The sequence below is a fragment of the Pantoea sp. JK genome, from assembly GCF_026130245.1.
Classification (GTDB): Bacteria; Pseudomonadota; Gammaproteobacteria; order Enterobacterales; family Enterobacteriaceae; genus Pantoea; species Pantoea trifolii.
In genome coordinates this window covers 113,547-170,019 of sequence record NZ_JAINFN010000002.1, presented here as the reverse complement: position 1 = coordinate 170,019, position 56,473 = coordinate 113,547, and the positions used below count along the sequence as shown (strand labels likewise).

56 protein-coding genes, 1 tRNA gene and 2 pseudogenes (2 of these 59 only partly in view) are annotated in these 56,473 nt (G+C 55.2%); 26 read left to right on the top strand and 33 right to left on the bottom strand.

Annotation, left to right across the window (positions count from 1 at the left end; all coding sequences use genetic code 11):
- The 3 genes from ntrB to PanJK_RS05270 form a co-directional block, all read right to left on the bottom strand.
- On the bottom strand, positions 1-589 hold the 5' portion of the coding sequence (ntrB, locus tag PanJK_RS05280) for a nitrate ABC transporter permease (RefSeq protein WP_265297772.1). Its footprint begins 284 nt before the window's first position; 589 of the gene's 873 nt are visible here — the first part of the coding sequence; its start codon is at positions 587-589; its stop codon lies beyond the left edge, outside the window.
- Positions 590-600: 11 nt separating this feature from the next.
- Entirely contained in the window at positions 601-1,857 is a 1,257-nt protein-coding gene (locus PanJK_RS05275; RefSeq protein WP_414858926.1) for a CmpA/NrtA family ABC transporter substrate-binding protein, read from the bottom strand.
- A 263-nt stretch (positions 1,858-2,120) separates the two neighbouring features.
- Positions 2,121-3,341 (bottom strand): nitrate regulatory protein, encoded by a 1,221-nt coding sequence (locus PanJK_RS05270; RefSeq protein ID WP_256696649.1) that lies wholly within the window; start codon positions 3,339-3,341, stop codon positions 2,121-2,123.
- A gap of 484 nt (positions 3,342-3,825) precedes the next feature.
- Between PanJK_RS05270 and PanJK_RS05265 the strand changes: the two genes are divergently transcribed.
- The 8 genes from PanJK_RS05265 (at position 3,826) to PanJK_RS05230 (ending at position 12,810) form a co-directional block, all read left to right on the top strand.
- Entirely contained in the window at positions 3,826-4,320 is a 495-nt protein-coding gene (locus PanJK_RS05265) for an SH3 domain-containing protein (protein WP_154156458.1), read from the top strand.
- 84 nt (positions 4,321-4,404) lie between these two features.
- Complete coding sequence (gene icmH / locus PanJK_RS05260) at positions 4,405-5,619, top strand: type IVB secretion system protein IcmH/DotU (RefSeq protein ID WP_256696650.1); 1,215 nt, start codon at positions 4,405-4,407, stop codon at positions 5,617-5,619.
- Entirely contained in the window at positions 5,619-7,733 is a 2,115-nt protein-coding gene (gene tssM / locus PanJK_RS05255; RefSeq protein WP_265298549.1) for a type VI secretion system membrane subunit TssM, read from the top strand. The genes icmH and tssM overlap by 1 nt, the downstream gene beginning before the upstream one ends.
- Positions 7,734-7,746: 13 nt before the next feature.
- On the top strand, positions 7,747-8,445 hold the full coding sequence (gene tagF, locus PanJK_RS05250; RefSeq protein WP_008107694.1) for a type VI secretion system-associated protein TagF: 699 nt from the start codon (positions 7,747-7,749) through the stop codon (positions 8,443-8,445).
- 33 nt (positions 8,446-8,478) lie between these two features.
- Entirely contained in the window at positions 8,479-9,591 is a 1,113-nt protein-coding gene (tagH, locus tag PanJK_RS05245; protein WP_176971711.1) for a type VI secretion system-associated FHA domain protein TagH, read from the top strand.
- Positions 9,588-10,364 carry a PP2C family protein-serine/threonine phosphatase gene (locus tag PanJK_RS05240; protein WP_265297765.1) on the top strand — a complete coding sequence of 259 codons (777 nt, stop codon included), beginning with the start codon at positions 9,588-9,590 and terminating at the stop codon, positions 10,362-10,364. Before tagH ends, PanJK_RS05240 begins: the two co-directional genes overlap by 4 nt.
- A 13-nt stretch (positions 10,365-10,377) precedes the next feature.
- On the top strand, positions 10,378-11,328 hold the full coding sequence (locus PanJK_RS05235) for a hypothetical protein (protein WP_265297763.1): 951 nt from the start codon (positions 10,378-10,380) through the stop codon (positions 11,326-11,328).
- Between the two features lie 66 nt (positions 11,329-11,394).
- Positions 11,395-12,810 (top strand): serine/threonine protein kinase, encoded by a 1,416-nt coding sequence (locus PanJK_RS05230; RefSeq protein WP_265297761.1) that lies wholly within the window; start codon positions 11,395-11,397, stop codon positions 12,808-12,810.
- Positions 12,811-12,816: 6 nt separating this feature from the next.
- Here the strand turns inward: PanJK_RS05230 and PanJK_RS05225 are convergent, their stop codons facing one another.
- Positions 12,817-13,488: a gamma-glutamylcyclotransferase gene (locus PanJK_RS05225; RefSeq protein ID WP_008107689.1), complete on the bottom strand. Its 672-nt coding sequence runs from the start codon at positions 13,486-13,488 to the stop codon at positions 12,817-12,819.
- A 543-nt stretch (positions 13,489-14,031) separates the two neighbouring features.
- On the opposite strand from PanJK_RS05225, the gene chaA reads away from it, so the two are divergent.
- Positions 14,032-15,117 carry a sodium-potassium/proton antiporter ChaA gene (chaA, locus tag PanJK_RS05220; RefSeq protein ID WP_256696655.1) on the top strand — a complete coding sequence of 362 codons (1,086 nt, stop codon included), beginning with the start codon at positions 14,032-14,034 and terminating at the stop codon, positions 15,115-15,117.
- Between the two features lie 84 nt (positions 15,118-15,201).
- On the opposite strand, the gene kdsA is transcribed toward chaA, so the two are convergent.
- Genes kdsA through hemA form a run of 6 tightly spaced genes read right to left on the bottom strand, consistent with a single transcriptional unit; the run spans position 15,202 to position 20,513 of the window.
- Positions 15,202-16,056, bottom strand: a complete 855-nt coding sequence (gene kdsA, locus PanJK_RS05215) for a 3-deoxy-8-phosphooctulonate synthase (RefSeq protein ID WP_256696656.1) — start codon at positions 16,054-16,056, stop codon at positions 15,202-15,204.
- Positions 16,057-16,086: 30 nt separating this feature from the next.
- The gene (gene sirB1, locus PanJK_RS05210; RefSeq protein ID WP_265297754.1) at positions 16,087-16,896 is read right to left on the bottom strand and encodes an invasion regulator SirB1; all 810 of its coding nucleotides are present in this window, start codon (positions 16,894-16,896) and stop codon (positions 16,087-16,089) included.
- On the bottom strand, positions 16,893-17,291 hold the full coding sequence (locus PanJK_RS05205) for a SirB2 family protein (protein ID WP_265297752.1): 399 nt from the start codon (positions 17,289-17,291) through the stop codon (positions 16,893-16,895). The genes sirB1 and PanJK_RS05205 overlap by 4 nt, the downstream gene beginning before the upstream one ends.
- A 2-nt stretch (positions 17,292-17,293) precedes the next feature.
- On the bottom strand, positions 17,294-18,133 hold the full coding sequence (prmC, locus tag PanJK_RS05200; protein ID WP_265297750.1) for a peptide chain release factor N(5)-glutamine methyltransferase: 840 nt from the start codon (positions 18,131-18,133) through the stop codon (positions 17,294-17,296).
- Positions 18,133-19,215 (bottom strand): peptide chain release factor 1, encoded by a 1,083-nt coding sequence (gene prfA / locus PanJK_RS05195; protein ID WP_265297748.1) that lies wholly within the window; start codon positions 19,213-19,215, stop codon positions 18,133-18,135. Before prfA ends, prmC begins: the two co-directional genes overlap by 1 nt.
- A 41-nt stretch (positions 19,216-19,256) precedes the next feature.
- Positions 19,257-20,513: a glutamyl-tRNA reductase gene (gene hemA / locus PanJK_RS05190; RefSeq protein WP_061718543.1), complete on the bottom strand. Its 1,257-nt coding sequence runs from the start codon at positions 20,511-20,513 to the stop codon at positions 19,257-19,259.
- Between the two features lie 216 nt (positions 20,514-20,729).
- Here hemA and lolB point away from each other — a divergent pair, with 216 nt between their 5' ends.
- From lolB to PanJK_RS05170, 4 genes are all read left to right on the top strand, one after another.
- The gene (gene lolB / locus PanJK_RS05185) at positions 20,730-21,353 is read left to right on the top strand and encodes a lipoprotein insertase outer membrane protein LolB (protein ID WP_265298546.1); all 624 of its coding nucleotides are present in this window, start codon (positions 20,730-20,732) and stop codon (positions 21,351-21,353) included.
- Positions 21,350-22,219 (top strand): 4-(cytidine 5'-diphospho)-2-C-methyl-D-erythritol kinase, encoded by an 870-nt coding sequence (gene ispE, locus PanJK_RS05180; RefSeq protein WP_265297743.1) that lies wholly within the window; start codon positions 21,350-21,352, stop codon positions 22,217-22,219. The genes lolB and ispE overlap by 4 nt, the downstream gene beginning before the upstream one ends.
- Positions 22,220-22,343: 124 nt before the next feature.
- Positions 22,344-23,291: a ribose-phosphate diphosphokinase gene (gene prs / locus PanJK_RS05175; RefSeq protein WP_006118899.1), complete on the top strand. Its 948-nt coding sequence runs from the start codon at positions 22,344-22,346 to the stop codon at positions 23,289-23,291.
- A gap of 228 nt (positions 23,292-23,519) precedes the next feature.
- On the top strand, positions 23,520-24,695 hold the full coding sequence (locus PanJK_RS05170; protein ID WP_265297740.1) for a GGDEF domain-containing protein: 1,176 nt from the start codon (positions 23,520-23,522) through the stop codon (positions 24,693-24,695).
- On the opposite strand, the gene ychH is transcribed toward PanJK_RS05170, so the two are convergent.
- A complete protein-coding gene (ychH, locus tag PanJK_RS05165; protein WP_061723496.1) occupies positions 24,692-24,967 on the bottom strand; it encodes a stress-induced protein YchH in 276 nt (91 codons plus the stop codon). The two genes, PanJK_RS05170 and ychH, sit on opposite strands and share 4 nt — an antisense overlap.
- A gap of 257 nt (positions 24,968-25,224) precedes the next feature.
- Between ychH and pth the strand changes: the two genes are divergently transcribed.
- Together pth and ychF are read left to right on the top strand one after the other, a co-directional pair.
- Positions 25,225-25,812 carry an aminoacyl-tRNA hydrolase gene (pth, locus tag PanJK_RS05160; protein ID WP_008107639.1) on the top strand — a complete coding sequence of 196 codons (588 nt, stop codon included), beginning with the start codon at positions 25,225-25,227 and terminating at the stop codon, positions 25,810-25,812.
- Between the two features lie 111 nt (positions 25,813-25,923).
- Complete coding sequence (gene ychF, locus PanJK_RS05155) at positions 25,924-27,015, top strand: redox-regulated ATPase YchF (RefSeq protein ID WP_008107633.1); 1,092 nt, start codon at positions 25,924-25,926, stop codon at positions 27,013-27,015.
- A 69-nt stretch (positions 27,016-27,084) separates the two neighbouring features.
- Here the strand turns inward: ychF and PanJK_RS05150 are convergent, their stop codons facing one another.
- Both PanJK_RS05150 and PanJK_RS05145 read right to left on the bottom strand, forming a co-directional pair.
- The gene (locus PanJK_RS05150) at positions 27,085-28,320 is read right to left on the bottom strand and encodes an MFS transporter (RefSeq protein ID WP_265297733.1); all 1,236 of its coding nucleotides are present in this window, start codon (positions 28,318-28,320) and stop codon (positions 27,085-27,087) included.
- Positions 28,321-28,383: 63 nt separating this feature from the next.
- Positions 28,384-29,337 (bottom strand): sugar phosphate isomerase/epimerase family protein, encoded by a 954-nt coding sequence (locus PanJK_RS05145; RefSeq protein ID WP_265297730.1) that lies wholly within the window; start codon positions 29,335-29,337, stop codon positions 28,384-28,386.
- A 321-nt stretch (positions 29,338-29,658) separates the two neighbouring features.
- Between PanJK_RS05145 and PanJK_RS05140 the strand changes: the two genes are divergently transcribed.
- The gene (locus PanJK_RS05140) at positions 29,659-30,540 is read left to right on the top strand and encodes an SIS domain-containing protein (RefSeq protein WP_154193782.1); all 882 of its coding nucleotides are present in this window, start codon (positions 29,659-29,661) and stop codon (positions 30,538-30,540) included.
- Between the two features lie 11 nt (positions 30,541-30,551).
- Positions 30,552-31,484: a ribokinase gene (locus tag PanJK_RS05135; RefSeq protein WP_256698420.1), complete on the top strand. Its 933-nt coding sequence runs from the start codon at positions 30,552-30,554 to the stop codon at positions 31,482-31,484.
- Positions 31,485-31,559: 75 nt separating this feature from the next.
- Here the strand turns inward: PanJK_RS05135 and PanJK_RS05130 are convergent, their stop codons facing one another.
- Genes PanJK_RS05130 through PanJK_RS05120 form a run of 3 tightly spaced genes read right to left on the bottom strand, consistent with a single transcriptional unit; the run spans position 31,560 to position 34,925 of the window.
- Positions 31,560-32,540 (bottom strand): LacI family DNA-binding transcriptional regulator, encoded by a 981-nt coding sequence (locus tag PanJK_RS05130; RefSeq protein WP_265297728.1) that lies wholly within the window; start codon positions 32,538-32,540, stop codon positions 31,560-31,562.
- A gap of 56 nt (positions 32,541-32,596) precedes the next feature.
- Positions 32,597-33,670: a sugar phosphate isomerase/epimerase family protein gene (locus PanJK_RS05125; protein WP_265297726.1), complete on the bottom strand. Its 1,074-nt coding sequence runs from the start codon at positions 33,668-33,670 to the stop codon at positions 32,597-32,599.
- Between the two features lie 16 nt (positions 33,671-33,686).
- Positions 33,687-34,925: an MFS transporter gene (locus tag PanJK_RS05120; protein ID WP_265297724.1), complete on the bottom strand. Its 1,239-nt coding sequence runs from the start codon at positions 34,923-34,925 to the stop codon at positions 33,687-33,689.
- A 215-nt stretch (positions 34,926-35,140) separates the two neighbouring features.
- Here PanJK_RS05120 and PanJK_RS05115 point away from each other — a divergent pair, with 215 nt between their 5' ends.
- Positions 35,141-35,530, top strand: coding sequence for a cupin domain-containing protein (locus PanJK_RS05115; protein WP_256698421.1), 390 nt, complete (start codon positions 35,141-35,143; stop codon positions 35,528-35,530).
- Here PanJK_RS05115 and PanJK_RS05110 read toward each other — a convergent pair.
- Positions 35,527-36,201: a GntR family transcriptional regulator gene (locus PanJK_RS05110; protein ID WP_008107597.1), complete on the bottom strand. Its 675-nt coding sequence runs from the start codon at positions 36,199-36,201 to the stop codon at positions 35,527-35,529. The two genes, PanJK_RS05115 and PanJK_RS05110, sit on opposite strands and share 4 nt — an antisense overlap.
- A gap of 115 nt (positions 36,202-36,316) precedes the next feature.
- Here PanJK_RS05110 and PanJK_RS05105 point away from each other — a divergent pair, with 115 nt between their 5' ends.
- Genes PanJK_RS05105 through PanJK_RS05090 form a run of 4 tightly spaced genes read left to right on the top strand, consistent with a single transcriptional unit; the run spans position 36,317 to position 40,293 of the window.
- Complete coding sequence (locus PanJK_RS05105) at positions 36,317-36,997, top strand: DUF2848 domain-containing protein (protein ID WP_265297720.1); 681 nt, start codon at positions 36,317-36,319, stop codon at positions 36,995-36,997.
- An 8-nt stretch (positions 36,998-37,005) separates the two neighbouring features.
- Positions 37,006-38,349 carry an amidase gene (locus PanJK_RS05100; protein ID WP_265297717.1) on the top strand — a complete coding sequence of 448 codons (1,344 nt, stop codon included), beginning with the start codon at positions 37,006-37,008 and terminating at the stop codon, positions 38,347-38,349.
- A gap of 2 nt (positions 38,350-38,351) precedes the next feature.
- Entirely contained in the window at positions 38,352-38,987 is a 636-nt protein-coding gene (locus PanJK_RS05095) for a DUF4286 family protein (RefSeq protein WP_265297715.1), read from the top strand.
- Positions 38,980-40,293, top strand: coding sequence for an MFS transporter (locus PanJK_RS05090; protein WP_265297712.1), 1,314 nt, complete (start codon positions 38,980-38,982; stop codon positions 40,291-40,293). The genes PanJK_RS05095 and PanJK_RS05090 overlap by 8 nt, the downstream gene beginning before the upstream one ends.
- Before the next feature lie 77 nt (positions 40,294-40,370).
- Here PanJK_RS05090 and PanJK_RS05085 read toward each other — a convergent pair whose 3' ends face one another.
- A complete protein-coding gene (locus tag PanJK_RS05085; protein WP_101764092.1) occupies positions 40,371-40,574 on the bottom strand; it encodes a hypothetical protein in 204 nt (67 codons plus the stop codon).
- Between the two features lie 61 nt (positions 40,575-40,635).
- Complete coding sequence (locus PanJK_RS05080; RefSeq protein ID WP_414858937.1) at positions 40,636-41,253, bottom strand: TetR/AcrR family transcriptional regulator; 618 nt, start codon at positions 41,251-41,253, stop codon at positions 40,636-40,638.
- 297 nt (positions 41,254-41,550) lie between these two features.
- Here PanJK_RS05080 and PanJK_RS05075 point away from each other — a divergent pair, with 297 nt between their 5' ends.
- The gene (locus PanJK_RS05075; RefSeq protein WP_008107582.1) at positions 41,551-41,760 is read left to right on the top strand and encodes a CsbD family protein; all 210 of its coding nucleotides are present in this window, start codon (positions 41,551-41,553) and stop codon (positions 41,758-41,760) included.
- 43 nt (positions 41,761-41,803) lie between these two features.
- On the opposite strand, the gene PanJK_RS05070 is transcribed toward PanJK_RS05075, so the two are convergent.
- From PanJK_RS05070 to PanJK_RS05050, 5 genes and pseudogenes are all read right to left on the bottom strand, one after another.
- Complete coding sequence (locus tag PanJK_RS05070) at positions 41,804-42,082, bottom strand: hypothetical protein (RefSeq protein ID WP_265297703.1); 279 nt, start codon at positions 42,080-42,082, stop codon at positions 41,804-41,806.
- A 194-nt stretch (positions 42,083-42,276) separates the two neighbouring features.
- Positions 42,277-42,720: pseudogene (locus PanJK_RS05065) on the bottom strand (aldo/keto reductase); the annotation flags it as partial.
- 118 nt (positions 42,721-42,838) lie between these two features.
- Positions 42,839-43,882: an alpha/beta hydrolase gene (locus PanJK_RS05060; protein WP_265298544.1), complete on the bottom strand. Its 1,044-nt coding sequence runs from the start codon at positions 43,880-43,882 to the stop codon at positions 42,839-42,841.
- Between the two features lie 47 nt (positions 43,883-43,929).
- Positions 43,930-44,574, bottom strand: a pseudogene (locus PanJK_RS05055) (carboxymuconolactone decarboxylase family protein); the annotation flags it as partial.
- 18 nt (positions 44,575-44,592) lie between these two features.
- Positions 44,593-45,804 carry a multidrug effflux MFS transporter gene (locus PanJK_RS05050; protein ID WP_265297698.1) on the bottom strand — a complete coding sequence of 404 codons (1,212 nt, stop codon included), beginning with the start codon at positions 45,802-45,804 and terminating at the stop codon, positions 44,593-44,595.
- 195 nt (positions 45,805-45,999) lie between these two features.
- Here PanJK_RS05050 and PanJK_RS05045 point away from each other — a divergent pair, with 195 nt between their 5' ends.
- Positions 46,000-46,980 (top strand): GlxA family transcriptional regulator, encoded by a 981-nt coding sequence (locus PanJK_RS05045; protein ID WP_265297695.1) that lies wholly within the window; start codon positions 46,000-46,002, stop codon positions 46,978-46,980.
- A 77-nt stretch (positions 46,981-47,057) separates the two neighbouring features.
- Positions 47,058-48,068, top strand: coding sequence for a type I glyceraldehyde-3-phosphate dehydrogenase (gene gap, locus PanJK_RS05040; RefSeq protein WP_265297692.1), 1,011 nt, complete (start codon positions 47,058-47,060; stop codon positions 48,066-48,068).
- 43 nt (positions 48,069-48,111) lie between these two features.
- On the opposite strand, the gene phoA is transcribed toward gap, so the two are convergent.
- Positions 48,112-49,518: an alkaline phosphatase gene (phoA, locus tag PanJK_RS05035; RefSeq protein WP_265297690.1), complete on the bottom strand. Its 1,407-nt coding sequence runs from the start codon at positions 49,516-49,518 to the stop codon at positions 48,112-48,114.
- Positions 49,519-49,762: 244 nt separating this feature from the next.
- Here phoA and PanJK_RS05030 point away from each other — a divergent pair.
- Positions 49,763-49,850, top strand: a tRNA-Ser gene (locus tag PanJK_RS05030).
- A 78-nt stretch (positions 49,851-49,928) separates the two neighbouring features.
- Here PanJK_RS05030 and PanJK_RS05025 read toward each other — a convergent pair.
- The 8 genes in view from PanJK_RS05025 to tssA are tightly spaced (at most 41 nt apart) and all read right to left on the bottom strand, a layout consistent with a single transcriptional unit that may run on beyond the window.
- Positions 49,929-51,272, bottom strand: coding sequence for a VasL domain-containing protein (locus PanJK_RS05025; RefSeq protein ID WP_265297688.1), 1,344 nt, complete (start codon positions 51,270-51,272; stop codon positions 49,929-49,931).
- A gap of 36 nt (positions 51,273-51,308) precedes the next feature.
- On the bottom strand, positions 51,309-51,749 hold the full coding sequence (gene tssE, locus PanJK_RS05020; RefSeq protein ID WP_061718496.1) for a type VI secretion system baseplate subunit TssE: 441 nt from the start codon (positions 51,747-51,749) through the stop codon (positions 51,309-51,311).
- Between the two features lie 2 nt (positions 51,750-51,751).
- On the bottom strand, positions 51,752-52,285 hold the full coding sequence (gene tssJ, locus PanJK_RS05015; RefSeq protein ID WP_265297685.1) for a type VI secretion system lipoprotein TssJ: 534 nt from the start codon (positions 52,283-52,285) through the stop codon (positions 51,752-51,754).
- Positions 52,260-53,357, bottom strand: coding sequence for a type VI secretion system baseplate subunit TssG (gene tssG, locus PanJK_RS05010; RefSeq protein WP_265297683.1), 1,098 nt, complete (start codon positions 53,355-53,357; stop codon positions 52,260-52,262). The genes tssJ and tssG overlap by 26 nt, the downstream gene beginning before the upstream one ends.
- Positions 53,312-55,075: a type VI secretion system baseplate subunit TssF gene (tssF, locus tag PanJK_RS05005; RefSeq protein WP_265297681.1), complete on the bottom strand. Its 1,764-nt coding sequence runs from the start codon at positions 55,073-55,075 to the stop codon at positions 53,312-53,314. The genes tssG and tssF overlap by 46 nt, the downstream gene beginning before the upstream one ends.
- A 29-nt stretch (positions 55,076-55,104) precedes the next feature.
- Entirely contained in the window at positions 55,105-55,602 is a 498-nt protein-coding gene (locus PanJK_RS05000; protein ID WP_265297678.1) for a DUF805 domain-containing protein, read from the bottom strand.
- Positions 55,603-55,643: 41 nt separating this feature from the next.
- On the bottom strand, positions 55,644-56,354 hold the full coding sequence (locus PanJK_RS04995) for a hypothetical protein (RefSeq protein WP_265297676.1): 711 nt from the start codon (positions 56,352-56,354) through the stop codon (positions 55,644-55,646).
- Positions 56,355-56,371: 17 nt separating this feature from the next.
- Positions 56,372-56,473, bottom strand: partial view of a type VI secretion system protein TssA gene (tssA, locus tag PanJK_RS04990; protein WP_265298541.1) — the end only. It continues 1,482 nt past the right edge of the window; the window shows 102 of its 1,584 coding nt (coding positions 1,483-1,584); its start codon lies off the right edge, out of view — the gene reads right to left on this strand; its stop codon occupies positions 56,372-56,374.

Here is a 56,473-nt window from a genome sequence, read left to right as displayed (position 1 = left end):
CGCGCGCCACATTGAGATAATCCTGCGGAATTCGCTGTACGCCTTCGGCGGTGTTGATCACCATCGGCCAGATGGAGCAGATGAAAATGGTCCAGCTTGAGGCCGGTTCAGCGCGCTGGAACAGCAGCAGGCCAATCGGTAACCAGGCAAGCGGACTGACCGGACGCAGCAACGCGATGATCGGGTTGAGCATGTGCGCGATAAAGGTAAAACGGCCAATCAGGAATCCGGCGGGAACGCCCACCAGTGCCGCCAGACTAAAGCCGATTGCCACCCGCTGCAGCGAAGCGACCACGTTCCAGCCGATGCCCTGATCGTTAGGCCCGTTGTTGTAAAACGGATCGGCAAACAGCGTGACGGCGGCTTGCCAGGTGGCGTACGGCGTGGGGAAGCCTTTGCTCGACATTGAGGCCAGTTGCCAGATAAACAGCAGCAAAATCAGGCCACAACTGGCGGGGATTAGCCGCTGCAGCAGAGGACGGAGCCAGCGTTGACTTCGACGCGGTGCGGGCGTCACCTTGAGCGCAATCACCTGCGCGGGTTGCGCGGCGATCGGCGCGGCATCTAGCGTGCGTGCTTCAGATTTCATCATGACCTCACTTAACTGCGTTTAAGGGCAAAACTGTCGGCATAAGCGGCGGGATTGCTGCCGTCCCACACCTTGCCGTCGAACAGCGTGCTGCTGCGCATCTCGCCGGCTGGGACGCTGATGCCGCCCACCGCGCTGGCGGCCTGTTTGTAGATATCAATTCGGTTGATCTGACGTGCCACTGCTGCGTAATCAGGCGCGGTTTGCACCATGCCCCAGCGCTTCATCTGCGTCAGGAACCACATGCCGTCAGAAATCCACGGGAAGCTCACTTCACCGTCGCGGAAAAAGCGCATAGCGTGCGCGTCCTGCCAGCGCTGACCGAGCCCGTTTTCGTACTGACCGAGCATGCGCCCTTCCAGCGTTTCCACTTTGGTGTTGATCCACGCGCGCCCGGCCAGCACCTGCGCGGTCTCTTTGCGGTTAGCGTCGGAGGCATCGATCCAGCGCGCGGCGTCCAGCACGGCGGCGGTCAGCGCGCGGGCGGTATTCGGGTTCTCTTGTACCCAGGCGGCGCGCGTGGCGAGAATTTTTTCCGGATGATCCGGCCAGATTTGCTGCGTGGTCGCGGCGGTAAAACCGATGTTGTCGCTGATGGCGCGCTGATTCCACGGCTCGCCAACGCAGAAGCCACTCATGTTGCCCATCTTCATGTTCATCACCATTTGCGGTGGCGGGACCACCACGGTGCGCACATCCTCAAACGGGTCGATTCCAGCGTTGGCCAGCCAGTAATAGAGCCACATGGCGTGCGTACTGGTTGGGAAGGTATGCGCGAAGGTCAAGCTGCCTTTCGCTTGACTGGCGATTAACTTTTGCAGGCCGGCCGCATCGGTGACTTTCTGATCTTTAAGCTGATTCGCCAGTGTGATGGCCTGCCCGTTGTTGTTGAGCGTCATCAGGTTAGCCATCTCATGCTGAGGCCCGGCAATGCCCAAATGCAGACCATAAATCATGCCGTACAACGCGTGCGCGGCGTCCAACTCACCAGCGGTGAGTTTGTCGCGCACTGCCGCCCAGCTGGCTTCTTTACTCGGTTGCAGCGTCAGGCCATATTTTTTATCGAAGCCTTTTACTGAGGCCATCACCACAGGCGCGCAGTCGGTGAGCGGAATAAAGCCGACGCGAATGTTGCTCTTTTCGGGCGCATCGGAACCGGCAGCCCACACCGCATTGCGTAATCCCGGCAGTAAATAGCTGCCACCGACCACCGCGCTGCCCAGGAGAAATTGACGTCGTGACACCGTGAACCGCGTTTTGCTCATCATGCGCATCCCTAAAAAAAAAGAATAAAAAAAGGCGTCCTCCCGCATGTCGCAAAAACATGGGGCCGGACGCCTTTATCCAAAGCACTCGCTTCACCGCCGTTGGCGAAACAAATGCGCAATGTCTGTAAGGTAATGCAAAGCCTGTGCCAAAAATATCAGGCCGTTTTATCAAGCCTGGCGCTACAAATGCGCGGAGGGTGCGTCATTTTTGCACTGCGCTGACGCACCCTACGCACAGGGTTTGTGCAGCTACCTCCTTCGGGTTATGCCCTGAGCGTGGCGGCAACCGCCAGCACTGCCTGGGCAATTTCCAGCACCCGTTTGTTCTGGTTCATGGCGCTTTTACGCAGCGCCTGCCACGCATCCTGCTCGCTGAAACCGTGCTGCTGCATCAACCAGCTTTTCGCCTGATCGATAATTTTGCGTTCATCCAGTGAAGCGCGCATCGAGGCGAGTTCATCAGCCTGCGTCTGCAGACGCTGCGACTGCTCACGGATCAACGCCAGCACCGAACGCCCGAGTTGGGGCGCAAGGCCATTGCTGTCCAGCGTGGTTTCAGCGCCTGACAACCAGCTGGCACCCGCGACATAGAGCGAAAAACTGGCCTCTTCTCCGATGGCAATCGGCGGATGTTCGCTGTGCTGGGCAGCCGCAATCGCACACTGACAGCGGTGCATCAGCGTCGCGCACAGCGTATCTTCGATCTGTTTCATCTGATCGAGACGCGAGCTGAGCAGACTAAACCACTGCAACACGCCATTTTCACCGCACTGTGCGCCGGTGCAGGCGATGCGTCTTAGCCGCTCAATCTGGCTGCTGGCATCGGCTATCGCCTGCCAGCGTTGCAGATTTTCCGCATCACAAAATTGGCTGAAGGTCGCAAAGCTTTGCTCCTGCGCAGCGATTAGCACTTGGATGCGCTGCCGTTGCGTCTCGGTAAATGCACCGGCAGCGAAGCCCGCCGATCCGGTGGCGCGCTCCTGTCCGGCCAGCTCTTTGCCTTGCATAAAGCTAAATAGCGCGATTAATGCACGCGAGATGTCCGGCTCACTGGCGGTGTCCGCCGCTTCAAAGACCAGATTCAGTAAGGTGCAGATGATGTGATTAAACGCCTCCATCGCCTGCGCCTGCGTCACGGTGCGGCTGTGTACTTGCTGACGCAGCGCCGGTAGTCCGTCCAGCGCCTGAAGCGCAGTCGCGATCAACATGCAAAATCGGCTATAGCCGGGTTGCGCCTCTGCTTCTGGCAGCACCGCCATCGCACTCTGCTCACGCAATTCAACCTCGGCCGCGCGCTGTGCCAACTCTTCGCCAAACAATTGACCAGCTGAGCACAGCCAGATATTGCTGGCTCCACGTTCACGCTGCAGCACATGGATCAATTCACTGATGGCGGTAATCTGTTCGCCGGTTCGCAACAGCCGTTGCAAACTGGCTATTTCGCTGGCACGGCTGGCACGCAGATAGTTCAAAGCCCGATTCATTGTTTTCTCCAGCGGTTTAGCGGAGTAAACCGAGAATTAAGCAAAAGCCATGCCGTGCTGCGGGTAAAAGTGGCAGAATTGAGCCCGGAAATTCCGAAATTACGAAAATTGTTTCGTTGGGCAATCTTTTTTACTTATCATAAATAGATTAATCTTATTTACCATTTTCGTTTGGCACTAACAGTGACCAAATGTCGTTGCGCATCCGCGCATCGCTAACTGCGACAAATAAATTAACTAAGCTTATCTATCACCGTGACTATGTGTTTTATATCATCGGCCTGCGCTGCTTTTTCGCCCGCTAGCATGGGATTTCTCATGGTGCAATGGTTTGAATTCTCAAAAGTCTTAGGTAGACTTAGTTCAGCACTATCTTTCTGTAATCTGACTGTTTTTTTGATGGCTTTCTCGCTGCCTAATCTGCCTGCCTTAAAGGCTCGTGCCGCAGATTACTCTGCAGCTAATCTGATGAAATTTGAGGATCATGGTGAATAAGAGTCTCGTGCTTGTGTTGCTGGCGGTGTTAAGTTTGGCTGCGTGTAAAGCGCCACCGCCACCCGTCACTGATGACACGCTGGTAACCAGTGAAGTGAATGGCGTCCAACTGGTTCATCGTCATGCGGTGGCAGCACCTGGCGAATTCACGCCGGTCAATGAGAGCTATCGCGCGCTCTATGCGGCATCCGTGATGACCACGCCTGATTTTGGTGGCAAGGTAGTGCGCTATCTTGATAACGCCAAACCGTTTGAAGTGCTGGGCCGCGTTGAACACAGCTGGCTGGCGGTGGCCGATGAGCCTAACGGCCAGTTAATTGGCTATATTCCGCCGAAAGCGGGCGTAGAGAGTAGCCGTTATGACGCGACCATTCGCAGCGATCGCCCGCGTCCTCGCCGCAACAGCAAACAGGTCTGTGTGGCCGTTGGGGGCGCCAGTAAAGCTTGTCGCACTAACGATACCGCGACCTGGATTTTAGATTGATAATGCAATCCGGCGCACAATGCCCGCAGCAGCTTTCGCCGTGCGGGCTGTGATTTTCGCCCTTGCCTGGATAACCAAGATTTAATGACTCAGGATTCCCTTGCTCGCGATGGCATTGTCGCGGGCAATGATAACCTTTTGCTTAATGCCGCAGCACCTATCCTGAATGCCGTGGTACGTATACGGCAGGCCGCTACGCATGACGATCCTGCCGGATTGCGCCAATTACTGATCGAAGAGATCCGCCAATTCGAACAGCGCTGCAAACAAGCGGGCTTACCTTTTGAGATGATCATTGGTGCGCGCTACTGCCTGTGCAGCGTGCTGGACGAAGCGGCGGCACAAACGCCGTGGGGCACGCGCGGCGTGTGGTCCGGTAACGGCATGCTGGTCACTTTTCATAATGAAAGCTGGGGCGGCGAGAAAGTGTTCCAGCTGTTATCGCGCGTTTCACAGAGCCCGCAGCAGCATTTGTGGTTGCTGGAACTGATCCACTATTGCCTGTTGCTCGGCTATGAAGGTCGCTATCGCGGCAGTGACAGCGGTCGCGCGCAGTGTGAAGCGATCCGCAAACGCCTGGCGCAGCTGATAAATGAGCATCGCCCGTCGAGCGCCAATCCCGCTGCACCGCTGGTGGAAGTGCATCCGCTGGTTAGCACCCTGACGCGTCCAATGGTGCCGCTCTGGGCATGCGTTACCTTAGCCACGCTGGTGGCGAGCTTGATTTACAGCGGCCTGAACTGGCGACTCGGCAACGCCGCCGAACCATTGTTGCGCACCATCTATCAAACCCCGCTGCCACAAATCACGCCAGGACGTCGTCCTACTTCCCCTCAAGCGCTGCTCGATCTGCATCAACGTCTCAATGATGTGATTGCCGCCGGACAGCTGGAAGTGAGCGATGGCGCTTTCGGCAGCAAAGTGATTATCCCCGCTGACAAACTGTTCTCCAACGACGGCACGGTGGTGAATCAGGTCGGTCGTGCGCTGCTGGCGCATGTGGCCAGTGCGATGAAAACCGTGAAAGGCACGGTTTTGGTGTCGGTGTATACCGACAACAGCCCGGTCGATGGCCGTTTCGCCTCCAGCTACGAATTCTCCTCTGCCCGCGCACGTGCCATCACGCAGTTGCTCAATCCGCAACTCGCCGAAGGTCACAGTGTGAAAGCGGAAGGTCGCGGCGACAGCAATCCGCTGCTGCCGAACGACAGCAATGAAAACCGCGCCCGCAACCGTCGGGTGGAAATCACCCTGTTTGTGACACCGGAAACCCTCGGCAATCATCAGGGAGGCCAATGATGCGCGCATCACTGCAACATCTGTTAACCCATCGCCTGCTGTGGAGCCTGATTGGCGTCACGGCACTGAGCTGCGTGCTGTGGATGCTCGGACCGCTGTGGAGCTGGGGCGATACGCGCCCGCTCGAGCCAGTGTTGCCGCGCCAGTTAGCGGTCGGTCTGCTTTATCTGCTCTGGCTGCTGTTCCAGTTTATCCCTGCACTGTGGCGTGGCTGGTTTAACAGCAAGCTGCTCAACCGTTTGCAGCAGATGAGTCAGGAAGAGTTATCCGATCGTCAGGCCACCGAAACCCTGCTGGCGCAGCGCTTCAGTGAAGCGGCGCTGCGTTTAAAGCGTACCCAGTTTGGTCGTCGCCATCAGCAGAGCTGGCTGGCACGTTTTCAAAGTCATTACCTTTATCAACTGCCGTGGTACGTGATGATTGGCGCGCCGGGCGCCGGTAAAACCACTGCGTTACTCAATGCAGGCCTGGAATTCCCGCTCACCGACAGCCTCGGTAAAGCAGCGATTCGCGGCGTGGGCGGCACGCGCCATTGCGACTGGTGGTTTACCGATAGCGCGGTACTCATCGATACCGCCGGGCGTTACGCCCTGCAGGAGAGCCAGCGCGCGCGCGACGGCGCGGAGTGGCAGAGTTTTATCAATCTGCTGAAGCGCTATCGTACCCGCCAGCCGATTAACGGCGTGATCATGACCATCAGCGTCTCCGATCTGCTCACCGATTCAGCCGAAGCGCGTCATGCGCAGGCCAGTGCGCTGCGTGAGCGCATGGCGGAGCTGCATCAGCACACCGGCATTCACTTCCCGGTTTACGTGATGGTGACCAAAACCGACCTGCTGAAAGGATTTATGAGTTTCTACGGCAGCCAAAGCAAGCCGCAGCGCGATGCGATTTGGGGCTTTACCTTCCCGTGGGAACCGGGCAAACCGCACAAAGATGACTGGCATCGTAGCTTCAGCCAGCAATATCAGCACTTAGAGCAGCGTTTACAGCAGCAGTTGGCCGAGGTGATGGCAAGCGAACGCGATCTCACCCAGCGCGCCGACAGCTTCCTGTTCCCGCAAGAGTTCAGCTCGCTGCGTCCGCTGCTGAATGAGTATCTCGATGTGGTGTTCTCCAGCCATCAGGAGCCGATCGCCTGGTCGGCGCGCGGTCTGTTCTTCACCAGCGGCACGCAGGAAGGTTTACCGTTTGACCGCATCATGGGCGAGCTGAACCGCAAACTTCAGCTGCCGCACACCGGCGAAAGCAGCCTCGCGGCCTGGGATAGCGTTAATCGCAGCAGCCCCATTCCCGGCAATAAAGGACAGAGTTTCTTTATCCGCGATTTGTTGAGCGATTTGGTATTCCGCGAAAGCGGTCTGGCGGGCAGCAATCGCCATTGGGAATACCGCAACCGCCTGTTCCATTGGATTGGTTATGGCGTGCTGACCGGCGCGCTGCTGCTGCTCTCCTGTTTGTGGCTCACCAGCTATATTCAAAATCAGCGTTATCTCGATCAGGTTGCAGAGCGCATTGGCCCAATCGCCACGCAAAGTCAGCAGGTGATCCATCAGCCCGCCGATAATATTTTTGATCTGCTACCCTTCTTAAACAACCTGGTGAAACTGCCGCTCTCCGAGCGTTTTTCTCTCGACAATCCACCGCTTACCATGCGCGTTGGGCTGTATCGCGGCAACCAGGTCAGCGATGCGGCGTGGGCGCTTTATCAAAATGCGCTTAAGTCTTTACTGTTGCCGCGCGTGGCACAGCAGATCACGAATTTGCTGCGTGACGATCCGGGTACCGATAACGAATACAGTCGCAATGCGCTGCGCGCTTATCAAATGCTGTATCAGCCGCGCAATTATGACGGCGAGTTCCTGCGTGGCTGGCTGATGCAAAACCTGCAGCGCACGCTACCGGATGATGTTAGCGCGCGTGATTTGCAGCAGCTCGACTGGCATCTGAGCCAGCTGCTGGATCAACAAATTCAGTCTTCGCCCTATGCGCGTGACAACGCGTTGATGATGCGCAAGCTTGCGGAGAATCTGAAAAATGCCGGTGACAGCAGCAACACGCTGGCGATTGCGCCGCACGTCGTTTCGCAGCGATTGACCAGACACAGTGAGTAATGGTGAGGTAATCATGCCGACACACACTGCGCCGGGCTGGTACGGCAAGTTACCGGCTACCGGCGATTTTTTGCGCCAGCGTCTGAGCGAAAATACCGTGACGCCGTGGAGCCACTGGTTTCAACAGGGATTGACGCACTGGCATCAGCAACCGGATGCCAGTCCAGCACAGTTTTTACGTGCGCCGGTGTGGAATTTTGTGTTACCGCTTTCGCCGCTGCGTCAGCAGGTGCAGATGGGCTGCCTGCTGCCCTCGTGCGATCGCGTGGGCCGCAGCTGGCCACTGTTGGCGCTGCGCAGCTTCCCTCTGAGCCGCTGGCACAGCGCGCAGCTGGCAATGTCCGGCGACTGGTTTCAGGAGCTGGGCGCGCTGCTGCTGCACGCGGTGCGCGATCGGCTCAATCCCGATGCGCTGGAGCAGCAGATGCAGCGTCTGTCGCCGCTGCTGGTGCCGGATACGCAGCGCAGCGACATCATGGATGTGATTGGTTTTGATGATTTGCCCTGCACGCTGAGCTGGCGTGAAGTGGCTGACAGGTTCGATCCGCAGCAGCACATGAGCTACTGGTGGAGTAATCGCAGTGACGGTTTTAGCCATGCCACGCATAAACACAGCGGCCCGCTGACTGCGCAACTTTTTTCATTATTGTTTAACCCGGCGTCTGGTGCACAGCCGGGCCGCAACGGCCTCTATCCACCGATGTTTGAATAGGCCGTGGCGTTTGCCTTGTTAACGGGATGACTCATGCAATTTACCATTGTGCAGTGCAATACGGATGTGCCCGCCAAGACGGTAGCCTTCAAACCGCCCGGCGGCACCATCGGCCGCAGTCAGGATAACGATCTGGTGCTGCCTGACGAATCGCGCGCCATATCGCGCTTGCAGGCGCTGGTGCACCTTTCGCCGGAGGGCGAATGCCGCCTGACCAATCAGGGTAGCGTCACGTCGGTGGTATTGAACGGCGTCGCGCTGCAACGCGGCTCGCAAGTGGCGCTGCAGGATGGCGACACGCTGCAAATTGGTGAGTACGGGCTCGAAGTGCGCGATCCCAACAATCTCAAAACCCGCCAGGACGATCCGCTGGCGTTCTTTGCCGACAGCAGCGATGACCCGCTCGGCATGATGCAGGAGCCCGAGGTGATTCCCGAGCCGGTGGCGCGTCAGGAACGTCGCAACGATCCGCGTCTCGCCATTGATCCGCAAAGCGATGCGCCGACGCTGCCCGCCACCTTGCCGGGCGTCTCTCAGGACAAACTGATTGCTGCGTTGCTGGAAGGCATGGGGCTGAACAACGGCCACCAAACCACCATCACCGAAGAGCAGATGCGTGTCACTGGTCGCATGCTGAGCCTGTTTTCGCAAGGCACCGTCGCCCTACTCTCCTCGCGCTCGATTCTCAAGCGCGGCGTGAAAGCCGACATGACGATGATCCTCAATGAGGCCAATAACCCGTTCAAAATTCTGCCGTCCGGTAAAACCGTGTTGATGCAGATGTATCAGAGCCAGATGCCGGGCTTTATGCCGCCGGAACCGGCGGTGCGTGATGCGCTGGTGGATTTGCAGGCGCATCAGCTGGGGATGATTGCCGGCATCCGCGCGATTATCGCCGCCATGCTGCAATCGTTTAACCCGCAGCGCTTAGAAGAAGAAGCGCGCAAAGATGGCGTGCTGCCCAAAATGGCGTTTAGCACCGGACGGAAAGCGGCGCTGTGGGATTACTTCTCTCGCCACTATCAGCGCACCGCTGGTGAAATTGAAGATGACTTCCACACGTTGTTCGGCGAAGCCTTCCTGCATGCCTATGATATGGAAGTGAATCAATACAAAGATTCTCAAACGCGGACCGAAGACGCATGAAGATGATGTTTGCCAGCCGCTGCCAGCAAGGCATGCGTGACGAAAATCAGGATCGTACCGGCGCCGAGCTAGACGACCAAAAAGCCTGTTTTCTGGTGTGCGACGGCGTGGCCGGTTTGCCTGGCGGTGATATGGCAGCGCAGCTGGTGCGCGATACGCTGCTAACGCAGTTACAGCACCACGACACTTTCACTCCTGAAAGCACCCGCGCCGCCATCGAACATTGCCAGCAGGTGCTGATTGAGGCACAGGGAAACAATCCGAATGTTTCCCAGATGAGTACCACGCTCGCTGCGCTGTTTATCGACCGTGAAAAACAGCTCGCATGGTGGGCGCACGCAGGTGACAGCCGGGTTTATCACTTCCGTCATGGGGTGCTAAATCAGGTGACGCGTGATCACAGTTTGGCCCAGCAGTTACGCGAGGCGGGCTATGAAAATACCGGCATTAACAGTAATTTACTCTATAATGCGCTCGGTGTTGATCCGGCCCGTCCGGCCACCTTTAGCGAGGTGATTACGCTGGCCGATGGCGATGCGTTTTTAGTTTGCAGCGATGGATTCTGGCTCAATCTCACCACCCACGAAATGGAACTGGCCCTGCGCATGGTGAATGCCTGCGAAGAGTGGCTGACTTTGATGGAACAAGCCGTAAACCGCAGTGTTAAAAGCGACAATCTCAGCGCTCTGGCTGTCTGGATTGGCGAACCGCAGGAAGCGACGCTGCTTTATTCCCAGGCTGATGCGGCACGTTTTCTGCCGTCACGTTATTGATCCAAGGATTCTTATGAAAGTGTGGTTGACGGGCTTCGCAACCCTGTTGCTGGCCGGAAATGCGCAGGCAGAAGATTATCGTGTGGTCTATTCACCGAGCCTGTCATTGGAAGTCTACATCGATGACGTGGCGAGCAAAGCGCCTAACGACTGGTGCAAAGAGACGCTGCCGCTGCGCATTGTTTCGGGCAAGAGCACCGACTCCAGCATTCTGACCAGCTTCCTGCCACGCGTTGGTACGCTGCTGGCCAATCAGTGTGGCTTGCTGGATGAGCTGCCGTGGCAGATGACTAATAAAGAGGGCAGCGTGCTGGCTAACGGCAGCGCGGCCAAATTACAGAACTGGCGTCCCATCGTTATAAACGATGCCACCGCCAGCGCAACGGCCAGGAATGCCGCGCCGCTCGATCTCTCGCGCCCGGCGGATAGCACGCCGCTGCAGCATTTTGCCTTGCCGGGCGGCTGCCATTTCCGTACCTGGTGGGATGATAAAGGTGAATCGCTGTTTATCCCGGATAACCCGAGTCAGCACTGCTCAACCGAAGGCTGGCTGGAAGGCCCGAGCGAAATGACGCTGATGATCGACGGTAAAACGCGCAATACGGCCCTGAATTTCTATCAGGGCTACCCGATTGCAGATTTGAAACTCGGCGGCCCGCCGTTGGAAGTGGTCTCGGTGAATAACCAGCGCATGATCGTTACGCGTCCGGATGCCGATGATAGCTGGTTAGTGCTGCCATTTGATGCACAACAGCATGTGTGGCGCTTCAGCGGCACACTTCTGGTGAAGATGGACAAAACCGCCGAACAGGACAGCGATGTGCTGAAGAAGCGGGTTGAGACGTTACGCGGCGTTTGGTCGCCGCAATTTATGCCACAGCAAAAAGTGACTGTGTTACTGATTGACACCCTGCATGCGGATCTCGCCGATCCGGCGATTGGTGCCTGGCGTAACATTAATTAATTAGCGGTCGTTGCCCGCCGTCATCGTGATGACGGGGCGCTACAGGACGTGTTCAGAGAGTTCACTATGTCGGCAAACGAAAACCATATACCTAATGCCCTGCCTGCGGGCTACCGGTTTAATGAATTTGAAATCAAGGAAGTGATTGGCGGCGGCGGCTTCGGCATTGTTTATCGTGCCTGGGATCATCAGCTGGAACGCACCATCGCCATCAAAGAGTACATGCCCGTCTCGCTGGCGGTGCGTGCGGCGGATATGTCGCTGGAACTGCGCGGAGAGCGTTTCCATAAGCTGTTTACCGCCGGTCGCAATAGCTTTATTCAGGAGGCGCGCCTGCTGGCACGCTTTAATCATCCCGGTTTACTGCACGTCTTGCGTTTCTGGGAAGAGAACGGCACCGCCTACATGGGCACGCTCTATTACAGCGGCATGACGCTAAAAGAGTGGCAGATTACCAGTCCGGACAGCATTGATGAGGGCTGGATCCGTCGTCTGCTGCCGCCGCTGTTTGGTGCCATCGATACCATTCATGCCGCCGGTTATCTGCATCGCGATATCTCGCTGGATAACATCCAGATTCAGGAAAATCAGCTGCCGGTGCTGCTCGATTTTGGCTCGGCGCGCAAAGAGATCGGCAACCTCTCCGATGAAACCGAGATCATGCTGAAGCCCGGCTTTGCGCCGATTGAGCAATACAGCGAAGAAGGCGAGATAGAGCAAGGTCCGTGGACCGATATTTATGCGCTGGGCGCGGTGCTGCACAACCTGATCACCGGCCATGCGCCGCCGGTGAGCGTGGTGCGCTGCATTGAGGATAACTATCAGCCGTTGGTGGAGCGCAAGCCGGAAGGCTATTCGCTGCCGCTGTTGCACGCCATTGACTGCGCGTTGGCGATGAAGCCGGAAGATCGTCCGCAAAGCATTGATGCCTTTGCCAGCTTGATCGATCTGCCGGTGAGTGATGTCGAAGCGCTCTCCACCACCATTCCTGTCGTAGCTGAACAGGTTGTACCGGCGGAGCCGATGGTGGCAACGCCGGAACCGCAGGTGTTGGCGGTCAATCATGCCGCTGCCGCGGTTGAACCCTTGACGCCGCGCAACGTGCGTCGTTTGTCGCCAGGTTTAGTGGTGGCCGCCGCGATTGCGGTGTTGGCGGTTGTGGTGGTGGTGTGGAAAGCGAATCGTCACAGCGAAGTACCGCCGGTGGCCGCGAGCACCACGCCAACTGCACCTGCCGCGCCAGCCAATACTGTGGCGAGCAGCGCACCGACGGTGGCGACGGTTTATCTGCGTTTGCAGGCGGGTGAGAATGTGATGCTGAATGGCGAAGCCCGGGATGTGAAGCCCTCGAGCAGCGGGTTTGCTTCACTGAATCTGGCGGCGGGGAGCTATCGCATTGAAGTGCGTAATGGCAACCAGGTGCATACCCAATCGCTGACCATCGATAAGCCGGGAACCTGGCTGATTAATCCAGCGCAGTAATGCGCGTTAGCGCGCTGCTGAATGATTCTGCAGCGCTCTGACTTCTGCCGCCAGGCGCGTCAACGCCGCTTCCTGCATCCCACGTTTGCCCAGCTCCTGCTCCAGCGCATAGAGATACTGTGCGTTGGTGCCGAGCGGCCCACTGGCCTGGGCAATCAGCGGCGCGATGGTACTGCGGCATGAGTCGGTTTCATACAATGGATGACGCGGATCCATAATGAAAACCAGCGCGGTGACATTGCGTCCATCCTCCAGCTCCAGCTCACACCAGGTTGGCAGATAGCAACCGGTGATCATTTCACGCTTCCACAGCAGCTCCAGCTCATCATGCAGACGCGATTCCGGCAAGCGGAATGCCAATCCGCTGGTGGAACCACCCTCTTTCAGCGCCAGCATGCGGCCAGGCGCGGTGACGGTGCCGCGACCGGCGATCAGACGCAGACAAAACGCACGGTGCCAGCCCTCTAATCGGCCTGGCGCCACTTCGGCTGCTTCAAAAATCGGATTCCACATCAGCGAGCCGTAGCCAAAAATCCACACCGGGCTTTGATCAGGACGACAGGCCAGCGTCGCGGACAGCGATGCCGCACGCTTTTCACAGCTCCAGAACAGCGCTTCATCAATATCGCCAAACGATGTTTTACAATCTGCTTTTAATAAAAATTCCCGCGTTAACACTATGGTCTCCTCTACTTCGCTGACATCTTGCCGGTGTGGTTCCTTAAAACTGATGTCTACAGGCGACGCGCATTGCATCGTCATAAGAGAAGACATTAATTCATTTTTAACAAAACATTCAAGATTGACCCCGATCACAATAGGGAAATTCTGTGTAAAGAGCATCGGCTGCCTGGCGAGGAACTTCAATAATGGAAGGAAAAGTGCGAGGCGGGCCAAAAAAATCCGCATAAAGTCCCACTTTTACTGGAGGAATGGATTTAAGAGAGTTAAACCTCCATAAGCCGCATTAAACAGGGCAATTATCCAGACCAATCTCATCTTTAATTTAGTGTATGACTGATGCAACATAATGAATACAGGCGTTAATCCAGCGATAACAGGCTCTTTTGCCGTGTTATACATAATAATCGCTTTTGGTAAAATCGCGTAAAGTCACAGCAGCACAGTTGTTGAAAAGTTACACTGCGTTGCGTCAGAAAACTCATTATATTTATCAGGCAATGATTGCCTGCTTTGTACTTTTTCCGGAGAGGATGGTAAATGCCTGGACATGAGAAAACCCGCCATACCGAGTACTCACTGATTTTCCCCGTTGCTGCGCTGGCGGTGCTGAGCTTCTTCGGTAACCAGACAGCGCTTCTGCCGGTTATCGGCATCAATCTGCTCGCATTAGTTGCCATTCTGTTTAGCGCGTTCAGCGTGGTACGTCACGCTGACGTTCTGGCACACCGTTTGGGCGAACCTTACGGCTCGCTGATTCTCAGTCTTTCCGTCGTCATTCTCGAAGTGAGCCTGATCTCAGCGCTGATGGCCACCGGCGACGCCGCGCCCGCGCTGATGCGCGACACGCTCTACTCGATCATCATGATTGTGACCGCCGGTTTAGTGGGCTTTGCCCTGCTGCTGGGCGGGCGCAAGTTTGCCACGCAGTACGTTAATCTGGCGGGCGTTAAGCAATATATGATCGCCATTTTCCCGCTGGCGATTCTGGTGCTGGTGTTTCCCAACGCGTTACCCGGCGGCAACTTCACTACTACCCAGGCGCTGATTATCGCAGCGATTTCCGCCGCGATGTACGGCGTGTTCCTGCTGATTCAAACCAAAACGCACCAAAGCCTGTTCGTTTATGAGCATGAAGATGATGGCGACGATCCGCATCATGGCAAGCCTTCTGCGCACAGTTCAGTGTGGCACACCGTATGGCTGATCGTGCATCTGATTGCGGTTATCGCCGTGACCAAGATGAACGCCAATCCGCTGGAGAGCCTGCTGACGGAACTGAACGCCCCAGCGCAGTTCACCGGCTTCCTGGTCGCACTGTTGATCCTGTCACCGGAAGGATTGGGTGCGATTAGAGCGGTGCTGATGAATCAGGTGCAGCGCGCAATGAATCTGTTCTTCGGTTCAGTGCTGGCGACCATTTCACTGACGGTGCCTGCGGTGACTATTATCGCTACCCTGACCGACCAGCAGTTGGTGTTTGGTCTTGAGCCGCCGCAAATGGTGATGATGAGCGCCGTGCTGATTCTGTGCCACATTTCGTTCTCAACCGGCCGCACCAACGTGTTGAACGGTGCCGCGCATCTGGCGCTATTTGCCGGGTATTTGTTGACGATTATGCTGTGAGTGCCAGGCCGCCATGAATGGCGAGCCTACGTACATCAACAAGAAAAAAGGCGCCATCGGCGCCTTTTTCACATCTGAAAACAATCAGTTGCTAGTGTCCAGCGCTGGGAAGCTCTTCACCAGATCGTCAATCGCTTTCATCTGCACCAGGAATGGCTCCAGCTTATCCAGCGGCAGCGCCGATGGACCGTCGCATTTCGCGCTGTTTGGTTCTGGGTGTGCTTCGATGAACAAGCCAGCAATGCCAACCGCCATACCGGCACGCGCCAGCTCAGCCACCTGCGCACGACGGCCGCCAGAGGCAGCGCCGAACGGATCGCGCGTTTGTAATGCGTGGGTAACGTCGAAGATCACCGGGCTATTTTGGGTAACGTTCTTCATCACGTTGAAGCCAAGCATATCAACAACCAGGTTGTCATAGCCGAAGTTGCTGCCACGATCGCACAGGATGACCTGATCGTTACCGCCTTCAACAAACTTATCATAGATGTTGCCCATCTGGCCTGGGCTCACAAACTGTGGCTTCTTCACGTTGATGACCGCGCCGGTTTTCGCCATCGCCTCCACCAGATCGGTCTGACGGGCGAGGAAGGCCGGCAGCTGAATCACATCAACCACGTCAGCCACCGGCTGCGCCTGCGATGCTTCGTGCACGTCGGTGATGATTTTCACGCCGAAAGCCTGCTTCAGCTCCTGGAAAATCTTCATGCCCTCTTCCAGGCCTGGACCACGATAGGATTTGATTGAAGAGCGGTTGGCTTTATCAAAAGAGGCTTTGAATACGTAAGGGATGCCGAGTTTGTCGGTGACCTTAACGTAGTGTTCGCAGATGCGCATGGCGAGATCGCGCGATTCCAGCACGTTCATGCCGCCGAAGAGAACGAATGGCAGATCGTTTGCGACCTTGATATCGCCGATTTTCACTACTTTCTGTGTCATGCCCTTTCCTTTCCTTTTATCGGGTAACGCTTAGTGCAGCGTGACCTGTTTCTGTTCAATTGCGTGAATCTGCACTTTAATCATCTCGCTGACCGGATCTTCAGGACACTGTTCAACGAAATAGGTCAAATCAGTTAGCGCGATGTGTTCACACTCTAATTGCGCGTAAATCAAACCACGGTCGCGAATCTCGTAAGGATCCTCAGGATCGATCTGCAGCAGCACTTTGCTGACGTTCAGCGCCAGCTCCATCTGTTTCTCTTCCATCAGCGCGGATTTCAAGGTGTCGAGCATCTTGCGCATCACGTTGATGGTTTTGGCTTCGTCGAGATCATCGTTATACAGCCTGGCGGTTGGGCTGATATTGCCTTTGAGCCACACTTCTAACGTGTGCGTATCCAGCGTTTCGCCGTTGAACGGATTGATCAGCCACATTTCGCCATCTAACCAGTCGGCACGCAGAATCAGCTGCGTTGGGAAGATCACTGGCATCAGCGGTAATTCCAGCTCATCGGCGATGTGCAGCAGAATCACGCCCAGCGACACCGCGGTGCCCTGACGGCTCTTCAATACTTTGTCGATCCACAGCGCGTCAGAGAGATTGTAGACGCCGCTGGCGCCGCCAAATCCCCACTGACGATAGAACAGCTCCAGCAACTTACCCAGCTGCAAATCGGCGTCCTGCTCGCTGCTGATGAACTCACGGGCTTCATCGACCATTGCCGCCAACTGTTGTTGCACAGAAGGCGCAGAAAAATCATTGCGTATGGCACATGTGGCGCCAATCACCGCTTCACTCAACGGTGTTTCACTGTAATCGAGTTGCTCTGGCGAGGTCATACAATCCCCAATAACGGCATTTTGGTCATCGCCAGCTTAATCACAAACAGCAAAGCTACGATTGCAATCAGGAAGGCGATCCAACGTGTCCCCATTTTACGTGGGCGACGGCTCAATGCCACGGAACCTAAGGCGATGTAGATAATAACCGCTAACAGCTTCTCCGTCAGCCAGCTTCCTTGCGGTGTGAACGGATAAAAATGCGTAATCATCACCAGCAGCGCACCGCTTAACAGCAAAAAGGTGTCGTTAACGTGCGGCGCAATGCGCACCCAGCGGCGTTGCAGCATCGCTGAGCCGGTGGTTTGCCAGTAGAAGCGCAGCAATAACAGACAAATCGTCAGCGCGACGGTCAGCAAGTGAAAATGTTTAATCAGGGGATACCAGCTCGCCATCGTTATTCCTTATTAAAAAATTGTCCTAGTGTGACGCGCGGATTACCGCCGTAATCGTCAACGGTGCTCACCGCCTGATAACCGTGCTGCGTCATGATGGCACGCACGGCTGCGCCTTGCTGCCAACCATGTTCCAGCAGCAGCCAGCCACCCGCGTGCAGCCAGTTCGGTGCGCTATGAATGATGAAACGTAAATCGGCCAAACCCTTATCGTCTGCCACCAGCGCGCTGAGCGGCTCAAAGCGCACATCGCCCTGCTGCAGATGTTCATCGGCGGCATCGATATAGGGCGGATTGCTGACAATCAGATCAAAACGTTGGGCGGGAAGATCGCTGAACCAGTTGCTGAGGATGAAGCGGGCATTTTCAATATGCAGACGTTGCGCGTTGTCCTGCGCCAGTTCCACCGCTGCGGCAATACGATCGCAGCCAATAACCTGACAGCCTGGCCGTTCGCTGGCCAGCGCCAGCGCAATCGCGCCGGTGCCGGTGCCCAGATCAAGCAGTGAGGTTGCTGTGGCCGGCAGATGCGCCAGCGCCTGTTCCACCAGCACTTCGGTGTCCGGGCGAGGGATCAGCGTGGCATCGCTGACGCGCAACGGCAGCGACCAGAATTCACGCTCGCCAACCAGATGCGCAATCGGCTCACCGTTGACGCGGCGCGCCAGCAGCGCGTTCAACTGTTCTTGCTGCTGTGCGTCCAGTTCGGCATCGTCAAAGGCGATCAGCCAACTGCGCGGTTTGCCCGTCACGAAACCCAGCAATATTTCCGCATCGCGCTTCGGGCTGTCGCCGCCACAGAGCGCGATTACAGCCTGCTGTAGCCAGCGACGGACGATCATTAGTCCTGTCCAGCCAGCGCGGCCAGCTGATCGGCTTGATACTCCTGCACAATCGGCTCAATCAGTGCATCCAGCTTGCCTTCCATCACCTCGTCGAGACGATAAACCGTCAGGTTGATGCGGTGATCGGTGACGCGGCCCTGCGGGAAGTTGTAGGTGCGGTTACGATCCGAACGGTCGCCGCTGCCGAGCAGGTTACGACGCGTTGAGGCTTCTGCGGCATTACGCTTCGCCGTTTCCGCTGCGTGAATACGCGCGCCCAACACCGCCAACGCTTTGGCTTTGTTTTTGTGCTGTGAACGTTCGTCCTGACACTCCACCACAATGCCAGTAGGCAAGTGGGTGATACGAATCGCGGAATCGGTGGTGTTAACGTGCTGACCGCCGGCACCGGAGGAACGGAAGGTGTCGATTTTCAAATCGCCGGCGTTGATTTCCGGCATTTCCGCTTCTGGCAGCTCCGGCATCACCGCAACGGTACAAGCTGAAGTGTGAATACGGCCCTGCGATTCGGTTTCCGGCACGCGCTGGACGCGATGACCGCCCGATTCAAATTTAAAGCGGCCATACGCGCCATCGCCGATGATGCGCGCGATCACTTCTTTATAGCCGCCGTGCTCACCTTCATTGGCGCTGATGATTTCCACCTGCCAGCGACGTGCTTCAGCATAACGGCTGTACATACGGAACAGATCGCCGGCAAAGATCGCAGCTTCATCACCGCCGGTACCGGCGCGCACTTCGACAAAGCACGGACGTTCATCGTCGGGATCTTTCGGCAGCAGCAGCACTTGCAGCTGTTGTTCCAGCTCTTCACGCTTCTCGCGTGACAGCTTCAATTCCTCCTGCGCCATCTCGCGCATTTCCGGGTCTTCCAGCAGCATTTCGGCAGTTTCAACATCTTCCTGCACCTGCTGCCATTCGCGGAAACAACGGGTGACGTCGCTAAGCTGGGCATATTCGCGTGATAACGCACGGAAACGATCCTGATCGGCAATCACGCCGGCATCGCCCAGCAACGCTTCCACTTCCTCGTGGCGTTCCTGGAGCGCTTCCAGCTTGGCAACAATAGAGCTCTTCATGTAATAGCGGGTATCCCAGTGATAGGTCGTGACTGACCAGATTACTCTAAACCGAGGCTGTCACGTAAGATCTGCAGGCGTTCGCTGTCGCCGTCGCGCGCGGCCTGCTGCAGTGATTTGGTTGGTGCATGAATTAAACGGTTGGTCAGCTTGTGCGCCAACTCTTGCAGCACTTTTTCGGCGTCAGCGCCCTGCTGCAGCGCGGCCAGCGCGCGTTCCTGTAACTCGGCGCGCACCTGATCGGCCTGAGAGCGGTATTCGCGGATGGTCTCAACCGCGCTTTGCGCGCGCAGCCAGGCCATAAATTCGCCGCTCTCCTGCACCACAATGCTTTCGGCCTGCACGGCGGCGGCTTTACGCTGCGCCATATTCTGCTCGATGATCGCTTGTAGATCATCAACGCTATAAAGATAGGCGTTCGCCAGCTTGCCCACTTCCGGCTCGACATCGCGCGGTACGGCGATATCCACCAGCAGCATCGGCTGATTGCGACGCGCTTTCAGCGCACGCTCTACCATCCCTTTACCTATAATCGGCAGCGGGCTGGCGGTGGACGAGATAATGATGTCGGCATCGGCCAAACGCGTTTCGATATCGCCGAGGCCAATCACTTCTGCCCCAACTTCATCAGCCAGCAGCTGCGCGCGTTCGCGTGTGCGGTTGGCAATCATCAGCTTCTTGACGGAGTGTTCGCGCAGATGACGCGCCACTAACTCGATGGTTTCACCGGCACCGACCAGCAGCACGTTAACGGTGCTGAGCGATTCAAAGATTTGACGCGCCAGGGAACAGGCGGCGAAGGCGACCGAAACGGCGCTTGCGCCAATCTCGGTTTCAGTGCGTACACGCTTGGCCACCGAGAAGGTTTTCTGGAACATGCGCTCCAGTTCACTGCTCAGCGCATGATCGCGTGACGAATCAACAAAGGCTTTTTTAACCTGACCTAAAATCTGTGGTTCACCCAATACCAATGAGTCCAACCCGCTGGCTACACGCATCAGATGGCTGACCGCCGCGTTATCCTGATGCCAGTAGAGGCTGTTGCGCACATCCTCTTCACGCAGATCGTGATAGTCACACAGCCAACGCACCAGCTTCTCCTGCAGGTCGGCTTGCTGCTCTACACTGAGGTAGAGTTCCGTACGGTTGCAGGTCGAGAGGACCACGCCGCTCTGCACCATCGGCTGGGACAGCAGGCTATTCAGCGCCAGTTCCAGCGTGTCTGGTGTAAACGCAACGCGTTCGCGTAGCGCAACAGGTGCAGTTTTGTGGTTGATTCCGAGTGCAAGCAGCGTCATGTGATTCGGGTTGGGATATCCCAATAGTTGTCAGGGTTTTGTGCAGCGCATTCTACAAGATGCCACAGGTCAAGAAAAGCCATACAAAGCCTATGACTGTAATAAGATTAAACTGATCGTGCGCAATTATTGCCATAACAGCATTGACGGCTTACATGCGGATGGTTAGCGTTACCGGTTACGAAGTAAAAACGTGTCTGAGGAGATGACCACGTGATGCATTTGCCCCCGCGCAAGTTACTGCGCATTTTACCCCTTGCCAGCGTGTTACTGGCTGCATGTACCATTAACAAACCACAAGGCCCGGGCCCAAGCACCACGTCACCGCAATGGCAGCAGCATCAACAAGCCGTGGCGAAAATCAGCCAGTATCAGACGCGCGGCGCGTTCGCTTACCTGTCGGATAAGCAAAAAGTCTATGCACGCTTTAACTGGCAGCAAACCGCTGCCGATCGCTATCGTCTGCTGTTAACCAATCCGCTCGGCAGCACCGAATTGCAGCTGGATGCGCAAGGTTCCGTGGTGCAGATCGTTGATAACAAAGGCAAGCGCTACGTCAGCAATGATGCAGAGAAGATGATTTCACAGCTTACCGGCATGGATATCCCGCTTGCCAATCTGCGCCAGTGGATGATGGGCTTGCCAGGCGATGCCAGCGATTATCAGCTGAATAACAATTACCAGCTGCAAAGCCTGAACTACAGCCGCAACGGTCAGCAGTGGAAAGTGAACATTTCTGATTACGACAGCAAAGTGAATCCACCGCTGCCGGCGAATCTGGAGCTGTCTGAAGGCGGCCAGCGCATCAAATTACGCATGGATAGCTGGACCACCCAATGATCACCACTTGGCCCGCGCCAGCAAAACTGAATCTTTTCCTGTATATCACTGGCCGTCGTCCTGACGGCTACCACAACCTGCAAACGCTGTTTCAGTTTCTCGATTACGGTGACACGCTGGTAATCATGCCAGACAGCAGCGGCAAGATTACCTTGCTGACGCCGTTGGATGGCGTGCCGGATGACGAGAATCTGATTGTGCGTGCCGCGCAGGCGTTAAAAACCTTCGCCGCCGCGCGAGGCACCTTGCCCGTGCAGGCCGGTGCGACCATCGCGCTGGAGAAGGTTTTGCCGATGGGCGGCGGTCTCGGCGGCGGTTCTTCGGATGCAGCAACGGTGTTAGTGGCGCTGAACCATCTGTGGCAAACCGGCTTAAGCGTTGCTGAGCTAGCAGCGATTGGCATCAAACTGGGCGCAGATGTGCCAGTGTTCATTGGTGGCCACGCGGCCTTTGCTGAAGGCGTGGGCGAACTGTTGCAGCCGGCTGAACCGGCAGAGAAATGGTATCTGGTGGCGCATCCGGGCGTGAGTATCGCAACGCCGGATCTGTTCCGCGATCCCGATCTGACGCGCGATTCACCAATCCGCACATTAGATGAACTGTTACAGCGTCCTTTTCACAATGATTGTGAGGCTGTGGCAAGAAAACGTTTTCGTAAGGTTGATGAGCTGCTTTCCTGGCTGCTAGAATACGCGCCGTCGCGCCTGACTGGGACCGGAGCTTGTGTGTTTGCTGAATTTGACACCGAATCCGACGCACGTCAGGTGCTGGAGCTTGCCCCGAAATGGATTTGCGGATTTGTGGCGCGCGGGCTTAACCTCTCGCCGTTGCAGCGCACACTTTCTGGGCTAAAAGCGTCTACGTGACAGTGTCACCCGTTCCAGACACTGCATGTTGCGCATTAACACACCCGTATGAACATGCTCTTTGGTATTCGCCGGTTACTCTAGAGCCGTTCATTCTCTGGACGCCAAGCCTGAGGTTCTTCTCGTGCCTGATATGAAGCTATTTGCTGGTAACGCCACCCCGGAACTAGCACAACGTATTGCCAACCGCCTTTACACTAGCCTCGGAGACGCCGCTGTTGGCCGTTTCAGTGATGGTGAAGTAAGTGTACAGATCAACGAAAATGTACGCGGTGGTGATATTTTCATCATCCAGTCCACCTGTGCCCCCACCAACGATAATCTGATGGAGCTGGTTGTGATGGTCGACGCCTTGCGTCGGGCTTCTGCTGGTCGTATTACTGCTGTTATTCCTTACTTTGGCTATGCGCGTCAGGATCGCCGTGTGCGTTCTGCTCGTGTACCGATCACCGCCAAAGTCGTTGCCGATTTCCTTTCCAGCGTGGGCGTTGACCGTGTTCTGACCGTTGACCTGCATGCTGAACAGATTCAGGGCTTCTTTGATGTCCCGGTGGATAACGTCTTCGGCAGCCCAATCCTGCTGGAAGATATGCTGCAAATTGGCCTGGAAAATCCAATTGTGGTTTCCCCAGACATCGGTGGCGTGGTGCGTGCCCGCGCCATCGCCAAACTGCTCAACGATACCGATATGGCTATCATCGACAAACGCCGCCCGCGCGCGAACGTTTCTCAGGTGATGCACATTATTGGTGACGTTGCGGGTCGTGACTGTGTACTGGTCGACGATATGATCGACACCGGCGGTACGCTGTGCAAAGCGGCAGAAGCGTTGAAAGAGCGCGGCGCGAAACGTGTCTTCGCTTACGCCACTCACCCAATCTTCTCTGGCAACGCGGTTGAAAATCTGCGTAAGTCGGTGATTGACCAGGTGATTGTCTGCGATACCATTCCGCTGTCTGAAGAGATGAAATCTCTGCCAAACGTGCGTACTTTGACGCTGTCTGGCATGTTGGCCGAAGCGATTCGTCGTATCAGCAACGAAGAATCAATCTCCGCGATGTTTGAACATTAATTCATCGCGTGAAACCGGGCCCTGTGCCCGGTTTTTCTTTGTTCGCTGCCCTAAACCTGACTCACCGATTAAGCCACTTTCGCCGCTGATATTTGCGCGATAAATTTCGTTAAATCCCGCTATTCTCGCTGCCATCCACTCTTTTCCCGCAACTCGCATTGCCGCCCTTTAGCGCTCCAATAATTAATGGTATTTTCTCCCCCACTTTTGCCAAGAGCTCCGACCACTATGACTCTCGACATCTACACACTGTTTGTTTGCGAGCTCTATGTGCTGGGGTTTTTAAGTGTCATTTTGGTTTTTGCCTGGATTGGCGCGCAGTACGATCGCGTATTGGGTTGCACCACGCTGGCGCTGGTTTTAACGTTGGCCGCGGTATTCCTTAGCAGCTTACGCAGCGCGGGGTTCCAGTTTTTACCGGTGGCGGTCGGCAACATCATGCTGCTGCTGGCTTATGGCAATCTGCTTAATGCCTTCCGCATCTTCTGCGGTAAAACCATTGGGCTCAGCTGGTTAGGCGGCGGTTTATTGTGGGCTATTCTTTGTCTTTTCCCCGAGTTTTATCACAGCCAGCCGAAGCGCGTGCTGGTGGTTTGCCTGCTGTGCATCATCTATACCGGCGCGCTGATCTGCTTGCTGTGGCGCGTGCGCGCTTCGTTAACCGTCACCTTCTGGCCGGCGCAAATCCTGCTGTGGATCCATCTGCTGTTTCACGTGGCGCGCATCTTTCTTGATGATGCGGTGGCAACGCCGGTGCGCGGTGCAATTGGCGGCTCCAGCTTCTCGGTTTATGTGATTCTCGAATCGATTCTGTTTGTCATTGGCCTGAGCTTTACCATTCTGGCGATGGTGAATGAGCGCACGCAAATCGCCCACAAACTGGCATCAATGCTTGATCCGCTCACCAGCGTGTGGAATCGTCGTGCGCTGTTTGAGCAGGCAGATAAAATGGTGCTGCGCAGCGCGCGACAATCACAGCAATTTGTTTACAGCGCGGTGCTGTTCGATCTGGACCATTTCAAAAGCATCAATGACCGTTTTGGCCATCAGCAAGGGGATCAGGTATTAATCGATTTTTGTCAGGTGGTGCAGGCGTTGTTACCGGAGAGTGGACATTTTGCCCGCCTGGGCGGCGAAGAGTTTGCGGCGATCATTCCCGGCGATGCCGAGCAGGCACAGCGCGTGTGTGAACGCATCCGTTTAGCGACACAGCTGTCGCAACCCAACGACGTACGCTATACCGTCAGTATCGGCTTTGCCACCGCGCTGCAGCCTGGCGAGCCTTTCCCGCCGTTGCTGGCGCTGGCCGATGAAGCTATGTATCGTGCAAAAGCCAGCGGCCGTAACCGCATCGAATGTTATCTCGCGCAGTTACAGCCGCTGCAGCAAACCATACTCACTTAATGCGATGAGTGATTGCGACGGCAGCGCTTATCGCCGTAATGACGCAACCAGTAATAGCGATCTTCTACGCGCTCACGTCCGCTGACGCGCGCACCGACCAGCCACAGCAAAGCGCCAACGAAGATGCTGAACATGGCACCGTGCGCGAGAAATTGTGGCAGGTTGAGCGAAGGAAGCTGATTGATAATGGAATAGCCAACGCCTAGAACCATCGTCAGTAAACCCAAACACATCAAACCGTTACCTACAAAGCGGCAATTTTGACGTTTCATGATCCACCTCCATCCTTATAAAAGCAAAACAGCACGTATGGTTAACTAGCCATAAGCTTAGGCAATAGTTGCCGCTTAAGTTGCGTACAGGATCACATATCCTTCACAACCTTTGACAAATCTTTACCGCCAGAGCCTTGATTTCGATAGAAAATGATTAGTCACGCAGAGACATTATCTGCTGCTTGCGGCCTTTGTCATCCGTGCCGCCAGGCAGTAAACTATCGCCCTTTCCGCAGCAAGACAGGATAAACATCGTGAGCAGCATTAAACTGATTGTGGGGCTGGCCAATCCCGGCGCTGAATACGCCGCAACGCGCCATAACGCGGGCGCCTGGTATGTCGATTTACTGGCGAGCCGCAACAATCAGTCGTTAAAAGACGAGCCAAAATTTTACGGCTACACCGCGCGCCTGTCGCTGGCGGGAGAAGATGTGCGCCTGCTGGTGCCCACCACGTTTATGAACCTCAGCGGGAAAGCGGTGGCGGCGATGGCGACCTTCTATCGCATTGCGCCAGAAGAGATTTTAGTGGCGCACGATGAGCTGGATTTACCGCCAGGCGTAGCAAAATTTAAGCAAGGTGGCGGCCACGGTGGCCATAACGGTCTGAAAGACATCATCAGCAAGCTGGGCAACAACAATAATTTTCACCGTTTACGCGTCGGTATTGGCCATCCAGGCGATCGCAATAAAGTCACCGGTTTCGTGCTGGGCAAGCCGCCAGCTAGCGAACAAAAGCTGATTGACGATGCCGTAGACGAAGCGGTGCGCTGCACCGAGTTGTGGCTGAAAGAAGATAAGATCAAGGCGATGAACCGCCTGCACGCGTTCAAGGCGGGCTAAGGCCAATTCCCGCGCCGCAGAAGGCAATTCTGTGTATAATGCGCGAAATTTTTTGAATCTGTCGGCGCTGTTTAACGGCGACGCACACTCAGTGAGAAAGGTAATCAGACCATGGGATTTAAATGCGGTATTGTGGGCCTGCCGAACGTCGGTAAATCCACCCTGTTCAACGCGCTGACCAAAGCGGGTATCGAAGCAGCCAACTTTCCGTTCTGCACCATCGAGCCAAACACCGGTGTGGTGCCAATGCCCGATCTGCGCCTCGATCAGCTGAGCGAGATTGTTAAGCCACAGCGCGTAGTGCCAACCACCATGGAATTCGTTGATATCGCCGGTCTGGTGAAAGGCGCGTCCAAAGGTGAAGGCCTCGGCAACCAGTTCCTGACCAACATCCGTGAAACCGAAGCCATCGGCCACGTAGTGCGCTGCTTCGAAAACGACAACATCATCCACGTAGCGGGTAAAGTTAACCCAGCGGAAGATATTGACGTGATCAACACCGAGCTGGCGCTGTCGGATCTCGACACCTGCGAACGCGCGATTCAGCGTTGCCAGAAGAAAGCCAAAGGCGGCGACAAAGATGCTAAAGCCGAACTGGCTGCGCTGGAGAAGTGCCTGCCGCACCTGTCAGAAGCGGGCATGCTGCGCGCACTGAATCTGGATGCTGACGAGAAAGCGGCAATCCGCTACCTCAGCTTCCTGACGCTGAAGCCAACCATGTACATCGCTAACGTCAATGAAGACGGTTTTGAAAACAATCCGTACCTCGATCAGGTGCGTGCGATTGCCGAAGCTGAAGGTTCAGTCGTGGTGCCGGTGTGTGCAGCGGTTGAATCTGATATCGCTGAGCTGGAAGATGATGAGCGCGATGAGTTCATGGCTGAACTGGGTCTGGAAGAGCCGGGCCTGAACCGCGTGATCCGCGCCGGTTATGCGCTGCTGAACCTGCAAACCTACTTCACCGCTGGCGTGAAAGAAGTGCGTGCATGGACCATCCCCGTTGGCGCTACTGCGCCACAGGCGGCCGGTAAAATCCATACTGACTTCGAGAAAGGCTTTATCCGCGCTCAGACCATCGCGTTTGAAGATTTCGTTGCGTTCAAAGGTGAACAAGGCGCGAAAGAAGCCGGCAAGATGCGCTCAGAAGGTAAAGAGTACATCGTGAAAGATGGCGACGTGATGAACTTCCTGTTCAACGTCTAAAGCTATTAATTCCAATAAAAAGCCCAGTTTATTAACTGGGCTTTTTTTATAACTTAAATATCACGTCTTTCAGGCCGCTTTATCCGTCATCGCCACCCGCGCATCCAGCTCTTCAGGCGTTTTGAGGAATGGCGTCAGCACGCCGCTCAGCACATAAAGCCCGGCATAAATCCCCAGCACCCCGCCCGCACCCAGCGATGAGTAGAACAGTGCGGTGATGGCAGGTGCGATAAATGCGCCCAAACCTGCGCCCAGATTCAGCACCGACATCGCCGCGCCCTTGCTGTCCGGGGCCAGTAACGGGAACAGCGCTGATAGCGGCACATAACCCGCCATGGTAATGCCGCACAGGCACAGCACGAACGCCATCACATAGAAGTTATGGCCCAGCACCTGCGGCACCGCCCAAACCAGAATCAGCACCGCGGCATAGCCAAAGCCGCCGACCCACATAATGGTGGTACGCCAGCCAAACTTATCGCCGAAGAAGCCAAAGAACAGGTTGGCGAAAATCGCCACCAGGAACACCGCCGACCACATATGCAGCCATTCAGTTTTGCTGTAACCGAAACTGATCAGATACAGCGGCAGGAAGGTGGCTAAACCATATTGCGCGATACCGTTGACCGATTTCACCACCAATCCCATGGCAATAACCGGGCGCTGCAAAATGGTGATGCCTTTAATTAACTCCGCCGCACTGAAGGGATGAATTTCAGATGCCGGCACCACGTCGCGGTTCACCCAAATGCCTAACACTGATCCCACCACCACAAACACCATGCCAACCCACAGCACATGAATTTCGCCCATTACCGGCAGTGCCAGCGAGGAGAAGAACGGACCGATGACGCTTAAACCCAGCGAGAAGGTGAACCAGAACCAACCCACAGCGGTAGAACGGCGCTCCACCGGCGTGCTGTAGTTAATCCAGATGAGAAACGAGTAGGCAAACAGCGGATAACCGATGCCGCGAATGGCATAAAACGGCAGCATCCAGGCCATATGCATGGTCTTGAGGCCAATGCCGATAAACCCGATGCTACCGATGACGAAGGTGATCAACCCATACACCATCACTTTGCGCGGGCCGAGGGTTTGCACCAGTACGCCAGTTACCCAAGCCGCCAGCGTCACCGTGACACCGTACGCGGTGATCAGATAAGAGGCCTGCGCGACGGACAGCCCTTTATCCACCAGCCAGATGGCAATCCACGCTTGTTCTACACCATCGCCGATCATGAATATCGCGAGGCCGATATAGCCCCAAAGCAAGTTTTTAGGCAAACCTATTTTATCGAACATAGTTTCCCCCAGTGTCAGACACTGACTGGTCGTAGTGAATAGAGGTAAGTTTTAATTTTGTTTTTATTCAGCGATGATTTTCATCAGCATGCCCTGCACTTTCAGTGCATCCTGGCTTTTAATCAGCTGATCGATCTCATCAATGCTCAGGCGATCGATAAAGCTTGAAAGCGCTTTATACATGCGAATATTTTGCGCGCATTCGGCAACCGGATCTTCACGGCTTGGGAAGGTATCGAAATAGATCAGGCCGCTGAAGTTAACGCGTTTTGCGTAATAGATGTATTCCAGCGTCTGCATCAGATGCACGGAACCCAGCATCAACCCATCATCAAAATGGCCATAACCATCATTCAAGTGGAAACCCACCAGACGGTTTTTACGTGCCGACTGGAACAGCGAGAAAGCGGGATTCTCTTTCTTCATGATCATGTGGCAGAAATCGAGGGTAATACCAAGATTATCGGAGCCCACGTCATCAATCAGCATCAGCGTTGAAGAGACATCGCCAATAAAGGAGAAGGTGCGCGGCTCATACGGCTTGTATTCAAAGCTGAATTGCATATCCGCGTGGGCCTGCGTCACGGTCCGTAGTGCGCTGACCAGCCACTCATAGGCGCGGAAATAATCCTGCTGGAACGGATAATCGTAGCCATCGTAGCCAAACCACAGCGTGACCGTATTGCCGCCGAGGTATTTGCACATCTCTGCGGCTTCAAGGGTAATTTCAATCGCTTTTTTACGCAGTGTGGCATCTGGATTGGTGAATTCACCGTCAATGAACTCTTTGTTATAACGCAATGCGATGCCACCGACCTGCAAATTGTTATCGGCGATGGTCTGCTTGATCAGTTCTTTATCCTGACCAATAAAGTGTTCCGGATAATTCAGCTCAATATGCGTCAAGCCCGCAACGGTACCCATACGCGTAATAAGATCGCAAGTATCCATTTTGTTCTTCGCCGCAAACAGATCGGCTCTGGAGCGAAATGAATTTATACGTGATGAGAATTTCATTTTTAAATTACCTTTAATGGGATTTACACTTTCTTATAAATGAGAAAATTCATCAGGTAAATGCGAATAGATAAATACTACCGCTAATAAAACAAAAGAGTGATTTATAATAGTGAAATTTTACTGCGAGTAAAACCATTAAAATACAACAAGTTAAATACTCATTTTCCTGCCAGGAAAATAACAGAGGCAATTACACTACTTTTATTTTACTGCTAGTAAAATGCATCAGTAAAACGTTTTACAGCATGTGATCCAGTTAACACTTTTCCCCTAATCACCATGCTAGCTTAGCGACAACGTTTTTATTGAGCGCTCAACATGCATAACCGACTTAAAGGCAATGAGATATTCCTGCTGGCTCGCACCCTTGCTCCTGAACTGGGAAAAAAGGAACGTTCTATTGCGCGTTTTATTGACGACAATCCGCAGTCATTATCTAAAATGTGCATCACTGATATTGCGAATTATCTGAATGTCAGCGTATCGAGCATTACTAAAGTCTCGAAGAAACTCGGCTTTACCGGTTTTCACGATCTGAAAATCAATATCGCCCGGCAAGTTAGCTCGCAGGAAGAGATTATCGATATTCCGGTGATCCCGGATTCAGAAAAATACGTTGAGCAGGTGATTGAAAGCACCTTTTTAAATTCAGTGCTGGCGCTACAGGATTCACTGAGCGTGATTAACAGTGCCGTGATCAAAGCGGTGGCGTATCTGTTTATTAATAAGCCTGAAAGCGCGCGCATTTTTATTGCTGGATGCGGTGGCTCAGGCTCAATCTGTGATGACTTCAATCATAAGCTGCTGAAAATAGGCATCTTCTCGTCGGTTTTTAGTGACAGCCACAAGCAATTGATGACTGCCTCATTGATGCAACCCGGCGATATCTTGCTGGCGATTTCCCACTCCGGCCAAACCACAGACATTATCCAGATGGTAAAAGCGGCGAATGAGAACGGCGCAGAAACCATCTGCCTGACCAATTATCCCAACAGCCCACTGAGTTTAATTGCCAGGCACTCGATTATCTCCTCAGTGAAAAACAATCCGATTACCGGAGAAAACGCCACCACGCGCATTGTGCATCTGAATATTCTCGATGCCATTTTTACCATTATCGCCAGCAAGACCAGCGAAAAAAGTCAGACCAGTTTACACAACACCAGAAATGCGGTTGCGTCCAAACGCACCGCCAATTAAGGGCCGAAATGATGAAACATAATATTGTTGTTATTGGCAGTCTTAACTACGACATTCTTGTCCAGCAGGATCGCCTGCCGGAGATTGGGGAGACGTTTACCGGCAATGAGTTAATGCTAATGCCGGGCGGAAAAGGAGCAAACCAGGCGGTTCAGTGCGCCAAGCTGGGCTTGAACGTCAATATGGTGGGCTGCGTGGGCAATGATATTTATGGCAGTGAGCTCATAAAATCTCTGAATGAAAACGGCGTATCGGTGGATAACATTAGCCAACGCGGAAAAACCTCCGGTATTGGCATCGTGCAGATTCTGGAATCCGGTGATTACTGCAGCACCATTATTAAGGGCGCAAACTACCTGATAACCGAATCTGATATTCACGATGGGTTATTCAGCGATCGGCCACTTTTAATCCTGCAGTCGGAGATTCCCGACCATGTGGTTGAACGTGCCATCAGCGTGGCGCGCCGTCACGATTGCCAGATTTTGCTTAACAACGCGCCAGCACGCGAAATCTCTGCGCAGGCGCTGAGCCAGGTTGATTTTCTGGTGGTGAATGAGACCGAAGCCAGCTTTATGAGCAAAACTTCCGTCACGTCGGTCAAGGAAGCGATGGCCTGTGCGGCAGCGTTACAGCAGAAGGTGAATGGCCGGGTGATTATTACGCTGGGCGAGAAAGGCGCGGTGTTATCCGGTGATGCCGGTGCCAGACATTATCCCGCCGTGTTCTGCCCGGATGTGGTGGATACCACCGGCGCAGGCGATTCCTTTATTGGCGGCATCGCCTATTGCCTTGTGAATAACATCGCTCTGGAAGAAGCGATTCCTTTCGCTGCTGAAATCAGCTCCTGCTCAATCCAGAAATATGGCGGCCAGAGTTCTTTCCCGATGCTGCCTGATGTGGCACACGCGCTGACGCAAAACCGCCAGCGGCTGTTTGGGTAAACTGGAAATCCGTGAAGCATTAGTACGTCTCTATCGCCCTCTTCGGCTGTATTAAATCCTTCAGCAAGCAACCGCTCAAGTACTGGCACGCACCACAAAGTGCCAGTCCATCATAATGCGTTGAGCCGGCGAATCAGGTTGGTCGATCTTATTCAGCAGCAAATCGAACGCTTCGCGCCCCATATCGCGCGACGGCTGCGCCAGCGTGCTCAGTGGCGGCGTGACCATTTCGGCGAGGTCGGTGCCATCAAATCCGGTCACCGCAATATCCTGCGGTACGCATAGTCCGGCGGCGTGAATCGCTGAGAGCGCGCCCGCTGCTAAAGTGTCCGACACCGCGAACACGGCATCTGGACGCTCGGGCGCTGCCAGCAAGCTTTCCATCGCCTGTTTACCGGCATTAAAACTCAGATCGGTGGCGTACGTGATGGCCTGCCAGCTGCGCGCTTCCTGGCTAAGCTGCTGCTGATATCCCGCCTGCCGCAGCTGGGCATATTTATAGCTGAGATCGTGGTTGATTAGCGCAATACGCTGTCGTCCCCTGCTCGCCAGATAGGCCACCACGTGCTTTGATGCCTGCACATCATCGATGCCGACGCAGGAGACATCCCCGGCATCGGCGTATTCCGCGCACTGCACCCACGGCGTTTCGCCAATCAGCTGTGCCAGCTCTGGCAACTTACTGAATGCATCCATGGTGATAATGCCATCCACCATTTTACCGGCCAGCAATTGCAAACTGGAGCGGGAGCGCTCGATGTCTGAGCCAGAATTACACAACAGAATGCGATAGCGGTTCTTCTCCGCCTGCTCCTCAATGCCTTTCACCAACTCGGCGCAGAAAGGATTGGAGATATCCGACACCATAACGAGAATCATTGAGCTACGTGCAGTGCGCAGCTGACGCGCTAACAAATTTGGCTGGTAATTACTCGCTTTAATGGCGTGCAGGACTTTCTCACGATTCTGCGCTTTTACCGTGTCGCTGTTATTCAGCACCCGTGAAACTGTCGCGACAGAAACGCCCGCTAAGCGGGCGATTTTTTGGATGGACATGCTTGAACTCTTGCTCAGTCAGATACTACGGAGGCTATCATAATTCCGCGCCCACCTTAATCGTGCGACTCTGTCGCGCTCAAACCCAGCTGCGCGCGGATGCTGGCCACTTGCTGCGGTTGTGCGGCGAAGTCATCGAATGCCCGGTCGGCCACCGGAATGATGTGGCGACGGATGAACTCAGCGCCCTCGCGCGCGCCGGTTTCCGCCTCTTTCAAACAACATTCCCACTCCAGCACCGCCCAGCCGTCATAATCGTACTGCGCCAGCTTGCTGAAAATAGCCGGGAAATCAATTTGTCCGTCACCGGGTGAGCGAAAGCGACCAGCACGATCTATCCAGCGCTGATAACCGCCATACACGCCGCTGCGCCCGTTCGGCAGATACTCGGCATCTTTAACGTGAAATGCCTTAATGCGCTGATGGTAGATATCGATGAACTGCAGATAGTCGATATGCTGCAAGTGCAAGTGACTGGGATCGAACAAGATGTTGCAGCGCGGATGATTATTCACCAACGCCAGGAAGCGTTCAAACGTCACGCCATCATGCAGATCCTCACCGGGATGGATCTCGTAACACACATCAATGCCGTAGCGGTCAAACTCGTTGAGCACCGGCAACCAGCGCCGTGCCAGCTCTGAGAAGGCTTCACTCAGTAGCTGAGGATTGTGCGGCGGCCACGGATAGAGATACGGCCAGGCCAGCGAACCGGAGAAGGTGGCGTGGGCCTGCAAACCCAGCCTGGCCGACGCGGCAGCCGCCAGCTTCACCGTCTGAATCGCCCATGCGGTGCGCTTTTCCTTGTCACCGCGCAAGGCGGCGGGGGCGAAGCCATCGAAGGCGCTATCGTGCGCCGGATGGACAGCAATCAGCTGGCCTTCCAGATGCGTCGATAATTCACTGATCTGCAAGCCGTAGTTCACCAGTAAACCTGTCACGTCATCGCAATAGGTTTGACTGATTGCGGCGCGCGGCAGATCAAAAATTATAGGGTGATTACAAGGCATTTGTAGCGCTTTATAACCGAGCGCAGAAGCCCATTGCGCCAGCCCTTCCAGCGAATTAAACGGTGGCTGCGGGCCAATAAACTGCGCGAGAAAAATTCCAGGTCCTTTTACCGTTTTCACGTACACCTCCAGTCAATCAAACCTCTTCATCCCGGTATTTAAAGGAGAAGAGGAAAAGAACGGCGATCGCTGCCGCCGCAATCGCGGGGATCCACCAGAATGTTGCCCAGTTTTGCGCCGTGCCTTGTCCGGCAATCAGGCGGTTGTAGAGTGCGCCGGAAATCTGCGAGCCCAGCAACATGCCGATACCGTAGGTGAACATCACCACCATGCTTTGCGCCTGCCCTTTCACTTTTTCCCCCGCGATACGGTCGGTGTAGATAAAGCCCACCACGAAAAAGAAGTCGTAACAGACACCGTGCAGCAGAATGCCCATGTAGATCAGTGCGCGGCTTTCATCGTTCATCCCCATGGCGAACAACGCGTAACGCACAAACCACGCCACCATGCCGACCAGCAACATGTATTTGACGCCGAGACGGCGGAACAGCAGCGGGATCACCAGCATGAAGAAGATTTCCGACATCTGACCAAAAGACATCGCGGTACTGACGTTACTCACGCCCGCATCCGCCAGCCAGGACGCGGTGTAGGCGTAATAGGTGCCGAGCGGGATGGAGATCAAGGTGGCGCAGAGCGCAAACACGAAGAAGTGACGAATTTTCAGCAGCGCGAAGGCATCCGCGCAGAACAGATCGCGCACTTTTAGCGGCATGCCTTTCGCCGGTGCAGGCGTATGCGGCAGCGTCAGGCTGTAGATCGCTAACGCCACGGAACAAATCGCGGCCAGGGTGAAAATCCCGGTGCTGGGTGCAATGCCGGTGACACCAATAAAGATGCCCGCCACAATCCAGCCAATAGTGCCAAACACCCGCACTACCGGAAAACTTTTGTCACTGCTGGCCAGGCTGTGAAAGGCGATGTTGTTGGAGAGCGCCAGCGTCGGCATAAAACAGAGCGTGTAGCCAAACAGCAATCCGATCAGCAGCGCACCGTTTTCAGCCACCAGCGCCGCCGGAACAAACCATAAAATCACCGCGCCCGCCAGGTTCATCACCGCCATGACTTTCTGCGAAGGAAAGAAACGGTCGACCAACATGCCCAATACAAACGGCGACAGTATCGAGGCGATCGGCCCCGCCGAAAAGGCGTCACCAATCAGCAATGACATGTTGTGTTGCGTCATCACCAGCCCAAGCGTAACGGACCAACTTCCCCAAATGAAAAACTGCATGAACATCATTAACGACAAGCGGGGAATCAGCAGACGCTGCTGCCTCACCGCGATTTCAGAACCTGTAGTTGTCGAAACCATGCTGACCTCACGCCGAAAAAGAAATCGATTACATTCCACAGAAGGACATAAAGTAATCGATTACTTTAAGCCGTTCTCGGTGACCGATCACAATTCTTTTACAAGCGTCTCGGCCTTGATCGATAGACTTGTATTGGAAGTGAGCGTGCGCGCAGCCTTGCAGATTTGCACTATCCTGTGCGGGAGAGATTTTAATGACTATTCAGGGGAACAAGATGAAAGGTGCCGATAACGAGCATGAAAACAGTGCGGAAACGCTGCTGCAAAGCGGGCAAGCATGGAACGGCCAGCATATTGAACACTATCCCGCCGGTAAGCCCGAGATCACGGTGATGAAGATGACGATTCCTGCGCATTCCGAGCTACCGTGGCATACGCATCCGATACCTAACACAGCCTATATTTTATCAGGCTCGCTCACCATCGAGGACAAAGCCAGCGGCGAGACTAAAACCTTTAATGCAGGCGAAGCCTTTAATGAATCCATCGACATTGCCCATCGTGGCTTCACCACCGACCAGCCTGCCGAGCTGATCATTTTCTATGCCGGGGTTGCAGGCATGGATCTTTCCATTCCGCTGCCGGGTGAAGAAGCGGAATATTAATTATTCAGCAGCGCCTGCTTAAACGAATAGATATGCACCCGCGCCGCCTCTTCCGCCTGTTCGGCATTTCCCTGCTCCAGCGCGGCAATGATCGCTTCGTGTTCGGCGATCACTTCGTTCATGTGCGCAGCGCTGGAAAGCGTCGTGGCCCAGAAACGCTGTGCCTGCGCGTGGATGATGCTGAGAATATCGGCCAGACGACCATTGGCGGCGATATCCGCCAGCACCTGATGAAATTCGCGGTCCAGCAGCATCATCTGTTCGCGATCGCGTGAAGCGCTGGCATGAGCAATGCGCTGATTCATCTCCCGCAAATAGGCGATCTGCGCCGCATTGACCCGCTGCGAGGCCAGCCGCAAGCACAGCGCCTCATTCACCAAACGCACCTCAATTAACTCCAGCGCATCGTCAATCGACAGCGGCGATACCATCACACCCTTGCGCGGGATGATCTGCAACAGCCCTTCCGTCTCCAGCCGATGCACCGCCTGATTCACCGGCGTTCTGCCCATCTCAAGGTCATCCATCACCTGCGCGATATTGAGATAGTCGCCCGGTTTGTAGCGCAGCGTGATCAGCCGGTGCTTGAACGCCAGATAGGCGCGCTCATTAAGCGAAATGCTCTTCGGTGTCGTCGGCGAGCTCACATTTTCAGCCATCACATTACTCATCGCGCAAATCCTTATTAGGTAACTGAGACATATTACACAAAAACCTGGCATGAAAATGGCTAGATTGAAATCACAGTGAAATTTCACACGCATTTCTCAACTGGAGATCTATCCCATGCAATTACGGTTTACGACAGATTACGCCGATGCGGCAGTACTGGATGTTGAGGTAAATCAATTTGTTATCGCGGGCTGGGTTGGACGCGATCAGGAAGCGGTGCTGCACCATATCAGGGAGCTCGAAGCGCTCGGCGTGCCCGCTCCTGGTGCAGTGCCGCTGTTTTACCGTGTCGCGACCAATCAATTAAGTCAGCAAACGCAGCTGGAAGTGGTCGGCGATCAAACATCCGGTGAAGCCGAACCCTTTGTGTTTTTCCATCGCGGCGAATATTGGGTTTCGCTGATTTCCGATCACACCGATCGTCATCTGGAAACCTTCAGCGTGGCGCTATCGAAACAGGCGTGCATCAAACCGGTTGCCGGTCACGCGTGGCGCATGTCCGAAGTCAAAGCGCACTGGGATCAACTGGAGCTGCGTGCCTGGATCAACGTCAACGGAGACTGGGTAACTTATCAGCAAGGCGCCCTCGCCTCTTTGCTGACACCACTTGATCTGCTCAGCCGCTATTTTTCCACGGGCCAGGTCGCGGAAGGTTTTGCCATGTCGTGCGGCACGCTCAGCGCCATCGGCGGGATTCGTCCTGCGAGTGAATTCCGCATGGCGCTGCACGATCCGGTGCTGAACCGCACGCTAGAACACACCTATATCACTGGCTCGCTGCCGGTTATCGCCTGAGGTTTCCTATGACAACGTTATGGCAAGCGAGCCAGCAGCTGCTCGCCGGGCAAATCAGCCCTGAAACCCTGACCCAGGATGCGCTGCGTGCCATCGCAGCGGAAAGCGGAGAAGGCAAGCGCGTTTTCACTAAGGTGTATTCCGATGCTGCACGTCAGCAAGCGGCACAAGCCAGCGCGCGCTGGCAGCAGCAACCGCCGCGCAGCGCGATTGATGGTCTGCCTATCAGCATCAAAGATCTGTTCGATGTCGCCGGAGAAGTGACCACCGCTGGTTCCCGCTTGCTGAGTAACGCCAGTGTAGCCACGGCGAATGCCAGCTTAGTTGATCGGCTGCAGCAGGCCGGTGCAGCCATCGTTGGCAAAACCAATATGAGCGAATTCGCCTTCACTGGCCTCGGCGTCAATCCGCATTACGGTACGCCCGCCAATCCGTGGCAGCGCGCGCAGCAGCGCATTCCTGGCGGTTCCTCTTCCGGTGCGGTGGTGGCGGTGAGCGATGGCATGTGCCTGGCGGCGGTCGGCACCGATACCGGCGGTTCGGTGCGCATTCCAGCGGCGCTGTGCGGCCTAACTGGTTTCAAACCCAGCGCCAGCCGCATCGATCAACGCGGTACGCTGCCGCTGGCGGCGTCGCTCGACAGCATCGGCGTGATCGCCCACGACGTGCGCAGCTGCTGGCTGCTCGATAGCGTGATCGCCGATCGGCCGCTGGCGATCGATGAGCGGAATCTGTCGGAGGCGCATTTCGTGATTCCGCAGACGCGGGTGCTGGTTGGTCTTGACGAGCACGTCAGCGCCGCCTGGCTGCATGCGCTTGATTTGCTGCGCGCGCAGGGCGTGAAAATCACCGAGCTGCCGCTGCAAGAGCTGGCAGAACTCGACACCATCAACGCACGCGGCGGCATTACCGCGTGGGAAGCCTGGCAATGGCATCAGCATTACGCCCAATCTCAGCCGGAAGCATACGATCCGCAGGTTCTGACGCGCATTCAACGCGGCAGTTTGCTGAATGAGGGTGATGCCGCCGAACTTTACCAGCTGCGCGCCAACTGGAAACAGCGCGTCGAGCAGGCGGTCGCGCCCTTCGACGGCATATTGATGCCAACGGTGCCGCTGATTGCGCCGACGCTGGCCGAGCTCGAGGATCCCTCGCGTTATATGCAGGTCAATCTGCTGATGCTGCGCAACACCAGCGTGATCAACATGCTGGATGGCTGTTCAATTTCTCTACCTTGTCATCAGCCCGGCGCTGCGCCGGTTGGCCTGATGCTCTCTTCCACCCATGGCAACGATGCTGCATTACTCAGCTGGGCTGCCGCGATTGAAACCACCCTGAAACGGAGTAGCTGATCATGACTCAACCCCACGGCATGCTGTTTGTCGCCACCAATATCGATGCTGCAGATGAAGCGGATTTCAACCAATGGTACGACCACGAACACGTTGAAGAGCGCGTGGCGATCAGCGGCTTTCTCAGCGGTACGCGTTATCAGGCGGTGGATGCCGAACGCAAATACCTCGGCCTGTACGAAACCACATCGCTGGAAGCCTTTACCAGCGCGGATTATCACGCCGCCTTCACAAGCCAGACCGCATGGTCGGTGAAGAATCTCAACAAGATGGTCAATCCGATGCGCCGCGTCTGCGCCATCTCCCATCAGCATGGACAAGGCACTGGCAGCCATCTGGCGGTGCTGACGTTGAAAGCCGGTACAGATGTTGCATCGCTGGGTAACTGGCAAAGCAGCGTGCAGCACACGCCGGGCTACATCGCCTCACGTTTGCTGACGCCTGACACCACGCTGAGCTCGCCGCTGCCACGTGAAACCAGCGCAACGCGACCGATGCATCCGATGCTGCTGCTGATCTGCCGAGACGCGCAGGTGTGTAAAACCCTCGCCGCCGACGCCGCGCAGGCGCTTAACGCGGATGTACAGCTCTACTCCCTCAGCTGGCAGTTAACCAAACAGGAGATGGCTCATGGCTAATACCGATTCAACGTTGCCGCACGCTTCCGGCGCGCGCGCCAGCCACAGCAAAACCGGTCGCCTTGCGGCGGCCAGCTCCATTGGAACCGCGCTGGAGTGGTATGACTTCACGGTCTACAACATCATGGCGGCGCTGGTGTTTAACCACGTGTTTTTCCCCAGCTTCGATCCGCTGGTCGGGACCATTCTGGCGTTTTCCACCTATGCGGTCGGCTACATCTCCCGTCCGGTGGGCGGCTTTATCTTTGGTCATCTCGGTGATGTCGCCGGGCGTAAAGCGGTATTAATCACCACATTAGTGATTATGGGCGTCACCACCGCGCTGATGGGCCTGCTGCCCGGCTATGCGGTGTGGGGCATCTGGAGTCCGGTGCTGTTGGTGGCCTTGCGCTTTATTCAGGGCATTGCATTAGGCGGCGAATGGGCCGGTGCGGTGTTGCTGTCGATGGAGCATGGCGATGCCAACAAGCGTGGCCGTAACGCCTCGTTTGCGCAGGTGGGTCCATCGTGCGGGACCTTGATTGGTACCGGGTTTATCACGCTGGTGACGGTGGCGTTGAGCGGCGAACAGTTTCAGGAGTGGGGATGGCGCATTCCGTTCCTGCTGAGTCTGCTGCTGGTGATGTTTGGTTTATGGCTGCGGCGCGGCGTGGAAGAGACCCCAACCTTTGTCGCAATGCAGCAAGCGGAGAAAACCACCCATACGCCGCTGAAAGAGGTGTTTGTGCGCTATCCGCGCGAGCTGCTGATCGCGGGCGGTTCACGCATTGGCTCTGATGTGCTGTATGCGCTGGTGGTGGTTTTCACTCTCACTTACGTCACCACGGTGCTGCAGCTGCCGCGTCCGCTGGCGTTGATGGCCACCATGCTCGGTGCGATCGGCAATGCGATCACGGTACCGATGTTTGGCGCGCTCTCCGACAAACTCGGCCGTCGCCCGGTTTACATTGCCGGTGCGCTGCTGGCCATTGTCTGGTCGTTTGTATTCTTTGTGCTGCTGGATAGCTCACAGACGGTGCTGATCGTGCTGGCGGTGATTGGCGGCTTGCTGATTCACGCGGTGATGTATGGACCGCAGGCGGCGTTTGTCACCGAACAGTTCCCCAGCCACGTACGCTACGCCGGATCGTCACTGGCTTACACGCTGGCGGGCATCATCGGCGGCGGCTTTGCGCCCTTGATCATTACAACCTTGTACAAAGAGATGGGCAGCACGCTGTGGGTATCGCTGTATGTCAGCCTGGCGTTGCTGATCACGCTGTTTGCGCTGTGGAAGGCGAAAGAGACCGCGCATCGCCCGCTTTAATTATTAAATGGCTGTTTGGCGAGGGATTGCCAGACTTCAGCAGAGGGGAACAACAAGGCGCGGCACGCGCGACCTTATTAGTGCAGTTTTTTCGCCAGGATACGAATGGCTTTCTCGCAGGCAACTTTGGTTTTGCTATCAGTGGAACGCAAACTCAGGCGATACAACGCGCCAATAAGTTCCTGAACGGTAAGCGCTTCATCAGGACGAAGGATACGTGTCACCACCCTTCCCACCAATGCGCGAATCTCTTCCGTAATATCTGAATCTTCGTCTTTCACTTGCCCTCCGGCTTTACGCTTCGCTTATTTAGGAAGTATCCGCCTCCTAATTAGACAAATTTTAGTCCAGCAGCTTCATTACTAACTTGATGGTCTCAGGTTCATCTTTTACATCCGTGATCTTGCCCACAACGCGCATGCCAAAGGCGATACAGAGGATCAATCCGGCGGCGGTATCGACATCCAGATTGGGCGTTACCGATCCATCTTCCTGGCCCTGCTTAAGTAACGAGGCAAGGAAGTTTTTATTGCGTATGACCGCTTCACTCACCAGTTGCGAGAGATCGTCATCCAGCACCTGTAGCTCCACCGCGCTGCCCACCACTAAACAGCCGGTGCGACCTTCCACCGCCCGCGCGGAATCGAGGTAAAACTGCAGCAGCTCGCAGAGCTTCTCGCGGCCCGTGGTGAACTGCGCCAGACGCTGACGCAGATCGGCATTGCGCACCGAAAGGTAGCGTTCAAACACCAGCAGAAACAGGCTGCGCTTATCTTTGAAAGCCTTATAAATGCTGCCCGCTGTCAGCCCCATCGCCTCGCCCAAATCATTCAGTGAAGCGGCATGAAAACCCTTTTGACGAAAAACGATCATGGCTTTGTCCAGAGCCTGTTCGATATCGAACTCTCTAGGGCGGCCACGCTCTCTGCTTTTCGTGTCGATGGTTGGCGTTTTGCTCATAGCGGATGGCATTGGGTAATGCGGGTTTCCAAAAGTTGACGGAAATGTCTTATCGGCGGTTACTATATCGCAACAAACCATTGCCTGTATAGCCAGGTAAACATAACGCCTTATAGAGCAATGAGTTAGCTTGTAAAGCCTGACTTTATCACCGCTCCACCTCACGCAATTTCAAATCTTCGAGTTAGCTCACAGCCCTGCCAGGCAAATCGCAAATCCTGTGCCAGGATTAATTCACCCGCTGGCATCAGGCCAGCAAAGGGGAGCACACAGTAACCACTAACCAGGGAGTTCGACATGAACGAAGATCGTATTAGCGGCAACTGGAAGCAGTTCAAAGGGAAAGTGAAGGAAAAATGGGGCGACCTGACTGATGATGATATGACCGTGGTCGAGGGAAAACGCGATCAGCTGGTCGGTAAAATCCAGGAACGCTACGGTTATGAAAAAGACCGTGCGGAGAAAGAAGTCAAAGAGTGGGAAGATTCGAATAAGTTCCACTGGTGAATCCTGACGTTATGCCGGACAACCCGTGTCCGGCATGCAACCATCAGTGCTTGGTGGAGTCATCCGCCGCGACGATTTTAGCCCTAAAGCTCATCACGTTTTCTTCAGATTTCTCAGCGTTGTCGGCTGTGCTGCTGCTCTTGACCAACTCTAAAGCCAGTCGGGCAACCCGCACATCTTCCGCCGTATCACCGGCATGAATCATCTTCTCTAATTGCGCGAGTAGCGTGGTGCGCGAGACCGGTGCATCCTGATTAAATAATTCAAGCACGGCATCACCAATCGCAATGTCGCATAGCTGTTTATCATTACTGTTTTTCATGGGCTCTCTGTAACCGTCTAAACCAATCCTGGCCGGAGGATCCTGACGTGGCTGAGCATACCCATTGAGAAAAAAACGTCAAATATAAAAAATTTCGATGCAATCGAAAATGCATCGACATGAAGCGCCAGGCATTAAACGTCGAGTTTGCGGCCTGTCAGCCACTCCACCATCGCGGGATCGCGGTGCGAGAAGAAGGCGATGAGATCCGCCAGACGATCCGGCTGGAAGTTGCTGACACCAATCGCTTTGATCTTACCCGCCTGCTGCAACTCTTCCATCGCCCGCCACGCGCCGTGCACATCGCCGTACGGCTGGTGAATCAGATAGAGATCGACATAATCCATCTGCAAGCGATTGAGTGAGCGCTCAAACTGCGCCTTGGCACCTTCATAATTCGTGTCCTGCAGCCATAATTTGGTAGTGACGAACAGCTCATCGCGCGCGATGCCGCTCTGCTTAAGGGCATTGCCGACCTGAGTTTCGTTTTGGTAGGAGGCGGCGGTATCGATCAGGCGATAACCAGTTTCAATGGCGTCGATCACCGCACGCTCGCACTCGGCGGCATCGGTCATCTGAAACACACCAAAGCCCAGCAGAGGCATATCGAGGCCGTTATTGAGTTTTACAGTGTGCATGGCGTTATCCTTTTGAGAGTTTCCAAAAGCATAACGCCCCAGCATTGATTTGGTCAGACCCGGTAATCAGCTAGGGTTTATTAGTTGTATTCATCAATCCATAAACCCTGCCGTTGAGCTATTGCAGATGCTTCTGCTGCAAAAAATGGCTGACCTGATCGGCGATCTGTACGTTATTCAGGTCGGAGAACGGGAAATGAGTGTTGCCTTTAATGCCGATTTCCGGCAGGTGAATCACCTGCACATCGCCACCGTGTTTATTCACCACATCTCGCCACTGGCGCGCCATCGCCAGCCTTACGCGCCAGCTGTCCTGCGCTGGCATGGCGCTGGGTTTATCCGGGATGTTATCGCCATAGAAGATCAGAATAGGAATTTTGGTCAGAGCCATAAACTTATCCAGCGCCACCGGTTCACCCTTCAGCGTATCGAATGCGCTGGGCATTGCGGGCGGTAATTCATTTTCTGGAAACACAAAGCCGCTGCCCGGTTCAAAGGCGACGATCGCTTTGACCTTGCTGTTTTTCATCGCGGTGTACCAGCCTGGTCCGCCGCCCTGCGAATGGGTAAACAGAATAGCGGGACCGCTTTTATCGACCACGGCGGAGAGCGCATCCGAAATCACATTGACGTCAAACGACCCGGTATTGGGCGTCATCTGGCGGAAGTATTGGTTCAGCGCCTCTTTGTCCTGTGAGAACTGCACGCCTTTGAAGAAGTTGGGCCACACGCCGAGACGGAACTGATTGAACCACAGCTGCTCATCCGGTTTCGGCGTTAGCGTGCTCTCCACCGTACTGCGACCGGCGCTACCGCGACGCGGCTGATCAACCAGATAGGTGGCAAATCCGCGCCGCAGAAAGAGGTTCTGGAAGCCTTCGCGGCCATCCGGCGTGCTTTCCCAGGTGCGGGAAAACTGCCCGGCGCCGTGCAACATCACGATGGGATATTTATGCGCATGCGGTGGAATTTGATAAAACACCGCCGCGTGATCGCCATGATAAGTCTGGCCTGCGGCATCCAGCGGCTTTTTGGCATCGAACTGCCCTGGCGCGGTTATCACCGTGCCGCCCGCCGCAAAACTACCTTGTTCCTGAATCACTAAAGGTTCCGCCTGTGCGGCGGCGATAAAGCTGGTCGCCAGCAGACAGATGCTCCAGATTTTAAGCGTATTTTTCAACAATCTTTCCTCTCTAATCAACAGCTAACCTAGATTGCCAGCAATGCGCATTCCGCGCGTTCCGCCGCCTCAACTTCCCCATTAGCGCGCAACACCTCCGCCAGCTGCTGCAACTGGCCGCGCGTGATCCCTACGCGCAAGCTGGCGCGCGTATGTGACAGCAGCTGCGATTCTGCGCCCGGCGTGGCGGCCAATGCGCCGACTGTCGCCAGCTCGCGGCTTTGCCAGTCAAGGTTGTCACGGGCAAAAATATCGCCAAACAGATGGGTTTGCAGGAACTGGTTGATCACCGGTGCGAAGTCGAAAAGTGGTCCTTGCACCGGCGCGCCAGAAATTTTGGTCTGGTTATCGGTGCCCAGCTGACGCAGCGCATCGCCCACCGGAACCGGCTGCACAGGCTCTTTGCCCACTTCATCCCTGATACCGCGCTGCTTGCGCGCTTCCGTGACTTTCATCAGCGCGCTCAGGGCGTTGAGACTGCGCGGAAAACCGGTGTAGGCATACAGCTGCACGAGGATCTCTTTGGCTTCGTTTACCGTCAATCCGGCGTCCAGCCCCTGATTAAGTGCGCCATCCAGTTTTTCCATATTGCTGGTTGCCATAAACGCCGCCATCAGCGGAATGGCTTGTTGACGTGCCGAGAGCGTCTCGGGCTGCATTGTTGATGTATTCATATGAAGGTTTTCCTCGTTTCAGTGGTGCGACTTTGCCGTGGCGGCGGTGATCGCCATGACCGCACTCGCCACGGTAAACAGCGCGATAATCCAGCCCATGGTCCACGGCGTGCCGTCGCTTAACAGCGCCAGCAGCAACGATGAGATGATGCCGCTGCCGTATTGCAGCGAGCCAATCAGTGCCGATGCGGAACCCGCCATATTCGGCACTGCATCCATCGCCGCCGCCGTTGAAGTGGCGGCGATGATGCCGTTCATTGAGAAGAACACGAACACCGAGAGAATGATCATCACGATGCCGCCGAGCTGCAGTTTGGTACAGAGCGCGAGGATCAGCGCCGCCACGGTGGCGGTTAACACCGCAAACTTCAGCAGCGACTCAAGCGGATAGCGATGCACCAAACGTCGATTCACCATGCTCACCGCCATCAAACCCACCACGTTGACCGCAAACAGCCAGCCATAGTGCTGCGCATCAATGCCAAAGTAAGAGATGTAGACAAAAGGCGAACCGGTAATAAAGGCATAGGCCGCGACGTAATAGAACGCCACACACAGGGTAAAACGCATGAAATGGCGATTTTTCAGCAGCGCGAAATAGTTGCGAAACGCGCCCGGCAGCGAGGCTTTTACCCTTTTCTCCGGCGGCAAAGTTTCCGGCAACCAGAAAATCAACATCAGCATCACGCCGCCGATAGTCGCCAGCAGCCAGAAGATGGAATGCCAGGATGTCACGCGGATCATCTGCCCGCCCAACAGCGGCCCGGCAATCGGCGCAATCGCCATAATAACCATCAGCGTCGAGAGCATTTGCGCAGCACGCGTGCGAGCAAACAGATCGCGAATCATGGCGCGCGCCAGCATCGGTCCGGTACAAGCGCCCAGCGCCTGGAACACGCGCCAGAACACGATGTGCGTAATGTCAGTGGATAACGCACAACCCGCAGAGCCGATGACAAACAGCTTTAGCCCAATAAACAGCGGCGCTTTACGGCCGAAGTGATCGCTCAACGGCCCCCAAATCAGCTGAGCAATACAGAAGCCGATAAGAAAGCCGGTGATGGTGAGTTCCGCATCGCCGTGCAGCTCGCGCGCCATGATCGGCATGGCGGGCAGATAGATATCCGTGGATAACGAGGTGATCGCCATCAACGCGCTCAGAATGAGAATAAACGGCAAACCGCTCGATTTGACGGTGAAGGAATGCGTACGCGTTGAGGCGTGTTCCATGTTGAATTCCAGAGAGATCGAATTCCTCCATGTTAGCGGATGGTATTGTGAAGATAATGGCCTGAAATAGTATTGGGTCTATGAGGTTGATTCATTAATACGAGGTCGTCATAAATGGCGATCGGTTGTACATGGCGTTAATCCCTGCCTTATGAGACACTCTGGCTTATTTCGTCAAAATGACCATTTCACGCCATGAAAACCTTTCTGATTATTGTGCCCGACGGCGGCATGCTGTTTGAAGCGGCGGGTATCGCCGACATCCTGATGCGCGCCAATCAGCACCTTCCGGTTGGCGTTGATCAGCAACGCTATCGCGTCAGCCTCGCCACCACTCAATCGCATCAGGTGATCCACGGCCAATCCGGCCTCAATCTATTAGCCGACCTCAAACTGGCCGATCTCGATCCGCGCAGCGCGTGGGACACCATTATGATCACCGGACGCGGCGACAGCGCAGAAGAAGGCAACATGGTGGTGGATTTCATTAAGCTGGCGGCTCCGCAGGCGCGCCGCGTAGTGTCGGTGTGTGGCGGCGCGATGCTACTGGCGGAATCCGGCTTGCTGGATGGCCGCCGTGCCACCACGCACTGGCGCTTACTCGATACCTTACAATCACGCTATCCGGGCATTCAGGTGGAAGGCGGTCCGCTGTTTATTCAGGACGGAGCGATCTGGACCTCCGGCGGCGTCAGCTCGGGCTTTGACCTGACATTGGCGCTGGTGGAAGAGGATTTCGGCTTTAGCGTGGCGCGCGACATTGCGCAGGATATGGTGATGTATTTGCGTCGTCCCGGCGGACAGATGCAGTTCAGCCGTTTTCATCTGCAAAGCCCGAGCGCCATTGGCCCGATTGGTGAATTGCAGCGCTGGATCCGCGCCAACCTCGCTGACGATTTGTCGGTGGAGAAGCTGGCGGAACGCGTTGCCATGAGCCCGCGCAACTTCACCCGCGTGTTTACCCGAGAAATCGGTGCGCCGCCCGCGCGCTATGTGGCCGAAGCGCGCCTCGCCGCCGCGCGTGAAAAGCTGGAGCAAAGCAACGACACGCTGGATCGCATCGCACAACATACCGGCTTTGGCAGCAGCATCAATTTACGTCGCAGTTTTGAGCGCCAACTGCATCTCACGCCGGGCGAATATCGCCAACGCTTTCACTGCAGAAAATTGGCGTAAAGTGATCCTTTTTTGGCGTTTACGCCATCACACCATCGGCTTAGAGTGACTCCAGCATCCTCGAAAAGGAGTCAATCATGACTAAGATCGGCATCAACGGCTTTGGCCGTATCGGACGTAACGTTTTTCGCGCAGCGCTGGGCAGCGATGATATTGAAATCGTCGCCATCAACGACCTCACCGACAGTAAAACCCTCGCGCATCTGTTGAAACACGATTCCCTGCTCGGCAGGCTGCCGGCAGAAGTGGAAGCCGGCGAAGGCGAATTACGCATTGATGGCAAAGCGGTGCGGGTGTTCAGCGAGCGGGATCCGGCGAATATTCGCTGGCGCGATGTCGGCGTGGATATCGTGATTGAAGCCACCGGTTTCTTCACCGAACGCGACAAAGCCGCTGTGCACATCACCAGCGGCGGTGCTAAGCGCGTGATTATCTCCGCGCCGGGCAAGAACGATGACCTGACGATTGTGCTGGGCGTGAACGATCAGCGTTACGATCCGCAGCAGCACTTTGTAGTGAGTAACGGCAGCTGCACCACTAACGGCTTAGCGCCAGCAGCGGCCGTGCTGCATCAAGCGTTTGGCATCGAGCACGGTTTAATGAATACCACGCATGCTTATACTAACAGCCAGGTGCTACACGACCAGCCAGAGAAAGATCTGCGCGGTGCGCGAGCGGCGGCGCTGTCGATTGTGCCTTATTCAAGCGGTGCGGCGAAGGCGCTCGGTCGGGTGATTCCGGAGCTGGACGGTCGATTGACTGGCTATTCCCTGCGCGTGCCGGTGCCGGTGGTTTCGATTGTTGATTTGACCGTGACGCTGAAACGCGATGTGACAGCAGAAGAGGTGAACGACGCCTTTAAAGCGGCGGCGGCAGAAGGTCCGCTGAAGGGGATTCTCGGATACAGCGATGAGCCGCTGGTATCGAGCGATTATCAGGGCGATGCCCGTTCATCGATTATCGATGGGCTTTCTACGCTGGTGATTGGCGGCAATCTGGTGAAGATCCTTGCCTGGTATGATAACGAATGGGGCTTCTCGAATCGTTTAGTGGATTTAGCGCGCTTGATGGCAAAACGCGGATTGTAAGCCAGGGTCGCCATTTATGGCGACCCTTCCAACAATAACGCCGTTACTTCAACCCCATCGCATTCTTCAGGGTAAAGAACAGATCGGTCTGATCGGTCAAGCCCACCACGTTTGCCGCATGCGGGCCATACGCCGCAATACGCACCTGCGAACCGGTGTGCTCTTGCGAATCCTCTTCTGAATTGCCGTAGCTGATGGTCATCACCGCACCATCTTTGGTGTTCACCGCCTGCGTCAGGCCCGGTGCTTTGGTGCCGTTTTCCACGATCTGGCTGCTGTGCGCGTGATCGGCGGTCACCACCACCAACGTGTCGCCGTGCTCGCGCGCAAACGCCAGCGCCTGCTGCACCGCTTCATCCAGATCAACTGTTTCGCCAATCTGACCGCATGGATTAGCCGCATGGTCCTGCTTATCAATCGACGCGCCTTCCACCTGCAGGAAGAAGCCTTTTTCATTGGTGCTCAACAGATCGATGGCCTTTTTGGTCATCTGCGCCAGCGTTGGTACCGAAGCTGGACGCTCTTTATTCACTTCGCAGGTCACTACCGGCTTATCAATGTTGCCATGATAGCTGGCTTTCGGTCCCTGCCAGCGCACCGGCATATTGCCGTCGGCGAACAGGCCAAGCACCGGTTTATTCTGATCTGCCTGCTGAATGGCGTTCATGCCATCCAGATTATCAATCCACTGATAGCCCAGCGCTTGAGCCTGTTCGCGCAGGGTTTTGCCCTGATACTCGCCGGCTTTGGCGGTTTCGCCGAAGGATTTCGCGCCGCCGCCTAACGTAACGTCCGCACGGGTTTTCAGCATCTGCTCGGTAATCGATCCTTTACCGCCCTGCTCCAGCGCATTGGTTGGGCACAGCTCGCTGGTTTTCTCCGGGCCGTAGCATTTGCGCGAGGTAACGTGGGCGATCAGGGCCGCTGGCGTGGCGTCCTGCAGCTCAGCAGTGGAGACGTTGCCGGTGGCTTTACCGGCGGCTTTCGCCAGCTCAAGAATCGTTACCTGATCTTTGCCGTTCACGTCGACACCTATCGCGCCGTTATAGGATTTGGTGCCGGTGGCCCACGCGGTGGCCGAGGCGGCGGAATCCGTCACGTAATTTGGCTTATGGGTTTTCTTGTCTAATGAATAGTGCGTGTATTGACCGGTAAGCGGCAACGCATCAAGACCGGGGAAGAAACCGCCTGCACCACGCGCCTGATTACGCGCGGCGGTGATTTCCGAATCTCCCATGCCGTCACCAATCAGCAGAATCACGTTTTTCGCGGTGCTATTGATTAGTGAAGCTTTCAGCGCTTCGGTCTGGTCGCCAGTGAGACGACGCGCGCCGCCGTGTTCGGTGACATCACCGGTAGCGGCGCGGGAATATTGCGCATCTTCTGCCACTGCTGATGTCGCGATCAGCGAAGCCAGCAGCGTAACCATAAAGAGAGGTATCTGTTTCATTTATAAGCATCCTTATCCATAGATATAACCAAATGTTTCCGCGGACAAGTCTGCGACAGTGCGGTGACATTTTTGTGACAGAAAGGGAATGATTTGATGACAGAATCACCATGATGAGCAGTCTAACGGCAATACGCTCAGAGCTTAAGCGAATAGAACAAAAGGAGAAAATAGCACTTGACCCTTTTCAGCGATCTCCCTATAGTAGCGCCCCGTTGACCCAGCGCGGTTGACAAAAAAATGTGGTGAGGTGTCCGAGTGGCTGAAGGAGCACGCCTGGAAAGTGTGTATACGGCAACGTATCGGGGGTTCGAATCCCCCTCTCACCGCCATATTTTGAAAGAGAGTCTGAACTAACGTTCAGACTTTTTTTTTGCCTGTTTTCTGTAGACCGCAGATTTTGCTTAATCCTATTCTCTTGCTGATGTGACTAACTCTTGATACCTGGCGATAAGCTGCTTCAAGTGCGTTTCCGCTTGTGCTAATTGATGGGGTGGAACGTCACCATCTGATTGCTGCAACACCCGCAACTCCTCTTCCAGTGGCACCGTCCCGTTGAACGCCTGCGTCATATCATAGACTGCCGTTTTCAGTTCGCTCACCGTCAGATACTTTCCGCGCTTCTCATCCAGTCCGTTCAGGCGCTGTGACAACATTTTGAGCTGCTCCATGCCCTGTTGCCATCCCTGCATCTTCTCAGCAGGCAGCGCTGCCGCTTTAAGTTGCTTGTGCCAGCGTGCACTCATCGTTTTAACCGCATCCGAATCAGGCAACAACAGATTGGCCTGCACCACCAGTGCATTACCGTGCTGCAAATTCCAGTCTGGCGATACGCCCAGCAGCCAGCTCAGTTGCTGCTGCGTTTGCTCCAGCCATGCTCCGTCGTTCAGCCATTCAGGTGGATTAGCCTGTAGTTTGGCAATCCTTTCCGGTGTAAGCGGCGCAGGGATTGGAGATATAGAAGTCAGCAATGCCTGCTGCAACGGTGATTCCTGCTCAGTATTTTGCTTAACGAAAAAGCAAGCGGCGGTGATAAGCGACACGCTTAGTAGCGTAGCGCCCACACCACTGATAAACGCGCGACGGCGCAGGTGCCTCACATCCGGTGCGGGCGTACCGTGAGCCGGCACATACACCCAGCCGCTGGCTTCTGCATCCGCCAGCGCCAGCACGGGCTTCTCAAACGAAACCACTTCAGGCAGCGCTGAAACGGCGTCAGACGTTGAGATATCGCAGCGCTCCAGCATCACCACCGCATTGCGAATGCGGTCCAGTAGCGGATCAATCTGGCTAAGCTGACGCAGTTCAAGACGTTGCAGATGATCGCCGGCTTTGCCGAGCAAGCGCGCCGCCTGGCTGAGCGCCGTTAAGTCAGATTCGGTTATCGTTTGAGTACGCAGGAACTGCTGCAACCGACGGCTCAGTCCAGACAACAGTTCCATACGTGAATGCGTCGGCAGCGGCCATAGCGTCGACCATTCACGGGTGACCAATGCTACCAGCACCGCTAGGCCTTCGGCCATCCCTGCCGTTCCTGCCACGTGAGAGCGAGAAAGTGTATACCAAACTGCACTTTGCAATTCGACGCCGTTTTGTTCGAACAGCGTCAGACTGAGCGCAGAGACGTGCGGCCAATCCACATCCGGACGCGCCGGATGCGTGAGTTTCTGCATTTCCTGACGCAGCGCGGCATATTCCGCTAACGCACGCGGATCGCCACCGGTTTTGACATAGCGAGGTTGAGATGAAGTCATTGCTGTGTTCCAAAAAGCCCTAATCAGGCTAAAAAGTTAAACAGATGCCCTGGCATCAAGGTATTGCTGTTGCTTCATGTGGCGGATCATCACGCGCCCTTCCGGCATAAATTCGGTGCCGAAGCGCACCAATCCGCCCTCTTTGAGTTCGGCATCAATGGCATACCGCAGCTCGCCGGGCATGCTCTGTTCCAGTAACACCACATCAATGCGCTTCAGGCGTGGCTCATATTTCAGCAGCACGCCGGAAAGTGTGTGCATCAACTGGTGTGCGGTGCCGGGCATGCCTTGCAGGATACGCGTCATATCGGGCAGGCCGTAATCCGGCAAATGTGCCAAAGCCCCGGCACGGCTGTTGAGAATGCGCTGCATATTGTCCAGCACAGATAAAATGACCTGATTCTCTTCACTGACGGCGTCGAGTTCGAGGTCACCTTCAAAGTTGCCATATAGAATGTCATAGAGTGAAGGCGTCATGATTACTCCTTCTTCACGGCCAGCAAGGTCAACGTTCCGTCGCCCAGCTCAATAATGCGCGCCTTGTCGGGATCGAGGTCGTCGCGCGTCATCACCAGTCGCCATTTTTCATTCTGCTGGTCCGGCGACAGGAACATGCCCGCAATCGCCACAAACTGGGCGCTCTCTTCCATCGGCACATCGATACTCACTGACTCGCCGGGACGCACGCTCACCGATTTCTCCGCCACTAAATCGGCCTTAAGCGCCTGGCTGTCGGCAGCGAGCAGAGACGGATAATCGGAGGTATCAAACGCCTTACGGTCTTTAATTTGCCAGACGCGCACCACGGTGGTCAGTGCCGCGCCCTGCGCGTTGCGGTTAACACCTTCGCGTGCGACAAAGTCGAGATGCAGCGTTTTAATCTGCTTATAGAAAATGGCTTTGGTCATCGAAACAGTGCCGTCCGTCACTTTCTGCGTCAGCCCGCAGCCGCTGACGGCCAGCGCGAATATTATGGGGAGCAGGGTTTTACCAGCGGTAATCGCCTTCTTCATCGGTCTCAATCCTTGATGTGTTTAACCGGACTCGCTCATAGCGGCCGAGCTGAATAGTAATGACGTCTTTTATTTTTACACTCTGCTCCGCTAACTGCGGCAGCACGGCGGTGCGCCCCAGCTGCACAGCGCTGGCACTTTTGCAGCTTAGCTGCGCATCCGGCAGCAGCTGGCGCTCCACGCACAGCTCCAGCCGCGCATCTAGCTTCGCCCCGAGATAAACGTGCAGCATCGCCATAAAATCGCCGTGCAGTTGTCCGCCTGGCAGCCAGCCGCTCACTTCGTCGGGATTGCGCGTGAACAACCGTATCAGTACCTGACCGTTAACGTCGGTGGCGTGCGTGCCCATCACCGGCCGATTTTTCATGCTCACCGGCTGACGTACGCTCATCGCCAGTACGTTACGCTGCTCAATGCGTCGCGGCTCCCAGTGCATGACCTCCGCTCGCGTATCCGGTGCCAGCAGACTCACTAGCGAACTCACGCCCTCGCCGGTACGCCCCGGCAGCAGCATCACCGGTAGCAGCGCCAGAAACCGCGACACCGGCGTTGCCACATTTTCGGCGCACCCATTAATGCCCAGTCCGGCCAGCCCCAGCAGATACTGCGAGGTATTATCGCGGCCACCTTCTGCGAAGGTTGCCGGATAGGAATACTTGCGCCAGATGCGGTAGAACTGCGTGGTCAGACGGTGATTGAAGATGTCGAGGAAATCCTGCATCGCCTCGTGGCCATCGCGACGCTGGGCAATGTCATCGATATAACGCGTTGGCAGCGGCGATTCGGTGCCATATAACCCCATAAAATTGACGCGCACCGTCGGCGGCAAACCGGGACGGGCAGGATTTTCATAGCCGCGGATTTCGCCCGCCGGGAAGCCCATGCCCGGATGAGGACGGAAGCGCACCGGCTCATGGCGTACCTGCCAGCCGCTGCCGGGCACCGGTGCATCGGGTTCGCTCTGCTCAAGCAGCTGGCAGAAGCGGTAAAAGTTCATGTAAGGCAGCTGTTCACCCAACTGCGCGATTAGCCGGGCAGGCGCTGGCTGTGATTCTCTTTCCACCGGATGCATTTTCCTTCTGGCCGGATGATGAGGGAGAGCTGAATGAACTGATTCATGTCGGCGTAAAGCGAAAGGAAGCGGTTGAGCATCTCGCCGAAAAGGTTGATGTCGCCGTCACCGGTGAAACCGTTGCTGTCTAGAGTGATTTCCACCTCAAGACCACGCAGCAGATGACCGTTTTCAAAGCGCTGCAGGCGGTGATGCTGCACGTCGAGAATGGCGTCGAGCTTGCGGTTACACAGCTCGTCATCCTGCCAGTTGTAGAGCGCCAGCGTGCCGCGTAGCACTTCTGCACTGCTCATCATATTGATGAAGCCAGAGCCGAGATGGCTCAGCACGCGCCAGTGAAAGCGATCTTCTGCCGGTGGATAAGCGGGCAGCGTTGGACGACATAGGTTGCGCACCGTCACTGGCGTCTGTAATACCTGTTCGCAGCGATCCAGCAGCGTGCTCTGCAGCGCCCGACGCGGTAGTTGACCGTTAGTGCCGGTGATGCGTAGCGACAGCGTGTCTTTCGCCAGCTCCTGACCCGCTTCCCATTGCTGGCCGCCGAGAATGAGCCAGGTATCATGTAGCCCGCTTACGCCTTTACGCACACGAGTATGGAAATAGCGCTCAGGTGCCTGTCGACGCATCATGCCGCCCTTGTGGCGGAAACTGGAGAACGGCACGTAATCCGCGCTGCCGCCAATGCCCGAACCGTTAACCGCATCCACCGCGTAGATTTCGGTATGCCCGTCCTGCAGTCGCTTCGGACGAAGCAGGTATTCGCTCTCCAGTCCGCTGATCGTTAACGGATCGGCCTCCAGCGTGAACAGGTTAATCACCGGCACGCAGTGCAGGCGCAGCGACTCGTCCGTCACCGGCAGATCACTCTGCCACTGCGCGCTGAACACCACCTCAATATCGAAATACGCAAGGCCCGGCGGCAGCGTGATATTCTCCAGCCCGTTGAGATGAACAAAGCGGAATTTCTCCGGGAAGGTGAAGTATTCGAGCAGCAGTTGATAGCCACTGAAAGCGCTATCGCCCTTGGGCCACAGCCGATCCTCCTCGCCAAATCCGCCGGGGCTGAACCAGCCGTCGAGCCGCGCACGCTCTCCCTGACCCGCGAGGCGGATGTACAACGCCGCCTGACGACGCGTCAGCATCTGGTGCAGCGCATTGCCAACCGGCACGTCTTCGCCCAGCCAGAAGCGCAGGCGGCTCAAATCGGTCTGATTCCAGTCAGCCTGGCCGCTGCTGTTGATGCGGATGCGCAACAGTGAACGCCCGTCCGGCTCAGTTGCCATTGTCACACCAGCGACTTCCAGCGGATTCAGCGTCAACGCCTGCGTGGTACGGTAGCGGCACACGGTGTTTTTCGGGCCAACCGGACGTGAATAGACTTCCAGTCCGGCTGGCGCGACCTCTGCCATTTTCATTTTTGGCAGGTCCGGCGTCATCGCCACCACCGACAGCGACGGAATAGTGCGCAGGTAGTGTGGCCACAGCATGCTGACCAGCCCTTCGGTCAGTTCCGGCAGGTCGTCGTCAATTTTCTGCCGCAGCCGACCGACGGAAAAGGCAAAGCCCTCCAGCAGACGTTCAACAAACGGGTCCGGCGCGCCAGCCCGGTCAAGGTTAAGCATCGCGGCGCGATCAGGATGCGTAGCCGCGAATTCCTTTGCGGCATCACGCAGGTAGCGCATTTCGGTATCGTAATAGCGCAGGGTGAGATCTTTCATTATGTAGCTCTGATTTTATTTTTATTGCGTTAATGTGGAAGCGGTGATGGTCTTACTGAAGGTTTGCAACACAAATATGTCAGGTAAAAAATAACGCTCAAATTCAATACGAGACTTGCCCAAATCGATATAGAGAGTGCAATATCCCATGAAAAATGATTTGCAATACTGCTGACCAGAGCACCAAGGAATGCAGGAATAATAAAAATATTGCTAAGTAGCAGGCTACTAAACCACCAGCCACTTCGACCAATATCATGCATTCTTCTTACGCCCAAAGACATAACAGGGATGATAAGGATGCTTATAAATAAAAGTTGAAGAGAAAACCCCATCGAAAGGTACAACAAGATATCAATTATGCCATTGCCGGTAAGAGTCAGCATTCCAGTTATTGCTGAATATAAATTCAAAGCTAATAAGTTTATCAGAATGAAACCCCAAAACTCTTTCCGACTTGCACATCCTTTATAATTAAATATGTTTCGCCACCCACCGATGTAACATCTGATGATGCATCTAATCATCTCACCCTCTTATTAGATTGATGAATATCCCTATCCTATTACTACTTTGCAGTGAGTAGATATAGCGGAATAAAAACAACATCCCCAATTAACGTGACAGGTGTCAATGCAAGTTTTAAGGCTACCGAGCCACTGTCGAACTTATCGTAACGGTATGATGAATAAAATCGCACCTGATAGCTTTCATCGAGTGATGTTGTCTGAGGGAAAGATGAACCTAACCTCATTTTATTGATAATGATGCCCTCAACGCTCACTGAACGCTGTAAATAACCGTCCACTGATGAAAACCGCTTATCCTCAAGCGCTTTCTTTTGTGATTGAGTTAATGCAGTTACAGGTTTTCGAGTTCTAACGCTCATTGTTTGTTGGAATTCTGCATTAGTGTTCTTACTGTAGTAGCCTTTGAGATTCATATCGATAAATTTATCATCATTGTTCATTCTTAATGGCACTTTCTTCATCAAATCGTTCAATGCCAATAATTCATTACCGTTAACAGTCACAAAATAGATATTGTCGTCCCCAACGAATCCTACGCCTTCATCTGGAAGTCTGATAATGTCTTTTCCAGTGCCATTATCTCCTTCAGTCAGATGTACATTTTTATACTCAAACATCCCGCTAATTCGATCAGAGAAATTCATTTCTCGCACAGTTGTTGAGCGGGTGTCACTTAAGCTCCATAAGTAATAAGTACAGCCTGTTAATGAAAAAACCATCATTACAATAATCGAGCGTAAAATCAGCATAATAAATCCCTTTTGTTTTAACCCAGTAACACCACAGCGCGTGCCGCATCGATATGAAGCAGCCCAGCTAACAGTTGTTCCATTTCCGGCTGCACTCGCGCTTTATCCGCTTCACTACG

What these genes read in the sequence shown, in the direction of transcription:
- PanJK_RS05275 (WP_414858926.1), bottom strand. Translation starts at nt 1,857, where the DNA reads ATGATGAGCAAAACGCGGTTCACGGTGTCACGACGTCAATTTCTCCTG.
- PanJK_RS05270 (WP_256696649.1), bottom strand. Translation starts at nt 3,341, where the DNA reads ATGAATCGGGCTTTGAACTATCTGCGTGCCAGCCGTGCCAGCGAAATA.
- PanJK_RS05265 (WP_154156458.1), top strand. Translation starts at nt 3,826, where the DNA reads ATGGTGAATAAGAGTCTCGTGCTTGTGTTGCTGGCGGTGTTAAGTTTG.
- icmH (WP_256696650.1), top strand. Translation starts at nt 4,405, where the DNA reads ATGACTCAGGATTCCCTTGCTCGCGATGGCATTGTCGCGGGCAATGAT.
- tssM (WP_265298549.1), top strand. Translation starts at nt 5,619, where the DNA reads ATGCGCGCATCACTGCAACATCTGTTAACCCATCGCCTGCTGTGGAGC.
- tagF (WP_008107694.1), top strand. Translation starts at nt 7,747, where the DNA reads ATGCCGACACACACTGCGCCGGGCTGGTACGGCAAGTTACCGGCTACC.
- tagH (WP_176971711.1), top strand. Translation starts at nt 8,479, where the DNA reads ATGCAATTTACCATTGTGCAGTGCAATACGGATGTGCCCGCCAAGACG.
- PanJK_RS05240 (WP_265297765.1), top strand. Translation starts at nt 9,588, where the DNA reads ATGAAGATGATGTTTGCCAGCCGCTGCCAGCAAGGCATGCGTGACGAA.
- PanJK_RS05235 (WP_265297763.1), top strand. Translation starts at nt 10,378, where the DNA reads ATGAAAGTGTGGTTGACGGGCTTCGCAACCCTGTTGCTGGCCGGAAAT.
- PanJK_RS05230 (WP_265297761.1), top strand. Translation starts at nt 11,395, where the DNA reads ATGTCGGCAAACGAAAACCATATACCTAATGCCCTGCCTGCGGGCTAC.
- chaA (WP_256696655.1), top strand. Translation starts at nt 14,032, where the DNA reads ATGCCTGGACATGAGAAAACCCGCCATACCGAGTACTCACTGATTTTC.
- kdsA (WP_256696656.1), bottom strand. Translation starts at nt 16,056, where the DNA reads ATGACACAGAAAGTAGTGAAAATCGGCGATATCAAGGTCGCAAACGAT.
- sirB1 (WP_265297754.1), bottom strand. Translation starts at nt 16,896, where the DNA reads ATGACCTCGCCAGAGCAACTCGATTACAGTGAAACACCGTTGAGTGAA.
- PanJK_RS05205 (WP_265297752.1), bottom strand. Translation starts at nt 17,291, where the DNA reads ATGGCGAGCTGGTATCCCCTGATTAAACATTTTCACTTGCTGACCGTC.
- prmC (WP_265297750.1), bottom strand. Translation starts at nt 18,133, where the DNA reads ATGATCGTCCGTCGCTGGCTACAGCAGGCTGTAATCGCGCTCTGTGGC.
- prfA (WP_265297748.1), bottom strand. Translation starts at nt 19,215, where the DNA reads ATGAAGAGCTCTATTGTTGCCAAGCTGGAAGCGCTCCAGGAACGCCAC.
- hemA (WP_061718543.1), bottom strand. Translation starts at nt 20,513, where the DNA reads ATGACGCTGCTTGCACTCGGAATCAACCACAAAACTGCACCTGTTGCG.
- lolB (WP_265298546.1), top strand. Translation starts at nt 20,730, where the DNA reads ATGCATTTGCCCCCGCGCAAGTTACTGCGCATTTTACCCCTTGCCAGC.
- ispE (WP_265297743.1), top strand. Translation starts at nt 21,350, where the DNA reads ATGATCACCACTTGGCCCGCGCCAGCAAAACTGAATCTTTTCCTGTAT.
- PanJK_RS05170 (WP_265297740.1), top strand. Translation starts at nt 23,520, where the DNA reads ATGACTCTCGACATCTACACACTGTTTGTTTGCGAGCTCTATGTGCTG.
- ychH (WP_061723496.1), bottom strand. Translation starts at nt 24,967, where the DNA reads ATGAAACGTCAAAATTGCCGCTTTGTAGGTAACGGTTTGATGTGTTTG.
- ychF (WP_008107633.1), top strand. Translation starts at nt 25,924, where the DNA reads ATGGGATTTAAATGCGGTATTGTGGGCCTGCCGAACGTCGGTAAATCC.
- PanJK_RS05150 (WP_265297733.1), bottom strand. Translation starts at nt 28,320, where the DNA reads ATGTTCGATAAAATAGGTTTGCCTAAAAACTTGCTTTGGGGCTATATC.
- PanJK_RS05145 (WP_265297730.1), bottom strand. Translation starts at nt 29,337, where the DNA reads ATGAAATTCTCATCACGTATAAATTCATTTCGCTCCAGAGCCGATCTG.
- PanJK_RS05140 (WP_154193782.1), top strand. Translation starts at nt 29,659, where the DNA reads ATGCATAACCGACTTAAAGGCAATGAGATATTCCTGCTGGCTCGCACC.
- PanJK_RS05135 (WP_256698420.1), top strand. Translation starts at nt 30,552, where the DNA reads ATGAAACATAATATTGTTGTTATTGGCAGTCTTAACTACGACATTCTT.
- PanJK_RS05130 (WP_265297728.1), bottom strand. Translation starts at nt 32,540, where the DNA reads ATGTCCATCCAAAAAATCGCCCGCTTAGCGGGCGTTTCTGTCGCGACA.
- PanJK_RS05120 (WP_265297724.1), bottom strand. Translation starts at nt 34,925, where the DNA reads ATGGTTTCGACAACTACAGGTTCTGAAATCGCGGTGAGGCAGCAGCGT.
- PanJK_RS05115 (WP_256698421.1), top strand. Translation starts at nt 35,141, where the DNA reads ATGAAAGGTGCCGATAACGAGCATGAAAACAGTGCGGAAACGCTGCTG.
- PanJK_RS05110 (WP_008107597.1), bottom strand. Translation starts at nt 36,201, where the DNA reads ATGAGTAATGTGATGGCTGAAAATGTGAGCTCGCCGACGACACCGAAG.
- PanJK_RS05105 (WP_265297720.1), top strand. Translation starts at nt 36,317, where the DNA reads ATGCAATTACGGTTTACGACAGATTACGCCGATGCGGCAGTACTGGAT.
- PanJK_RS05100 (WP_265297717.1), top strand. Translation starts at nt 37,006, where the DNA reads ATGACAACGTTATGGCAAGCGAGCCAGCAGCTGCTCGCCGGGCAAATC.
- PanJK_RS05095 (WP_265297715.1), top strand. Translation starts at nt 38,352, where the DNA reads ATGACTCAACCCCACGGCATGCTGTTTGTCGCCACCAATATCGATGCT.
- PanJK_RS05090 (WP_265297712.1), top strand. Translation starts at nt 38,980, where the DNA reads ATGGCTAATACCGATTCAACGTTGCCGCACGCTTCCGGCGCGCGCGCC.
- PanJK_RS05080 (WP_414858937.1), bottom strand. Translation starts at nt 41,253, where the DNA reads ATGAGCAAAACGCCAACCATCGACACGAAAAGCAGAGAGCGTGGCCGC.
- PanJK_RS05075 (WP_008107582.1), top strand. Translation starts at nt 41,551, where the DNA reads ATGAACGAAGATCGTATTAGCGGCAACTGGAAGCAGTTCAAAGGGAAA.
- PanJK_RS05070 (WP_265297703.1), bottom strand. Translation starts at nt 42,082, where the DNA reads ATGAAAAACAGTAATGATAAACAGCTATGCGACATTGCGATTGGTGAT.
- PanJK_RS05050 (WP_265297698.1), bottom strand. Translation starts at nt 45,804, where the DNA reads ATGGAACACGCCTCAACGCGTACGCATTCCTTCACCGTCAAATCGAGC.
- PanJK_RS05045 (WP_265297695.1), top strand. Translation starts at nt 46,000, where the DNA reads ATGAAAACCTTTCTGATTATTGTGCCCGACGGCGGCATGCTGTTTGAA.
- gap (WP_265297692.1), top strand. Translation starts at nt 47,058, where the DNA reads ATGACTAAGATCGGCATCAACGGCTTTGGCCGTATCGGACGTAACGTT.
- phoA (WP_265297690.1), bottom strand. Translation starts at nt 49,518, where the DNA reads ATGAAACAGATACCTCTCTTTATGGTTACGCTGCTGGCTTCGCTGATC.
- PanJK_RS05025 (WP_265297688.1), bottom strand. Translation starts at nt 51,272, where the DNA reads ATGACTTCATCTCAACCTCGCTATGTCAAAACCGGTGGCGATCCGCGT.
- tssE (WP_061718496.1), bottom strand. Translation starts at nt 51,749, where the DNA reads ATGACGCCTTCACTCTATGACATTCTATATGGCAACTTTGAAGGTGAC.
- tssJ (WP_265297685.1), bottom strand. Translation starts at nt 52,285, where the DNA reads ATGAAGAAGGCGATTACCGCTGGTAAAACCCTGCTCCCCATAATATTC.
- tssG (WP_265297683.1), bottom strand. Translation starts at nt 53,357, where the DNA reads ATGCATCCGGTGGAAAGAGAATCACAGCCAGCGCCTGCCCGGCTAATC.
- tssF (WP_265297681.1), bottom strand. Translation starts at nt 55,075, where the DNA reads ATGAAAGATCTCACCCTGCGCTATTACGATACCGAAATGCGCTACCTG.
- PanJK_RS05000 (WP_265297678.1), bottom strand. Translation starts at nt 55,602, where the DNA reads ATGATTAGATGCATCATCAGATGTTACATCGGTGGGTGGCGAAACATA.
- PanJK_RS04995 (WP_265297676.1), bottom strand. Translation starts at nt 56,354, where the DNA reads ATGCTGATTTTACGCTCGATTATTGTAATGATGGTTTTTTCATTAACA.